Annotated in this window: 47 protein-coding genes, 2 pseudogenes and 2 riboswitches; of the genes and pseudogenes, 20 read left to right on the top strand and 29 right to left on the bottom strand. The window is 44.7% G+C overall.

Going from position 1 to position 48,850, the window contains the following annotated elements; genetic code table 11:
* Nucleotides 1-98: 98 nt before the first annotated feature.
* Both ETB99_RS11720 and ETB99_RS11715 read left to right on the top strand, forming a co-directional pair.
* Complete coding sequence (locus ETB99_RS11720; protein WP_006322879.1) at nucleotides 99-629, top strand: winged helix-turn-helix domain-containing protein; 531 nt, start codon at nucleotides 99-101, stop codon at nucleotides 627-629.
* A 26-nt stretch (nucleotides 630-655) separates the two neighbouring features.
* A complete protein-coding gene (locus ETB99_RS11715; RefSeq protein WP_240468873.1) occupies nucleotides 656-1,159 on the top strand; it encodes an IS630 family transposase in 504 nt (167 codons plus the stop codon).
* A gap of 8 nt (nucleotides 1,160-1,167) precedes the next feature.
* Here the strand turns inward: ETB99_RS11715 and ETB99_RS11710 are convergent, their stop codons facing one another.
* A complete protein-coding gene (locus ETB99_RS11710) occupies nucleotides 1,168-1,686 on the bottom strand; it encodes a hypothetical protein (protein WP_171700679.1) in 519 nt (172 codons plus the stop codon).
* 343 nt (nucleotides 1,687-2,029) lie between these two features.
* On the opposite strand from ETB99_RS11710, the gene ETB99_RS11705 reads away from it, so the two are divergent.
* Nucleotides 2,030-3,496 (top strand): ATP-binding protein, encoded by a 1,467-nt coding sequence (locus ETB99_RS11705; protein ID WP_171700678.1) that lies wholly within the window; start codon nucleotides 2,030-2,032, stop codon nucleotides 3,494-3,496.
* Entirely contained in the window at nucleotides 3,457-4,191 is a 735-nt protein-coding gene (locus ETB99_RS11700) for a ZIP family metal transporter (protein ID WP_171700677.1), read from the top strand. The genes ETB99_RS11705 and ETB99_RS11700 overlap by 40 nt, the downstream gene beginning before the upstream one ends.
* 12 nt (nucleotides 4,192-4,203) lie before the next feature.
* On the opposite strand, the gene ETB99_RS11695 is transcribed toward ETB99_RS11700, so the two are convergent.
* The 5 genes from ETB99_RS11695 to ETB99_RS11675 all read right to left on the bottom strand — a co-directional run bounded on the left by ETB99_RS11695 (nucleotide 4,204) and on the right by ETB99_RS11675 (nucleotide 8,664).
* Nucleotides 4,204-4,740, bottom strand: a complete 537-nt coding sequence (locus ETB99_RS11695; protein ID WP_128999994.1) for a 1,2-dihydroxy-3-keto-5-methylthiopentene dioxygenase — start codon at nucleotides 4,738-4,740, stop codon at nucleotides 4,204-4,206.
* Between the two features lie 12 nt (nucleotides 4,741-4,752).
* Nucleotides 4,753-5,361, bottom strand: a complete 609-nt coding sequence (locus ETB99_RS11690) for a methylthioribulose 1-phosphate dehydratase (protein WP_128999993.1) — start codon at nucleotides 5,359-5,361, stop codon at nucleotides 4,753-4,755.
* On the bottom strand, nucleotides 5,358-6,014 hold the full coding sequence (locus ETB99_RS11685) for a 2-hydroxy-3-keto-5-methylthiopentenyl-1-phosphate phosphatase (RefSeq protein WP_171700676.1): 657 nt from the start codon (nucleotides 6,012-6,014) through the stop codon (nucleotides 5,358-5,360). The genes ETB99_RS11690 and ETB99_RS11685 overlap by 4 nt, the downstream gene beginning before the upstream one ends.
* Nucleotides 6,014-7,234, bottom strand: coding sequence for a 2,3-diketo-5-methylthiopentyl-1-phosphate enolase (mtnW, locus tag ETB99_RS11680; RefSeq protein WP_171700675.1), 1,221 nt, complete (start codon nucleotides 7,232-7,234; stop codon nucleotides 6,014-6,016). The genes ETB99_RS11685 and mtnW overlap by 1 nt, the downstream gene beginning before the upstream one ends.
* A gap of 60 nt (nucleotides 7,235-7,294) precedes the next feature.
* Nucleotides 7,295-7,402: riboswitch (SAM riboswitch) on the bottom strand.
* 89 nt (nucleotides 7,403-7,491) lie between these two features.
* Complete coding sequence (locus tag ETB99_RS11675; protein WP_171700674.1) at nucleotides 7,492-8,664, bottom strand: pyridoxal phosphate-dependent aminotransferase; 1,173 nt, start codon at nucleotides 8,662-8,664, stop codon at nucleotides 7,492-7,494.
* Nucleotides 8,665-8,760: 96 nt separating this feature from the next.
* On the opposite strand from ETB99_RS11675, the gene ETB99_RS11670 reads away from it, so the two are divergent.
* The 6 genes from ETB99_RS11670 (at nucleotide 8,761) to ETB99_RS11645 (ending at nucleotide 15,584) form a co-directional block, all read left to right on the top strand.
* Entirely contained in the window at nucleotides 8,761-9,555 is a 795-nt protein-coding gene (locus tag ETB99_RS11670) for a carbon-nitrogen family hydrolase (protein WP_171700673.1), read from the top strand.
* 87 nt (nucleotides 9,556-9,642) lie between these two features.
* A riboswitch (SAM riboswitch) is annotated at nucleotides 9,643-9,742 on the top strand.
* A gap of 72 nt (nucleotides 9,743-9,814) precedes the next feature.
* Entirely contained in the window at nucleotides 9,815-10,984 is a 1,170-nt protein-coding gene (mtnK, locus tag ETB99_RS11665) for an S-methyl-5-thioribose kinase (RefSeq protein ID WP_171700672.1), read from the top strand.
* Nucleotides 10,985-10,991: 7 nt separating this feature from the next.
* The gene (gene mtnA, locus ETB99_RS11660; RefSeq protein ID WP_171700671.1) at nucleotides 10,992-12,029 is read left to right on the top strand and encodes an S-methyl-5-thioribose-1-phosphate isomerase; all 1,038 of its coding nucleotides are present in this window, start codon (nucleotides 10,992-10,994) and stop codon (nucleotides 12,027-12,029) included.
* On the top strand, nucleotides 12,026-13,138 hold the full coding sequence (locus tag ETB99_RS11655; protein ID WP_077428123.1) for a sugar ABC transporter substrate-binding protein: 1,113 nt from the start codon (nucleotides 12,026-12,028) through the stop codon (nucleotides 13,136-13,138). Before mtnA ends, ETB99_RS11655 begins: the two co-directional genes overlap by 4 nt.
* Nucleotides 13,135-14,628 (top strand): sugar ABC transporter ATP-binding protein, encoded by a 1,494-nt coding sequence (locus ETB99_RS11650; RefSeq protein ID WP_128999986.1) that lies wholly within the window; start codon nucleotides 13,135-13,137, stop codon nucleotides 14,626-14,628. The genes ETB99_RS11655 and ETB99_RS11650 overlap by 4 nt, the downstream gene beginning before the upstream one ends.
* Nucleotides 14,625-15,584 (top strand): ABC transporter permease, encoded by a 960-nt coding sequence (locus ETB99_RS11645; RefSeq protein ID WP_077428119.1) that lies wholly within the window; start codon nucleotides 14,625-14,627, stop codon nucleotides 15,582-15,584. Before ETB99_RS11650 ends, ETB99_RS11645 begins: the two co-directional genes overlap by 4 nt.
* A gap of 6 nt (nucleotides 15,585-15,590) precedes the next feature.
* On the opposite strand, the gene ETB99_RS11640 is transcribed toward ETB99_RS11645, so the two are convergent.
* The 6 genes from ETB99_RS11640 to ETB99_RS11615 form a co-directional block, all read right to left on the bottom strand.
* Entirely contained in the window at nucleotides 15,591-15,908 is a 318-nt protein-coding gene (locus ETB99_RS11640) for a CZB domain-containing protein (RefSeq protein WP_253263628.1), read from the bottom strand.
* A gap of 6 nt (nucleotides 15,909-15,914) precedes the next feature.
* On the bottom strand, nucleotides 15,915-18,083 hold the full coding sequence (locus tag ETB99_RS11635; RefSeq protein ID WP_171700680.1) for a PAS domain-containing sensor histidine kinase: 2,169 nt from the start codon (nucleotides 18,081-18,083) through the stop codon (nucleotides 15,915-15,917).
* Between the two features lie 148 nt (nucleotides 18,084-18,231).
* Complete coding sequence (locus ETB99_RS11630; RefSeq protein WP_077428117.1) at nucleotides 18,232-18,894, bottom strand: LutC/YkgG family protein; 663 nt, start codon at nucleotides 18,892-18,894, stop codon at nucleotides 18,232-18,234.
* On the bottom strand, nucleotides 18,894-20,312 hold the full coding sequence (locus ETB99_RS11625) for a LutB/LldF family L-lactate oxidation iron-sulfur protein (protein ID WP_171700670.1): 1,419 nt from the start codon (nucleotides 20,310-20,312) through the stop codon (nucleotides 18,894-18,896). The genes ETB99_RS11630 and ETB99_RS11625 overlap by 1 nt, the downstream gene beginning before the upstream one ends.
* An 11-nt stretch (nucleotides 20,313-20,323) precedes the next feature.
* Nucleotides 20,324-21,040, bottom strand: coding sequence for a (Fe-S)-binding protein (locus tag ETB99_RS11620; protein ID WP_004891488.1), 717 nt, complete (start codon nucleotides 21,038-21,040; stop codon nucleotides 20,324-20,326).
* Between the two features lie 104 nt (nucleotides 21,041-21,144).
* Nucleotides 21,145-21,864: a FadR/GntR family transcriptional regulator gene (locus ETB99_RS11615; RefSeq protein ID WP_171700669.1), complete on the bottom strand. Its 720-nt coding sequence runs from the start codon at nucleotides 21,862-21,864 to the stop codon at nucleotides 21,145-21,147.
* A gap of 211 nt (nucleotides 21,865-22,075) precedes the next feature.
* On the opposite strand from ETB99_RS11615, the gene ETB99_RS11610 reads away from it, so the two are divergent.
* Complete coding sequence (locus tag ETB99_RS11610) at nucleotides 22,076-23,851, top strand: L-lactate permease (RefSeq protein WP_171700668.1); 1,776 nt, start codon at nucleotides 22,076-22,078, stop codon at nucleotides 23,849-23,851.
* A gap of 98 nt (nucleotides 23,852-23,949) precedes the next feature.
* Nucleotides 23,950-25,692, top strand: coding sequence for a B12-binding domain-containing radical SAM protein (locus tag ETB99_RS11605; protein ID WP_171700667.1), 1,743 nt, complete (start codon nucleotides 23,950-23,952; stop codon nucleotides 25,690-25,692).
* 78 nt (nucleotides 25,693-25,770) lie between these two features.
* Here ETB99_RS11605 and ETB99_RS11600 read toward each other — a convergent pair whose 3' ends face one another.
* From ETB99_RS11600 to ETB99_RS11585, 4 genes are all read right to left on the bottom strand, one after another.
* The gene (locus tag ETB99_RS11600; RefSeq protein ID WP_128999980.1) at nucleotides 25,771-26,604 is read right to left on the bottom strand and encodes a hypothetical protein; all 834 of its coding nucleotides are present in this window, start codon (nucleotides 26,602-26,604) and stop codon (nucleotides 25,771-25,773) included.
* Between the two features lie 351 nt (nucleotides 26,605-26,955).
* A complete protein-coding gene (locus ETB99_RS11595; RefSeq protein WP_171700666.1) occupies nucleotides 26,956-27,099 on the bottom strand; it encodes a hypothetical protein in 144 nt (47 codons plus the stop codon).
* Nucleotides 27,096-27,251 carry a hypothetical protein gene (locus ETB99_RS11590; protein ID WP_171700665.1) on the bottom strand — a complete coding sequence of 52 codons (156 nt, stop codon included), beginning with the start codon at nucleotides 27,249-27,251 and terminating at the stop codon, nucleotides 27,096-27,098. Before ETB99_RS11590 ends, ETB99_RS11595 begins: the two co-directional genes overlap by 4 nt.
* Nucleotides 27,248-27,388 carry a hypothetical protein gene (locus ETB99_RS11585; protein WP_164970096.1) on the bottom strand — a complete coding sequence of 47 codons (141 nt, stop codon included), beginning with the start codon at nucleotides 27,386-27,388 and terminating at the stop codon, nucleotides 27,248-27,250. Before ETB99_RS11585 ends, ETB99_RS11590 begins: the two co-directional genes overlap by 4 nt.
* A gap of 83 nt (nucleotides 27,389-27,471) precedes the next feature.
* On the opposite strand from ETB99_RS11585, the gene ETB99_RS11580 reads away from it, so the two are divergent.
* Nucleotides 27,472-27,813 carry a DUF3905 domain-containing protein gene (locus tag ETB99_RS11580; protein ID WP_237811180.1) on the top strand — a complete coding sequence of 114 codons (342 nt, stop codon included), beginning with the start codon at nucleotides 27,472-27,474 and terminating at the stop codon, nucleotides 27,811-27,813.
* Nucleotides 27,814-27,871: 58 nt separating this feature from the next.
* Entirely contained in the window at nucleotides 27,872-28,009 is a 138-nt protein-coding gene (locus tag ETB99_RS11575) for a hypothetical protein (RefSeq protein WP_171700663.1), read from the top strand.
* On the opposite strand, the pseudogene ETB99_RS15090 reads toward ETB99_RS11575, so the two are convergent.
* Nucleotides 27,989-28,120: pseudogene (locus tag ETB99_RS15090) on the bottom strand (carbohydrate ABC transporter permease); the annotation flags it as partial. The gene ETB99_RS11575 and the pseudogene ETB99_RS15090 overlap by 21 nt on opposite strands.
* A gap of 140 nt (nucleotides 28,121-28,260) precedes the next feature.
* On the opposite strand from ETB99_RS15090, the gene ETB99_RS11570 reads away from it, so the two are divergent.
* From ETB99_RS11570 to ETB99_RS11555, 4 genes are all read left to right on the top strand, one after another.
* On the top strand, nucleotides 28,261-30,075 hold the full coding sequence (locus ETB99_RS11570; protein ID WP_171700662.1) for a methyl-accepting chemotaxis protein: 1,815 nt from the start codon (nucleotides 28,261-28,263) through the stop codon (nucleotides 30,073-30,075).
* A gap of 77 nt (nucleotides 30,076-30,152) precedes the next feature.
* Nucleotides 30,153-31,256, top strand: coding sequence for a CdaR family transcriptional regulator (locus ETB99_RS11565; protein WP_171700661.1), 1,104 nt, complete (start codon nucleotides 30,153-30,155; stop codon nucleotides 31,254-31,256).
* Nucleotides 31,257-31,351: 95 nt separating this feature from the next.
* Nucleotides 31,352-32,764, top strand: a complete 1,413-nt coding sequence (glcD, locus tag ETB99_RS11560) for a glycolate oxidase subunit GlcD (RefSeq protein WP_171700660.1) — start codon at nucleotides 31,352-31,354, stop codon at nucleotides 32,762-32,764.
* Nucleotides 32,761-34,107 (top strand): (Fe-S)-binding protein, encoded by a 1,347-nt coding sequence (locus ETB99_RS11555; protein ID WP_171700659.1) that lies wholly within the window; start codon nucleotides 32,761-32,763, stop codon nucleotides 34,105-34,107. Before glcD ends, ETB99_RS11555 begins: the two co-directional genes overlap by 4 nt.
* 11 nt (nucleotides 34,108-34,118) lie before the next feature.
* Here ETB99_RS11555 and ETB99_RS11550 read toward each other — a convergent pair whose 3' ends face one another.
* The 5 genes from ETB99_RS11550 to ETB99_RS11530 form a co-directional block, all read right to left on the bottom strand.
* A complete protein-coding gene (locus ETB99_RS11550; protein WP_171700658.1) occupies nucleotides 34,119-34,985 on the bottom strand; it encodes a DnaD domain-containing protein in 867 nt (288 codons plus the stop codon).
* A gap of 64 nt (nucleotides 34,986-35,049) precedes the next feature.
* Complete coding sequence (locus tag ETB99_RS11545) at nucleotides 35,050-35,553, bottom strand: ferritin (protein ID WP_171700657.1); 504 nt, start codon at nucleotides 35,551-35,553, stop codon at nucleotides 35,050-35,052.
* Nucleotides 35,554-35,608: 55 nt separating this feature from the next.
* The gene (locus ETB99_RS11540; RefSeq protein ID WP_171700656.1) at nucleotides 35,609-36,394 is read right to left on the bottom strand and encodes a TerC family protein; all 786 of its coding nucleotides are present in this window, start codon (nucleotides 36,392-36,394) and stop codon (nucleotides 35,609-35,611) included.
* Between the two features lie 251 nt (nucleotides 36,395-36,645).
* On the bottom strand, nucleotides 36,646-38,061 hold the full coding sequence (bcaP, locus tag ETB99_RS11535) for a branched-chain amino acid transporter BcaP (RefSeq protein ID WP_171700655.1): 1,416 nt from the start codon (nucleotides 38,059-38,061) through the stop codon (nucleotides 36,646-36,648).
* A gap of 92 nt (nucleotides 38,062-38,153) precedes the next feature.
* Nucleotides 38,154-39,425: a sensor histidine kinase gene (locus ETB99_RS11530; RefSeq protein WP_128999966.1), complete on the bottom strand. Its 1,272-nt coding sequence runs from the start codon at nucleotides 39,423-39,425 to the stop codon at nucleotides 38,154-38,156.
* Nucleotides 39,426-39,543: 118 nt separating this feature from the next.
* Between ETB99_RS11530 and ETB99_RS11525 the strand changes: the two genes are divergently transcribed.
* Complete coding sequence (locus ETB99_RS11525) at nucleotides 39,544-40,710, top strand: MFS transporter (protein ID WP_171700654.1); 1,167 nt, start codon at nucleotides 39,544-39,546, stop codon at nucleotides 40,708-40,710.
* An 8-nt stretch (nucleotides 40,711-40,718) separates the two neighbouring features.
* Here ETB99_RS11525 and ETB99_RS11520 read toward each other — a convergent pair whose 3' ends face one another.
* The 4 genes from ETB99_RS11520 to ETB99_RS11505 all read right to left on the bottom strand — a co-directional run bounded on the left by ETB99_RS11520 (nucleotide 40,719) and on the right by ETB99_RS11505 (nucleotide 44,391).
* Nucleotides 40,719-41,714, bottom strand: coding sequence for a glycosyltransferase family 2 protein (locus ETB99_RS11520; RefSeq protein ID WP_171700653.1), 996 nt, complete (start codon nucleotides 41,712-41,714; stop codon nucleotides 40,719-40,721).
* Entirely contained in the window at nucleotides 41,711-43,372 is a 1,662-nt protein-coding gene (locus tag ETB99_RS11515) for a DUF6044 family protein (RefSeq protein WP_171700652.1), read from the bottom strand. Before ETB99_RS11515 ends, ETB99_RS11520 begins: the two co-directional genes overlap by 4 nt.
* Nucleotides 43,373-43,449: 77 nt before the next feature.
* Nucleotides 43,450-44,121: an N-acetylmuramoyl-L-alanine amidase gene (locus ETB99_RS11510; RefSeq protein ID WP_171700651.1), complete on the bottom strand. Its 672-nt coding sequence runs from the start codon at nucleotides 44,119-44,121 to the stop codon at nucleotides 43,450-43,452.
* Nucleotides 44,122-44,247: 126 nt separating this feature from the next.
* Nucleotides 44,248-44,391: a hypothetical protein gene (locus ETB99_RS11505; RefSeq protein ID WP_216366169.1), complete on the bottom strand. Its 144-nt coding sequence runs from the start codon at nucleotides 44,389-44,391 to the stop codon at nucleotides 44,248-44,250.
* A 320-nt stretch (nucleotides 44,392-44,711) separates the two neighbouring features.
* Between ETB99_RS11505 and ETB99_RS11500 the strand changes: the two genes are divergently transcribed.
* The gene (locus tag ETB99_RS11500; RefSeq protein ID WP_171700649.1) at nucleotides 44,712-45,347 is read left to right on the top strand and encodes an FMN-dependent NADH-azoreductase; all 636 of its coding nucleotides are present in this window, start codon (nucleotides 44,712-44,714) and stop codon (nucleotides 45,345-45,347) included.
* Between the two features lie 236 nt (nucleotides 45,348-45,583).
* Here ETB99_RS11500 and ETB99_RS11495 read toward each other — a convergent pair whose 3' ends face one another.
* The 3 genes and pseudogenes from ETB99_RS11495 to ETB99_RS11485 all read right to left on the bottom strand — a co-directional run.
* Nucleotides 45,584-46,924 (bottom strand): GntT/GntP/DsdX family permease, encoded by a 1,341-nt coding sequence (locus tag ETB99_RS11495; RefSeq protein WP_171700648.1) that lies wholly within the window; start codon nucleotides 46,922-46,924, stop codon nucleotides 45,584-45,586.
* A gap of 88 nt (nucleotides 46,925-47,012) precedes the next feature.
* Nucleotides 47,013-48,554, bottom strand: coding sequence for a gluconokinase (locus ETB99_RS11490; protein WP_171700647.1), 1,542 nt, complete (start codon nucleotides 48,552-48,554; stop codon nucleotides 47,013-47,015).
* Nucleotides 48,547-48,720 (bottom strand): annotated as a pseudogene (locus ETB99_RS11485) (substrate-binding domain-containing protein); the annotation flags it as partial. The gene ETB99_RS11490 and the pseudogene ETB99_RS11485, both read right to left, overlap by 8 nt.
* Nucleotides 48,721-48,850 lie beyond the last annotated feature (130 nt).

The following is a 48,850-nucleotide window of genomic DNA, read 5'->3' as shown; positions in this document are numbered from 1 at the left end:
TATATACATGCACTTTAAAACGATGACTTCTGTATGAACACATTTTTTCATGGCTATACTGCTCCTAAATACTCATGTGTAAAAGGAGCGGAAAGGACATGAAACGTCTTAAAATTACAAATGACCACGGCTGGACGCCTCGAACACTTCGGAAACAAGAACGGAAAATCAAAGATGCTTCCCTTCGTGTTCGGGTGACCGCTGTTCGTCTTGTTATGGAAGGTCACCTCGGTAAAGATGTCGCAAAAATGGTCAACGTATGCCGTCAATCGGTTGCCCTCTACGTTGCGCGATTTAATCAAGGTGGGCTCGATCATCTACTCGATCGTCGGTTGCCGCCTGGTCGTGTGCCGTTTCTTACGGAAGAACAACAACAAGAAATCAGACAACTCGTTTTAACTACTACACCTGTGGATGCTGGCTGGGGCATCGCTTCATCATGGAATACGCGCATTTTACAATCTTACATTCAACAAACCTATGGCGTTTCGATGTCACGTGAAGGCATTCGTAAGTTATTGCATCGTCTTCGTTTGTCATGGACACGTCCGACGTATAAGCTCGTCAAAGGAGACGCTAAGCGTCAAGCTGCTTTTCAAAGAGAACTTGAATTTATAAAAAAAAACTAATTACCGAGAATGCCATGCTGTTTTATGTGGATGAGACACATGTTCGTGCTTATCAAGCGCTACGTACGACATGGGCAGAAGTAGGAAATCAAAAACACGTGCCGAGCTACGGTCACCACGCCCACGTTTCTATTTTTGGCGCCGTCGATGTTCAACAAGGCGATGTGGTATTTCATCGCGCATCATCCGCCAATGCCGAAACGTTCCTCGACTTTTTGCGCCGATTGAAAGAGAAATATACGGACCGATTCCTCGTGCTTGTGTTGGACAATGCGCGTATTCATCATGCCAAGATGGTGCAAGCCTTTCTTGATGGCGAGGAAGGCGATGCTTTTCATTTCATCTTTTTGCCACCGTATTCTCCACAGTTAAATCCGATTGAACGGCTGTGGAAGTGGTTGAAAGATGAAGTGATTGCCAACGTTTTTCACAAGGATCAAAATGACATTGCCCAATCCATTACTCGCTTTGAACAGTACGTCTTACAACATCCAGATGAGGTGTTACGCCGCATGGGGTGTGCTGTGTGAATCAGAGGTTAAAATGCCAATTTGGATGTATATAGTATTTTTTCGTCTAACTTGAAATCTTCAAACCTTCTCGAATGCTCAATAAATACTCGAGATTTGACATATACATCTTTCCCATAATATCGCAAAAGACCATACAGTATTCTTTCTGGAATTTTTGTATAGATCATCATTTGCATCATCCGTTCAGCTGTTTGTTGATCTTGATTGTATAACATTTTACGAATATCAAGTGGATTCGCATTGTAATTAATCACATTAAACTTAGTAAAAAAAGCATATTTTGAAAAAACATGAAGTACTTCAAGAATATCGTTCCTCATCTTTGGATATCCGGTATAATCTGTCCAATGAAGGGAAGCAAATTCTTTGTTTTGAAGTTTCCGATTGAGTTCCACAAATTCAAAGGTATTATATATTTTTGATGGAATTAATAATCCTGCCATTAACGTAGGTTTATCCTTTTTTGTCCCACTTTCATCCAAAAAAATATGCATCATTTCTGTATTCAATACTTCTCTTTCCATCTGTTTCATTCTCCCTTGACAACAATATAGTTATGTAATATTCTCTAAGTACGGTACGTTACTCGTTCCTTGGAACGACTAGCGTGCTGTAGGATAGAAAGTAACTCGTCCCAAGGGGCGACTGAAATCTATTCGACTACATATATTTTTCTAATGACTAAGGTAACTCCCTTGGTCTTTTTTATTTTTCGCCCCTTATCATTTACAGGACATATTTCGACATCATTCGTTTTCATCCTTCCTATCCGAGCAAAAAGCTCCTTTACACCAATGATTTTTTCCGTCTTTTTTTCATCTTTATGTTATAATATTCCTTGAATTTTGTTTTGTTGAGGGAGCATATATGGGGAGAGAGAGAATGGGACGATGGTTGTACATCTTGCTTGTTATGATCCCATGCCTTGTAGGAAGCGCGTGGATTGTGCTTTGGCAAGATGAACAACAGCAACAACAATTGCTTGAAGAAACGCGCTTGTTTGCGAATATACATAAAAACGATCTCGATCGCTTTCTTGCGGAGACAACGACAAAACTCGAGACGTTAGCGTTTATGGTTAGCAAACATATGGCGATGTTAAGCGAAAAAGACATAAACGACATGTTGCAACAAATAGAAAAACAAGACGTTCGTTTTCATCACATATCGTTTTTTTCTGAAAGTACAAGTTCAGCGATGCGATTGGCGAAAACGACAAAACAAACGGTCATTGACAGCGATCATACAACAACGATCGTCACACCGATTGTCGATGAAAAAACAAGTGATACAGTCGGTTTTTTTGTGGCGGAATTACGTATGGATTACATAAAAAAACGGATGAAAATCATTGACCAAGGCGCATCGTTTCGTTTATATGATGAGCGTGGAACGATGTTGTTGGCAACAAACGACATTCGCCCATCACAACAAACGGTGACGGTTCATTTAAATTATGCACCATGGATAATTGAAGCGAACGTGCCGCACGTAACGATGAAACAAAATGTGCAAACATCCCTTCCATACATCTTATTGCTGATCGTCGCCATCCATATTGTTTGGCTACTGATTCAATATTGGCTATTAAAACGGCAAACGATGCTTGAACGCATAGAGACCGAAGCACAAAAACTCGAACTTGTCGGCACACTCGCCGCAAGCACGGCGCATGAAATTCGCAACCCGCTCGCTGGCATTAAAGGATTTATTCAACTATTAAGTGAAAAACATAAAGATAACGAATCACAACTTTATTTTTCCGTCATTCAAAATGAAATTACACGCATTAACGATATTGTGAACGAATTTTTAATTCTCGGCAAACCGACGGCACAAAAACTTGAAACGTGTGATTTAAACTATATTGTGCAAAGCATTCATCCGATGATTGAGTCGCAAGCGCATTTACATAACGTCGTCTATACGTTTCAACGTGCCGATGTGCCACTTCCGATTCGTTGTTCAAAAGATCATTTAAAACAAGTCGTCTTAAATTTAGCAAAAAATGCGATCGAAGCGATGACCGATGGCGGTGAGCTAACGATTTCGCTGACGAAACAAAACGACTGGGCGGTGCTGCAAGTGACGGACAATGGATGCGGCATTCCAAACGACGTAAAACACAAACTGTTTCAACCGTTTGTCACATCGAAACAAACGGGAACAGGACTTGGGCTCGTCGTCTGTAAACGTATCATCGATATGCATGAAGGGACAATCGACATTCATAGCATAGAAAAGAAAGGAACGACGATTACCGTTCGTCTTCCTTTACGACAGGAGGTGGAAACATGTTTGACATGCTTGTTGGCAGTACGTTATCCGCGCTAGCAACAGGTGCTGGCGCAATTCCTATTTTATTTTTATCGCGCTCCCTTACGCACCAATGGCGCGATATGTTGCTCGCTTTTACAGCTGGTGTTATGATGGCGGCATCGATGCTTGGGTTAATTCCTGAGTCACTTTCTTCTGGCACGTTTTTTTCTCTTGCGGTTGGATTGTGCTTTGGGGTGTTTACGCTGACGCTTCTTGAAAACATCGTACCGCATATCGACTTAGCACATACAAAAAGCGGCATCAAAATGGATCAAAAAGCGCTGCTTGTCCTTGCGGCGATTACGCTTCATAACATTCCAGAAGGTTTATCTGTTGGCGTGAGTTATGCCTCGGGGGAACAAAATCATATCGGGGATTTAATCGCCTTAGCGATCGGCTTTCAAAATGCACCTGAAGGATTGCTCGTTGCGCTTTTTTTATTTAATCAACGCATTTCAAAAGGAAAAGCGTTTTTCATGGCAACCGGGACGGGAATGATCGAGCTCGTCGCCTCCATCATCGGCTTTTATTTAACGTCCGTCGTCGACGCGCTCGTTCCGTACGGATTAGCGTTTGCGGCTGGTGCGATGTTGTTTATTATTTATAAAGAGTTAATCCCTGAAAGCCATGGCGACGGAAACGAACAATCATCGACGTATGCGTTTATTATCGGTTTGCTCGTTATGGTGTTTTTAATTGAAGCATTTTAAAAAGAAGGAGCGTTACGCCCCTTCTTTTTCTTCATACGGATGTGCCACCCAGCCAGATGGATCAATAAACAACCGCACCGCGACGACTTGGCGATCGTCCATTAACGTAAAGAAATGCGGGTTTCCTTCTGGTACAGAAATGACATCCCCTGCTTCAAGTTCAACGTCAAAGTAGCCTGTATTTTCGTCCCCTTTAATGACGAAAATGCCATGACCAGCAACGATTGCACGCACTTCATCTTCTGTATGCGTATGCACTTGTTCAAATTTTTTCAATAGCTCTTCTAAATTTGGCGTTTGTTCGCACAAGGCGACAACGTCCCACGCTTGGTACCCTCTACGCTTCGCTAAATCTTCAATTTCTGTTTGAAACGTCGCTAAAATATCCGCCTTTTCTTCGTCTGTTAATACAAATTTGTTTTGAAGATGCGTTGGAAGTTTATTTGCATCCCAATGTTCGTACAACACCCCTTGCTTATTTAAAAACGTAGCGACGTTTTCCTTTCCTTCAATCACTTCACCTGTGTTGCGCACTTTAATAACTGCCATACATACTCCCCCTTATCGTTTTAAAAGTAGTAGTTTCACATAATATTGACATAAAAACTCGCATGCTTCTAAAAACTTTTTCGCTTCAAACGCATCTTTTCCCCATACGGTAATGCCGTGGTTGCGAATAAGTACCGCTCCGGCGTCCGCGTGCACATGTTTCGCAAACGCATCCGCTAACGTCGGAATATGGGCGAAATTCGGAATAATCGGAATACGAAACGCCGCATCTTCTTCCCATAATCCGAACGCTTTAATGAGTTCTTGATTTGTAAAAACGACTTCCCCTTCGTCACCGTACCATTCGGAAATAACGTTATTGTCAACGGTATGGACATGAAGCACACAACCAGCGTTCGTTTTATTGTAGATTTTAACGTGAAGAAGCGTCTCAGCTGACGGCTTTAAATGCGTCGCTTCGGCTGGCTGTCCGTCCGCACCGACGAGTAAAAAGTCTTCTGCTGTTTCTTTTCGTTTATCTTTTCCGCTAGCGGTCACAAGAAACGTAAGCGGCTCATCGCTCACCTTTAGCGACAAGTTGCCGCTCGTTCCCATAAACCAATCGCGCGCCGCTAGTTCTCGTTTCACTTCCGCAAGCTCTTCCCATTTTTTTTGTCTCACACGATCACCTCGCTTTCTTGTAACGCATCGATGACATCATAAAACGTCGTAAACGGTGTATGTGGCAAATGAAGCTCCCGGCATTTTTCAAGCAAAAAGTCGCGCGCGATGACGTAATCGGCTAGTTTCGCCGCCGCTAAATCGGTAATGGAATCGCCAATCACAATCGTTTTTGCCCCCTTTGGCGCGAGTTTACGAAGAAGCGACGGCTTGCAGCACCCGCATTCATTTCCGCAATGTTCATCGCACGCATACGGCCACGTAATGTGAATCGTTTCTCCGCTAAAGTCAGCGCTGTTACAAAAAATACGTTCTTTTTCAACAAGTCCGTCTAACAGCGGATAAACGAAAAAGTCGATGCCGCCGCTCACGATATAAAGCGGAATTTCCCGTTCGTTCGTAAATGCGACAAAGTCGGAAAATCCGTCGCGAATGCGGGCGGTGTCAAGCAAAAATTGCACGATGTCTTCTTTTAGCGTCGTCGGCAATAGCGAAAACATGCGTCCGACACCTTGTTGTACGGAACATCTTTGCGCAAGTACGTCATCTTTGATGGCCTCCCACTCGGGCGGAGCGAACTGTTTCATAAGCGCAATAATGTTGTCGTTTAACGTAATCGTTCCATCAAAGTCGCAAAAAATAATTGGCTTCATCAAGCGCCCCCCCATAAATCAAGCGCTTGTTGTAACGCTTCGTTTTCTTTTGCCGCATCATGAAGCGAACGACCAGCAAGCACCGCATCAACTGCGGCACGAAACGCTTGCCCGCCACCGACAGCGCCTTGCGGATGTCCGTGCACTCCGCCGCCTGCGTTAATGACGGAGTCGATGCCAAAATCGCGCACTAAAAGCGGCACAAGCCCCGGATGAATGCCGGCAGATGGCACAGGGAATGTGCGTAAAAACGGTTCTTCTTTCGTAAGTTCATGGGCAATCGCAACCGTCTGTTCTTTTTCAAGCGCGACACTTCCATACGGTGATGGGAAGAGCGAAAAATCCGCCCCGGTCATGCGCAATAGTTTTCCAAGAAGAAGCGCATAGCTAACTCCATATACGTGCGATGAGGCGATCGCGCCGCTAAACGACGGATGTGCCATAATCGGCAAGCGAATGTCATCGTCTTCACGAAGCGCCTGCAACACGTCAAGTCCGTATGTAAACACGTTAAACAACAACACGTCCGCCCCTAGCTCCGCCGCACGCTTCGCTTTGTCTTTTAGTTCAAACGTTTTACCTGTTAAATTGACCGCATATAACGTTCGATGCCCTGTTTGTTCGTACACTTCCTGAAGCGCTTGTTTTCCTGCGACAATGCGCTTTTCAAACGGCGTTAAGTCATTGTCAAATAAAATTTCATCGTCTTTCACGAGATCGACCCCACCGAGCGCTTGTAGTTTTAATTGTTCGGTGACGTATTGTAAATCACGCCCAATGACCGCTTTAAAAATGCTCATCACAAGCGGACGGTCAAAAACGCCAAGCTTTTCGCGTATGCCGTCAATGCCAAAGCGCGGGCCCGGAAACGCACGCTTCAGTTCGTCAGAAAACGTTAAATCAACAAGTTTAATCGTTCCGTCAAGCGACAATTTTCCAAACGTCGTCGTCAAAATCGCTGGAAAATCGGCGCTAAAATTGACGCTCGGATACGAAATGCGCACGAGGGCACGCTTTAGTCTCTTGCCAAAAAACGTATTGACCCGCTCATCTTCTTCGAGCTGTTCAATGGACTGAACAACGCCTTTATGTTTTTTCAACTGCTCTTGTTCAAGCTGCGGCAAATCGGTCCACGACCCGACAGTCAATCCAAGCGCAATCCCTTCCGCTTTTTTCACTAAGTCTTTGTCGTCATGAATCAAATATGTTGCGGTAATCATCTTCCCACTCCTTTACAAATAAAAAACCTCTTCATAAGAAGAGGCTCAATCGTTCGTCTCTTCTTATCTCTCAGCTCATTGCTGCGAGAATTAGCACCGTGCTTAACACTTGTTAAGTCGGTTGCCGGGCTTCATCGGGCTCGTCCCTCCACCTACTCTTGATAAGAATTCGCAATGTATAAAATTTTTCAAACAGTTCGTTTTTCACAAATTTAATTCGAATTATGACAGCACATGCCGATTTTGTCAACGATTTTTTAAAAAAGTTGCAACCGCCCGATGCGTTCCGCTGCTTCTTGAAGTCTTGCTTCGCTTGTGAGTAGCCCTGTGCGCACATAGCCTTCCCCATGTTCGCCAAACCCAATGCCCGGAGCGACCGCCACGTGCGCTTTTTGAAGCAAAAGGTCAGCAAACGTTTCCGACGTATAGCCGTTTGGCACCGGAAGCCAAGCGAAAAACGAACCTGCTGGCGCTTGCACATCCCAGCCGATGTCACGCAATGCATGAACGAACGTGTTTCTTCTTGCTTCATACGTCGCGACAAGCTCGGCGACGCATTGTTGCGAATCAAGTAGTGCGACTGCTGCCGCTTCTTGAATCGCCCCGAACATGCTGACGTATAAATGGTCTTGTAATACGTTGATCGCTTCGATCATGCTTTCGTTACCGACCGCAAAACCGATGCGCCATCCTGCCATATTGTACGTTTTTGAGAACGTATAAATTTCAATGCCGACGTCTTTGGCCCCTTCGACTTGTAAAAAGCTTACTGGCTTTTTCCCGTCAAAGCCGATCGCTCCGTATGCGAAATCGTGTACAACACCGATACGATGTTTTTCAGCAAACGAAACCGTGTCTTGAAAAAACGATTTCGTTGCGGTTGCGCCGGTCGGATTGTTCGGATAGTTTAAAAACATCAGTTTCGCCTTGCGAACGACATCTTTGTTTAGCTCCTCGTAATTAGGTAAAAAGCCGTTTTCCGCCCGTAGCGGCATCATTTCCATGCGCGCCCGCGCAAGCACGACCCCCGACCAATAGTCTGGATAACCGGGATCAGGAACGAGCACAACATCGCCCGGATTTAATAAGCAAAGCGGCATTTCAACAAGCCCTGCTTTTCCGCCAAACAAAATAGCGACTTCTTTTTCAGGATCAATCGTCACGCCATACTCGCGTTTATAAAACGTCGCGACTGCTTCTTTCAAAAACGAATAGCCGCGAAATGGTGAATATTTATGATACATAGGCTTTGCTACCGCCTGTTGCATCGCGCTTACAATGTGCGCTGGTGTCGGCTGATCTGGATTTCCTTGTCCGAGATTAATGACATCATGTCCTTCGGCAATGACTGCGTTCACTTTTTGCACGAGCGAAGCAAAAAATTGCTTCGGAAGTTGCTGTAACAAGTTCGATTGCGGAAATGTTTTCATTTTTCACACCTACTTCACAAAAAGGTTGAAATTCTAGTCAAGAATCATATATCGTAAAAATCAAAATGTAAAGAAAATTTTTTTGAGGTGAATGAGATGAATATCGCTTGCGTACAAATGGACATTGCGTTTGGAGCACCGGAAAAAAATAAACAAACAGTCGTGCGCTACATGGAACAAATCGCGAAAGAAGCCGATGTCGTCGTTTTACCTGAACTATGGACGACAGGTTACGATTTAACGAGACTTGCTCATATTGCTGATGAAAACGGCGAACAAACGAAAGCGTTTCTTTCCGAACTTGCCCGCACGTATCATGTGCATATCGTCGGCGGATCGGTCGCGAAAAAAGTGGCGGACAACATAACGAATACGATGTATATCGTCCATCGAAACGGCGATGTCGTTTGTGAATATAGCAAACTTCATTTGTTTAAATTGATGGATGAGCATGTATATTTACAAGCGGGAGAAACGACCGGGCTATGTTCGCTCGATGAAACGACGTGTGCGGGGGTCATTTGTTATGACATTCGCTTTCCAGAATGGATTCGCGCGCATACGCTAAACGGTGCGGAAGTGTTATTTGTCGTTGCGGAATGGCCCCTTTCGCGCCTTCATCATTGGCGCACGTTATTAATGGCGCGAGCGATCGAAAATCAATGTTACGTCGTCGCGTGCAACCGTGCAGGATCAGACCCGAACAACACGTTTGCTGGGCATTCGATGATTATCGATCCGTGGGGAAATATTCTTGCAGAAGGAAGCGAACAAGAAACGGTCATCAAGGCAACGATCGACATAAGCGAAGTACAACGCGTACGCGCCCGCATCCCGATTTTTGCCGATCGTCGTCCAGACGTGTATAAAATTTTTGAAAAAAAAGATTGACAAACAAGCGAGAAGCGATGTATGATTCAAATCAAGCGAATTAACGAAACGTTTTCACTATTCAAAACATTCGAATAAAGATAAACACTCTTATCAAGAGCAGGTGGAGGGACGAGCCCGATGAAACCCGGCAACCGGCGATGACGCACGGTGCTAATTCTTGCAGCAGTAGGCTGAGAGATAAGAGGTGCGAAGCAAACTTCAAACCTCTTTCGTTCAGCGAAAGAGGTTTTTTATTTATGTCAAGGGGGGAATTCATATGTACGAACCGTTAACAGAACAAAAAGCGATCGCTCTCGCTGTCCGCTTAGGGCTATTTGACAACGATGCCCTTCTTTCTAGTCAAGAAATTGGTGATGGCAACTTAAATCTCGTCTTTCGCATCGTCAACGAACGCACAAACGACAGCATCATTATCAAACAAGCGCTACCGTATGCGAAAGTCGTCGGAGAAAGCTGGCCGCTCACATTAAAACGAGCGACAATTGAAAGCCAAGCGTTGCGCACATTCGCAAGCTACGTTCCTCACTATGTTCCGAAAGTGTACTATTCCGATGAGACTTTAGCGATTACGGTGATGGAAGATTTGTCGCATTTACAAATTGCACGTCGTGGACTGATCGAAGGAAAAACATTTCCGAAGCTTTCTGAACATATCGGCGAGTTTGTCGCGAAAACGGCGTTTTATACGTCTGATTTTGGCATGAATCAACAACAAAAAAAGAAGCTCGCCCAACAATTTACAAACCCTGAACTATGTAAAATTACGGAAGATCTCGTCTTTACCGACCCGTTTTTTGACCACGACACGAACAACTTTGAAGCAGAACTGCGCGCCGATGTCAAGCAGCTTTGGCAAGATGATGAACTCAAGCGCGAAGTAGCGAAATTGAAACGGCTCTTTTTAACAAAAGCAGACGTGTTGCTTCATGGCGACTTACATACCGGAAGCATATTCGCAAGCGACGATGACACGAAAGTAATTGATCCAGAATTTGCATTTTACGGTCCGATCGGCTTTGATTTAGGGAATTTTTTTGCCAATTTACTATTAAACGCCCTCGCTCGCCATGAAAGCGAATGCGAGCCGCTCTTTACACATATTGAAAAAACGTGGGACGTGTTTGTTCGCACATTTACAACATGTTGGCAAGAAAGCAACGAACCGTATGCGCGCGTTTCTTTCGTGCTCGACGACATCATGAACGATGCGCTCGTGGAAGCAATCGGCTTTGCTGGTTGCGAAGTCATTCGCCGCACGATCGGTTTAGCGCATGTGGCGGACCTCGATGAATTGCCGCTTGAACAACGGCTCGAAGCGAAACGCCATGCCCTTCGTCTCGGACGCGAGCTGATCGTCCATCGACACAATCTTCGTGTCGATGATTTCAAACGTCTCGTTGAACAAACCGCACATGTAAACAGCTAGGAGGAAAATGATGAAAGCAGTACAATGGCACGATACGCATATTACAATTTTAAACCAACAAGCGTTGCCTCATAAGACTGAATATTTAGAATTAAAAAATATAGAAGACGTGTGGGACGCGATCGTCACGTTAAAAGTGCGCGGGGCACCAGCGATCGGCATGACCGCTGCTTACGGATTAGCGCTTGCAGCCAAATTATATGAAACCGATGATTTAGCGACATTTCATACTAAACTAAAGCGCGATCGCGACTATTTAGCAAGCTCGCGTCCGACTGCCGTCAATTTATTTTGGGCGCTTGACCGGCTGATGAAAAGCGTCGCCAACGCCACATCTGTCAACGAAGCAAAAACGACGCTTATTCATGAAGCAATTTGCATTCAAATTGAAGATGAAGACGTCTGCCGCCGCATCGGTGAATATGCCCTTTCTTTGTTTCAAGACGGCGACCGCATCATGACAATTTGCAATGCGGGGGCGATTGCAACGGCGCGCTACGGTACCGCCCTTGCGCCGTTTCATTTAGCGAAAGAAAAAGGAATCACCCTTCATGCGTACGCTTGTGAAACACGCCCGGTCTTGCAAGGCGCAAGGCTGACCGCATGGGAGCTTTCCGAAGCGGGTGTTGATGTGACGCTTATTACAGACAATATGGCCGCGCAAACGATGAAAGCCAAACATATTTCCGCAGTCATCGTCGGCGCCGATCGCATTGCCGCCAACGGCGATACCGCCAACAAAATCGGTACGTTCGGCTTAGCTATTTTGGCAAAAGCGTTCAACATTCCGTTTTACGTCGCTGCCCCGCTTTCAACAATCGACTTACAGACGAAAACAGGCGACGATATCCCGATTGAAGAGCGGGTGAAAGAAGAAGTGACGCATATCGGAGGCGTGCGCATCGCACCAGATGTGAACGTCTACAACCCGGCATTTGACGTCACACCGCATGAACTTATTACAGGCATTATTACTGAAAAAGGCATCGTTTTCGGCGATTATGAAACGAAGCTACCGACATTATTTGAGGAGGTTTTTGCATGAGAAACATATGGGCAATGATCGTGCTTTTATTCGCGCTATTAGTCGGGTGCACGAACGAACAAGACGCCGTCTCAAAACCGGCAGAGCAGCCGAAAGAAGAAACGAAACAAACGAATGAAACAACAGGAGCGGACATTCCAGCCGCATTAAACAAACCGATTAAAATTGCCGCCATTATGCAAATGTCGATCGGTACCTTTTCATCACAATATATCGCTGGGGTAAAAGAACAAGTCGCGAAATTCGGAGGCGACGTGCAAATTTATAACGCCGATAACGATTTAACGAAAATGGCATCGTACGTCGAAACAGCAATTAGCCAAAACGTCGATGCGATTTTATTAGACCACGGACGCGCCGATGCGTTAAAAGCGCCAGTTGAAAAAGCGCTCGCGAAAGGCATTCACGTCGTCGCATTCGATAACGATTTAAACATTCCAGGTGTCACCGTCATTGACCAAGACGATTACAGCTTAGCATGGAAAACGTTAAAAACGTTAGCGGAAGATTTAAACGGTGAAGGTGAAATCGTCACCATTTGGGTCGGCGGCTTTACGCCGATGGAACGCCGCCACGTCATATATGAAGCGTTTCAAAAACGATATCCAAACATAAAAGAAGTCGCCAAATTCGGCACGGCAAGCGCCAATACTGCATTAGATACACAAACACAAATGGAAGCCATTTTGAAAAAATATCCGAATAAAGGCGACATCGACGCCGTCTTTGCGACGTGGGATGAGTTCGCTAAAGGAGCGACGCGCGCCATTCAACAAGCAGGTCGAACAGAAATTAAAGTATACGGCATCGACTTAAGCGATGAAGATTTACAACTCATTCAACAACCGAATAGCCCATGGGTCGCAACAACGGCAACTGACCCAGCGGAAGTCGGACGCGTGCAAGTGCGCTTTGCGTATCAAAAAATTGCAGGCGAACAAACGCCAAATATTTATTCACTTGAACCGCATTTAGTGAAACGTTCTGATTTACCAGATGAGCAAGTGTCGATCGGCGAACTGCACAACTACATTACAAGCTGGGGCCAATCGAATGTTGCGGTTTCGCCGTGGATGAAGACGCTTGAAGAAAAGGTGAAAAAACAATGAGCGGTTTACGCATGAAACAAATCGTTCATTCATTTGGTGATGTGACCGTATTAAACGGCGTGAACTTCCATATCCAACCGGGCGAAGTTCACGCCCTTTTAGGTATGAATGGCGCGGGAAAAAGCACGTTAATGAACATTTTAGCTGGCGTGTTGCAACCGACTAGCGGAACGATTGAAATCGATGGACAGCCACATACATTTTTTTCGCCGAAAGATGCGAAACGAGCCGGCATCGGACATGTTGTGCAAGAAGTCGATGTGGCATTATTCCCTGCTTTATCTGTATATGAAAATATTCTCGCTGAACAAATGGTCGAACAAAAACATATGTTCTTTTCCAAAACGAAACAGCGCACAACTGTTTTACAACTGCTTGAACGCGTCGGCTTAGCCCATTTGTCGCTTGATACACCGGTACAGACGTGCACGCTTCATGAAAAACAACTCATTTTACTCGCGCGCGTCCTTTCTTCTTCCGCTCGCTACATTATTTTAGATGAACCAACCGCTTCATTAAGCGAAGAAGAAACGAAACGATTGTTTGCGATGATCGAACAATTGAAAGCACAAGGAGTGTCGTTTATTTACATCTCGCATAAATTGCACGAAGTAAAACGCATATGCGACCGCATGACGATTTTACGAGACGGTACCGTCGTTTACGAAGGCGATGTATCGCTAGCGACAGAAGACATCGTGCGCCATATGGTCGGACGCCAAAAAGAAACGAACGAGCAACGAGCGCGCACCGTCCGCGACGAAACGATATTTGAAGTGAAACAATTGTATATCCCGAAAACGAACACGACCGTCGATCTTGCTGTTCGGCGTGGTGAAATTGTCGGCATCGCTGGCCTTGTTGGTGCAGGAAAAACAGAACTTGCCGAAAGTATGATCGCTCACGTAAAAACGACAGGCGAACGCATATTGCATGGAAAAAAGCAAACGTGGAACTCGCCAAAAGATGCAATTGAAGCAGGCGTTTGTTTCATTCCTGAAGAACGGCGAAAACAAGGGCTTTTTATGAACGAAACGATCGAAAAAAACTTGACCATACGCCTATTGTCAAACATCGCCCCATGGCAATGGATTGACAAACGACGTGAGCGCACGATCGCTACAAACCTTATTTCATCGTTACATATTCGCCCATCTTCGCCGACTGCGCTTGTGAAACATTTAAGCGGCGGCAATCAACAAAAAGTCGTCATCGGGAAATGGTTACAAACAAATGGCGACGTCTTTCTTTTTGACGAGCCGACAAAAGGCATTGACGTGCATGCGAAAGAAGAAGTGTTTGCCATCATTCGCGCGCTTGCTGAAAAAGGAAAAGCGATCATTTATTTAACGAGCGAATGTCAAGAATTGCTTCATATCGCCGATACGATTTACATCATGGTCGACGGGCGCTTCGTCAAAAAAATGGACGCACACGAGGCGACGTATGAACAGCTCGTCTATGACATGACAGGGGGTGGAACAAATTGAAGTTTTTATACAAGTACGGAACGATACTCGCTATCGTAATCGTCATCGCTTTTTTTAGCTTCTCGCTCGATTCGTTTTTCACATACGCCAACTTTAGCGACATTTTGCGCTCTATTTCCATTGTGACGCTTGTTGCGATCGGCATTACGTTTTCGTTAATTGTCGACGGGTTTGATTTATCGGTCGGCTCCACCGTCAGCTTAGCAACGATCGCCAGCGCCTCCGCGCTCGTTTTACATCGTCAAGAACTTTTCGTAGCCCTTGCCGTTCCGCTTCTTCTCGGAGCGCTCGTTGGGCTGCTCAATGCGTTTCTCATTATTCGCCTTCGTTTGCCTGACTTGTTGGCGACGTTAGCGGTCATGTACATCATTAACGGTGTGCAATTGACGTACACAAAAGGTTTTTCCATTTATAACGATATGCCACTTCCCGAAGGTGGTGTGGCACCTGGAAAATTTATTCCATCGTTTTTATTTATCGGACAAGGAGAGCTGTTTGGCGTCCCGTTTTCTGTGTTGCTTATGCTTTTGCTCGTCGTTTGTGCGCATCTTTTTTTAACATATACAAAAACAGGCCGCTTATTTTATATGACAGGCGAAAATCGTGAAGCCGCTCATCTCACCGGCATTCCTGTCAACCGCTATCGTACATATGCGTATATGATTAGCGGATTGTTTGCCGCTTTAGGTGGTATTGTGCTCGCTTCCCGCATTGGTACAGGGCAAGTATCTGCGGGCGCATCGCTACTCATGGACGGCGTCGCCGCTGCCTTTATCGGTTTTTCCGTGTTTGGTGCCGGCAAACCGAATGTGATCGGTACGTTACTTGGCTCGATTTTTATTGGCGTGTTGTTAAACGGGCTGACGATGATGAACGTCCCGTACTATGCGCAAGATATTATAAAAGGAGCGCTACTCATTTTCGCACTTGCGTTGTCCCATATCGTAAAAAAATAACCCACCTTACGCGAGGTGGGTTTCAAACGTTCGTTCTTTTTCGACTTTTTCAATCAGTTCATCGAGCAACTGAATGACTTCGGCAGATGCTTGTTCAAGTTCAATAAGTTGCGCTTCGGCACCTTTTAAATCGCCTTTAGCGTACGCTTCGGCTGCTTTTTTCGCTGCGATGTGTACACGTTCGTGCGGAGCATTTAATTTTTCGTATGCCGGTGTACCTTGCAGTTGTTTTTTCGTTTGTTCATCAAAGTACCATTTGCCTAGTCGACATTGATAGTGCGAAGCAACATCTTCTGGACGAACGGTTTCATAGCCAACGATCATATCGGTTCATCGCATGTCATTATCAATTGGTAAAGTAATATAAAACGTTGTACCAACCCCGACTTCGCTTTCGACGTCAATGCGCCCTTGATGTTCTTCAATAATTTTATAGCTGACCATTAAGCCAAGTCCCGTTCCGCGCTCTTTCGTCGTATAAAACGGTTCGCCTAATTTTTTGATTTTATCTTTCGGAATGCCGCTTCCTTCATCGCGGACAGAAATGCGTACCCCCTCTGCAACGTGCGCCACGGAAACGGTAATCGTTCCGCCTTTTGGCATCACTTCAATTGCATTTTTTAATATGTTAATAAACACTTGTTTTAGTTGTTTCGAATCGCAATAAATCGGCGGAACCGGCTCATATGTGGCTTCAATTTGAATGTTATGCATCGTCGCTTGTACACTTAACAAATCGACCGTCTCTTGCATAATTTTTGCGACATCGCCTCGCTCGTAATGAACGGCTTGCGGTTTTGCTAAAATGAGAAATTCAGTAATAATGGACTCAATGCGCTTTAATTCCGACATAATGACGTGAAAATACATATTATGTTGTTCACAATCATTGCCGATGCTTCCTTGTAAAAGCTGAATAAATCCTTTTAGCGCTGTCATCGGATTGCGAATTTCGTGCGCAATGCCTGCCGCCAGTTGACCGACGACGCTTAACGTATCCGATTTGCGAAGTTGTTCTTCCATTTCTTTTTTCTCGGTAATGTCGCGCACCATCATCAAACCGACATGTTCAATAATGTTCGGTTTAAACGATAATTCAACGATTTTTTTCTTTCCTTCGCCATCTGTAATTGTAAATTGTTCTTCTTCCTCTCCGTTGTTCAACCACATTTGAAATTTATGCAAATCGTTGCTTCCGATAAATGTATGCAACCTTTTTTCCATCAACTGTTCTTTGGAAAGCGCGAAAATACGGCATGCTACAGGATTGGCATCAAAAATACGCTGTTCGTTATCCATTAACACAATGCCGTCCATCGCATGATTAAATACGTTGCGAAATTTTTGTTCTTGTTCACGCAACTGTTTCTCCATTTTTCTCCGTTCACTTACGTTGCGGAAAATCGTTAAATGATAGCCGTTAATAACCCCTTTTTTCGAAGTAAATTCAAGTTGTTTTTTCTCCCCGTTTGGCATATGAAACGTTAATTCATCGCGAATTTCTCCATCGCGGAAAAATTGCCGTAACACGTGACGTACTTTTTCATCTTTTGCATCAATAAACTGCATTAAGTTCGCATGAACAAGGTCATGGAGCGACAATTCAAACGTTCGGCTTGCCGCTGGATTGGCGCGCAAAATATTTCCAAAGTTATCGCAAATTAAAATCGCCTCATGAGCTTGTTCAAAAATAGCACGAAATCGCTCTTCGCTTCGTTGCAAATTCATCTCCATGCTTCGTTTTTCCGTCACGTTGCGCATAATCGCCATAAAAAAGCCGCTATGTACGTTCGTTGTTAACGTCAGTTCAAACAGCTTTTGCATGCCGTCCCCTAAAATAAACGGAAGTTCGCTCGATACCGTTCCCGTTCGTTTTAATGTGAGCAACAGTTGTTCAAATAAACCGTAATATTCAATTGGAATAAATGTTTGAATCGATAATTTGAATAGCTCTTCTTTCGAGACATTGACACTCGCACAAAAGGAAGGATTCGCATCAATAAAGCGTCCTTGTTCATCAAAAATGACGATGCCGTCGCCTGCGCGATTAAACAAATCTTTAAATAACGTTTCGTTAATCGTCCGTTCACGCTCAAGCACTTTTTTGGAGGTAATGTCGCGGATCATATATAAGTTAAACGGTTGTTCGTTATAGCGGCGCATAAATAGTTGCACATGTTTGATTTCGCCATCGGCTAAACGGATGATGAGCTCATCGTCGTATGTCCCAAATTTATGCAACATTTGTCTTTGAAAATGGAAAATATGTTCTGGCACAAGGTAGGCGTATTCGTAAAAATTTTTTTGCAACAACTGTTCTTTTGACGCACGAAACAAACGGCACGCCGCTTCATTGACGTCTACGAACGTCCCGTCATCTTTTACTAAAACGATCGCGTCTGTCACTTGTTGTAAAATAAAATTATACAAACTTATTCGCCGATCGATCGCCTCTTTTTCTTGTATCGAAAGCTGAACGAATTTTGATTCTTCCATCATGTTTTGCAAACTCAAACGCACTCCCTCCCCACAAACTCCCTCTCCATAGTTATGATGTATATTCGCCATCTGTTTTTTTATTCCTTCTTGAATTTTCCGAAAATTTTACTAATCTGATTGGAATTAAAAAAAGCAGCGCATCGGCTGCTTAACGATCGGTAATGACGATATATGTTGCTTTCACCGGCCCATGCACGCCGACAACTAAGTTCATTTCAATATCTGCGGAGTTGCTCGGACCTGTAATGAAATTGATGCATGACGGAACATGCTTCTCCCGAATGATGTGCGCCGCTTGCGTCATTCGCGGAACGATTGTACTTTTCGGAATAAGCGCCACATACGTCGTCGGTAAAAAGCTAATCGTTCTCCCTTGATCGCGGTTGTTTAATAACACGACCGTTCCTGATTCCGCTAGCGTCATGTCGCTCCATGTCATGCCGATATTAGCTCGTTCTGCCGCTTCAATATTGTCACGTCCACGTGTAGCGTCCCATACGTACACATCTTCTCTCTGTAAAAAGGAGGAGAGCCCAAACTGTTCGTAGCGCTCGTCGTTTGCGACAACGATCGGTCCACCGCCATGCGCAGCAACGACTTGTTGTAGCGTATCACGAAGCTCGGCGCTGTTTGTTTCAACAAGCGTCGTATGAATGCGAGTACATTGTTGTTTTAATACGTCGAGCAATTCATTTTGGCTGTATCCTTGAAACACCGTTTGTTGCGGTGCATGTTTCCACTGTGGGCGCTCAACAGACGTGCGCACATCGCGTCCAAGTCGTGAAGCAATTCGTTGTAAAAAAGCTTCCATTATTCGTTCCCCCTTTGTTTCAACCAGTCGCGGAACCGTTCTTTTTCTGGCGCTGGAAATTCACGAATGTCCGTCCACGCTTTTAACGGTCCGGGACCTTTCGAAATGCGGTCGTTTGTCGTAAACGGATTGACGGCAGTCGGGGCAATTTTTGAACCAAGCTTATATAACAGCGATGATGCTGCACCTAATCCGAACGCTTTCATCGCTAATTTTTCCGAAATCGGCGCTTTTCCTTCCCGTTCGACAATCGTTTGGCGATGTTTTAATAGCAGCTCATGAAGCGGAATTTTAACCGGGCACGCTTCCGTACATGCCGCACATAACGTCGATGCATAAGGCAACTCTTTATAATCATCGTAGCCGCCAAGAAGCGGAGACAATACCGCCCCGATCGGCCCAGAATAAATCGAACCGTACGAATGTCCTCCAATATGACGGTATACAGGGCAAACGTTCACGCACGCCGCGCAACGAATACATTGCAACACCGGTTGAAATTCCGTCCCTAAAATGTCAGAACGTCCGTTGTCGACAATGACGAGATGAAATTCTTCTGGTCCGTCCACTTCCCCTTCCTCGCGCGGACCGGTTAATACGGTAATGTAGCTCGTCAATTTTTGCCCGACCGCACTTCTCGTCAGTAAACTAACGAGCACTTCCATTTCTTCAAACGTCGGTACGATGCGCTCCATTCCCATGACTGTAATTTGTGTTTTCGGCAATGCGGTGACTAAATCGGCGTTTCCTTCGTTCGTCACAAGCGTAATCGAACCGGATTCCGCAACCGCAAAATTGCATCCGGTAATGCCGACGTCTGCGGTTAAATATTGTTGGCGCAACATCGCACGCGCATGAAGCGCCAGTTCTTCTGGCTTTTCTGTTTTTGTATACGCTAGCTTTTCCTTAAATACGTCGCGAATTTGTTCTTTATTTTTATGAAGCGCCGGCGCAACGATATGAGACGGTGGATCGTGGTCATCGACTTGCAAAATGTATTCACCAAGGTCCGTTTCAATGACTTCACAGCCAAGCTTCTCTAATGCGGCATTCATATGAATTTCTTCCGTCACCATCGATTTCGATTTCACAATTTTTTTCGCTTGTTTGCTTGCGACGACGCGGCAAATGTAGTCGTTCGCTTCTTCTGCCGTTTGCGCAAAAAAGACGTGCCCGCCGCGTTTTTTTACATTTTCGCTCAGTTGCATTAAATAATAGTCTAAGTTTTCAAGTGTATGTTGGCGAATTTCTTCTCCGAGCGCGCGCCATTCTTCCCAGTTGCCGAGTTCTTCGGCTGCTTCTAATCGGCGCGTGCGCAGCCGCTCTTGCGCCCCTGCCACTGCCCCGCGCATAAACGTATTATGAATCCCCTTTTCCACCCGTTCGTGAAATTCTCCCATGTTAATTTTCATCGCCATATGAATCCCCCCTATCTACTATTGAGCACTTCGGCAATGTGCATGACGCGAATCGGTTTGCCTTTTCGTTCGATGCGCCCACCGATATTCATTAAACAGCCACAGTCTGCACCGATTAAATAGTCGGCTTCGACTTGTTCAATACATTGAATTTTTTCATCGACCATTTGTTCTGAAATCGGCCCCATTTTTACGGAAAACGTGCCGCCAAATCCACAGCAATTGTGCGCGTTTGGCAAAGGGACAACTTCCAGCCCTTTCACGTGTTGTAATAACGTAAACGGCGCGTCTTTCACGCCGAGCAGGCGCGTCATATGACATGATGTATGGTACGTCGCCTTCCCTTCTAACCGCGCGCCAACATCTTCCACTTTCAGCACATCAACAATAAATTGCGTCAGTTCGTACGTTTTATCGGCGAGGCGTTGCGCGCGTTCTTCCCATTCCCCATCACCTTGAAAAATGTGCGGATATTCTTTAAACATCGTTGCACACGAACCGGATGGGGTCACGATATATTCTGCATGTTCAAACGTGCGAATCATATGTTTCATCGCTTCCTTCGCTTCTTTTACATACCCGCTATTGTACGCGGGCTGACCACAGCACGTTTGCCCTTCTGGAAAATGAATTGTACATCCAAGCCGCTCTAACAGCTCCACTGTCGCTTTTCCGACATTGACGTGAAATAAATCGACTAAACATGTAACGAATAATGTAACGTTCATCCCCGATCCCCTTTCGAAAACGTTTTCTTTTCCTTCACTTTACATGCAATTGCCAAATTAGTCAACCGGTCATCTGATGAGTATGTGTGGAGGGAGCCCCCTCATCATGAAGAAATGTAGTCAGAAAGCACTTTTTCTACGTGTCCTAAATGGTCTTTCATTCGCTCTTGCGCAAGTTCGATGTTTTGTTCGCGAATCGCTTCAAAAATGGCGATATGGTCTTCAAGTAGTTGTTCTGTCGTCGCTTGTTTCGCAAACAGCCAAATGCGGCGCGTTTCTCGCATCGTCTCCATCATCATTCCCGACACGTTGTTCATTAAGCTAACTAATAACGGATTTTTCGTCGCCGCCGCAATCGCCATATGAAATAAAAAGTCGGCCTGTTCCCCAAGCTCTTCATCGCCGATCACCTCACGCATTTGCGTAAGGGCGCTTTGCATGGCGCGCAAATCTTCTTCCGTCCGTTTTAGCGCCGCCAATCCAGCTGCGCCAACTTCAAGCAGTTTGCGCACTTCTAATAAATGGGCCACGTCTTCTTTGCTCATCAGTATAGCGGTAGAAATCGGGAACGATAACATCGCTGGGTCAAATTCACGCACGTATGTGCCTTCCCCTTGTTTCATTTCAATAAGCCCCATCGCTCGAAGCGCAGTTAACGCTTCGCGAATGGCTGCGCGCCCAACTTGGAAATTTTCAGCTAGTTGTTGAACGGAATCGAGTTTATCGCCCGGTTTTAACTGTCCCGTTTGAATCATATGTAAGATGGCTTCGGCTACTTCTTCATATATTTTTTTCGGTTTAATTTGTTTGTACACTCTGTCCACCCCATCATCTCTTGTTTGCTCCCCCACATAAATAGAATATCATATCATATTTTTTTACAAAAGAAATGTGAAAAATTTTTAAATTTTCGTATTGAAAAATGATTGCGCTTACATTATGATATACTCATCAGATGATTATATGACCTTATGAGGAGGGGATAAGGAATTACATCATCACATATTGTTATATCATTCACATAAACAAAGGGGGATGAACATGTTATCATTTATCGCACTATTGCCAATTTTAACAATTTTCTTATTTCTTGTTGTGCTGAAATGGCCAGCGAGCCGCGCGATGCCTGTTGCGCTCGTTGTGACCGCGGCGATCGCTTTGTTCGTTTGGGGGACGAAAATGAACGTTGTCGCCGCCGCTAGCGTCAACGGGATAAAAACCGCCATCGAAATTATGTTTATCGTATTTGGAGCAGTATTGCTTTTAAATACGGTGAAAGAAAGCGGCGCAATTGAAACGATTCGCCAAGGATTCATTCACATTTCGCCAGATCGCCGCATTCAAGCGATCATTATCGCTTGGTTGTTCGGTTCGTTTATTGAAGGGGCCGCAGGATTCGGAACACCAGCAGCAATCGCCGCTCCGCTTCTCGTTGCAATCGGCTTTCCAGCGATGGCGGCTGTATTAGTTTCGCTTATTATTCAAAGTACACCTGTTTCATTTGGGGCGATCGGCACACCGATTCTCGTTGGGGTAAACACGGGTCTTGCCAATCAAGAAGCCGTCATGAAAGCAATTGGCGATATGGAGTTTACCGACTATTTACTGCAAATTGCCGCCAACGTCGGCCTCATTCATGCGTTAGTCGGAACGTTTATTCCGCTTATTATGGTCGGGATGCTTACGCGCTTTTTTGGCAAAAATCGTTCGTTCCGTGAAGGATTGCGCGTATGGAAATTTGCGTTGCTTGCCGGATTGGCGTTCACCGTTCCGTATGCGATAATCGCAAACGTGCTCGGACCAGAATTTCCATCGTTAGTCGGGGCGTTAATCGGCCTGATGATTGTCGTTCCAGCTGCAAAAGCCGGACTATTTATGCCGAAAGATACGTTTGATTTCGAACATCGCAACCGTTGGGAACAAGAATGGATCGGGCGTTTAAACAATGAACAAATGAACTTGCAACAAAGAAACAAGCGCATTTCGCTTTTAAACGCATGGTTCCCATACGTATTAGTTGCTGTGTTGCTCGTCATTACGCGCACCGTAACAGAAGTGAAAGCGTTTTTAACGGGAGAAAGCGTCACCATTCTCATCGATAACTTATTCAACTCTGGCATTGCGATTAAATCAACGCCGCTTTATTTGCCAGGTACGATTTTCTTAATCGTTTCACTTATCACGTACGTGTTACATCGTATGGACGCTTCAAGCTACAAAAAAGCGTTTACCGATTCGTTTAAAACGGCATTAAGCGCAGGTTCGGCACTCATTTTCGCGGTACCGATGATCAACATTTTCATTAATACGAAAACAGATGAGCTTGCGAGCATGCCGCTCGTTTTAGCCGAAGGCGTATCGCATATCGCCGGTTCAGCATGGCCGATCGTGGCGCCGCTCATCGGTGCGCTCGGCGCGTTTATCGCTGGAAGTAACACATTTAGCAATATGATGTTCTCCCTCTTCCAGTTCGGTACGGCAGAAAGCATCGGCTTGTCAGCTTCAGGCGCTGCGGTCGTCGTTGCGCTGCAAGCTGTTGGTGGAGCAGCAGGAAATATGATTTGCGTCCATAACGTCGTCGCTGCTTCCGCCACAGTCGGCCTCGTCGGTCAAGAAGGAAGCTTAATTCGTAAAGCGCTCATTCCGATGACGTATTACATTTTAGCGGCTGGTATGCTCGGCATGGGCTTGATCGTCGGCGGCTTTAACGTTTGGTTTGTCCTTTATGCCGTCATCGTCGTTGCATTCATTTTGTTTATGATGTCAAACCGCGGCAAAACAAAACGGGCCGAAAACCAAATTTCAGCATAATACAAAAGGGTGTCCTGTAAAAAGGATACCCTTTTTCCTTTCCCTTCTTATATGATATAATGACTTGTTGCAACCTACATATAAAGGAGTCGTTTGCAGTGCATATCATCTGTACAACGTTGAATGCGAAATATATTCATACGAACTTAGCAATTCGCTATTTAAAAGCATACGCCGCACCGGAGTTTCATGTGGAGCTTGTCGAATATACAATTAAAGACCCGGTGTTAAACATCGTCACCGATTTATATCGCCGCAAACCCGATGTCGTCGGGTTTAGCTGTTACATTTGGAACATCGAACAGACGATTGAAGTTATTCAGCTTTTGAAAAAAGTGCATCCGACCGTCACAATCGTCGTCGGTGGACCAGAAGTGTCATATGACGTCGCTTATTGGCTTGAGCGCGTACCACAGTTTGATTATATCGTCATCGGCGAAGGAGAAGAAACGTTTAAACAGCTTCTGACAGCGCTTCAAAATGGCGATGATGTCGCAAACATCGCTGGTCTTGCGTTTCATCAAGACGGCAAAGCGGTCATCAATCCGCAGCGAAATAAAATCAATTTAGCGAATATGCCGTCGCCGTTTCGCTTTCCAGAAGATATTCCGCATTTGTCCAAACGCGTCACATACGTCGAAACGAGCCGCGGCTGTCCGTTTAGTTGCCAATTTTGTTTATCGTCGATTGAAGTTGGCGTCCGCTATTTTGACCGTGAAAAAATAAAAGAAGATTTACGCTACTTAATGAAACATGGCGCGAAAGTCATTAAATTTGTCGATCGCACGTTTAACATTAGCCGCAGCTATGCGATGGATATGTTTCAATTTTTAATTGACGAACACGTGCCGGGCGTCGTCTTTCAATTTGAAATTACAGCGGATATTATGCGTCCAGAAGTGATCGAGTTTTTAAACCGTGAAGCGCCGCCGGGACTGTTTCGCTTTGAAATTGGCGTGCAATCGACGAACGATGAAGTCAATAAACTCGTCATGCGGAAACAAAATTTTGATAAACTTACCCGAACGGTTACGATGGTAAAACAAGGTGGAAAAATTGCGCAACATCTCGATTTAATTGCCGGACTTCCTGAAGAAGATTACACATCGTTTCGAAAAACGTTTAATGACGTATTTGCGCTCCGTCCTGAAGAATTGCAACTCGGCTTTTTGAAAATGTTGCGCGGCACAGGCTTACGCCATAAGGCAAACGAATACGGCTACGTCTTTATGGACCGCGCACCGTATGAAATTTTGCGAAACAACGTGCTGTCGTTTCATGACATCATTCGCTTAAAACAAGTCGAAGATGTGCTTGAAAAATATTGGAACGATCATCGGATGGACGAGACGATTGAATATATCGTCACCCATTTATTTGACACACCGTTTGACTTTTTCCAATCGTTCGGCACGTATTGGGACGAACAAGGATGGGCGCGCATCGGACATCAACTTGAAGATTTATTCCGCCGCCTCTATTCGTTTTTACAAACGTTACACACGAACGACTTGCCGATCGTCGAAGCGTTCATGAAATACGACTATTTGCGCAATCAAAAACAAAAACCGCGCAAACCGTGGTGGGACGAAAAAACGGACAAGAGTGCGCGCGCACGTGTATACGAAAAACTGTCCGAACAACCATATCTTCTTTCACTAAGCGAAAAAGAACTATTTAAACATACCGTCGTCGAAATGATTCCTTTCGACTTGCCGCATTATTTACAAACGAAACAAGTGCGCATATGCAACATGGCGATGATCGTTTACTTTAACCAATCGACAATGAAAGCAGAGACGTATTTTTTGGAAATGGAACAACAAGTCACGTATGAGTAAAATGTTTGTGGGAGAAAAAAGACAGGTTCCTCATGATGGAACCTGTCAACAGTCTGATACCACCCGCTTTGGTGGTACTCAGTTTAGTGTTTCATTAAAATGTCTAGCCATGAATAGCTGCAAGTAACTCGTTAAACTTATTTCTGGTAATTCTTTGGATTGATCCCATTCAAAATATCTTATATTTTGTATTAAAGAACAAAACTCTCGATTCCGTAATAAGTGCATCGTTAACTTATTTTTGGCAGTATATTTTAAGGTAGTTGATGGCTTGTTTTCTATAATTGTTCTCACAATCCCCAACATCATGTCAGTCATTTCTACGCCGATTTCTTCACCCTTGGGAACTAGTTTACAATTATTAATCACGTAATTTTCCCCTCTATAAAGCGCTTGAATATTTAATAAATCCTTTACTAAACTATCTAAATTCAATTTAACATCATGTTCGTACTTATCTCTAAGTTGGAAGAGATTAAGATTTTCGTACTCATTAGCTTTTTCGATTAACACTTCTGCTTCTATGTCAATGTTCTTACCGTATCCTCTTAGTAAACCATACAGAATTCTTTCAGGAAACTTCGTGTAAATCATGTCTTCAACTACATCTTTTCCTAATTCAGTAGCACCAACAAGAGCAGAATAATCATAATTAATTACAATCATCTTGATAAACTCGGAATACTTTGCTAAAGTCTCGCCAATACGAATAAAATTATCCCTTTCATTCGAATCGCCATAATAGCTCTTAAAATGTAACTTAATCAATCCATCCCTCAATTTTTGAGTTAATAATTGAAAATCGTCTTGATAGTATATTTCATACGGAATAGATAGACCACCCATCAAATTAGGTTTGACACTCCTTTTGCCGCTCTCATCAAAAAATATCATGATCTTTTCCTTACCCATTAATTAACACCGTTCCTTAACAACTGGAAGTTGACTTTTGCCTAAGTCTTATTATAATATGAGAGTACATCAATATCCCTCGGGGCTCCGCGTGATATTGAATATAGGCGGCGAGTAACTCGGGATTCCGCGTGAAAAGCCGTCGACAATGCGAGAGTAAATCTCAAGTACGACTTTTGGTAAAGAGCCATTACTATTACATTTTACCATTGTATTCATTTTCAAAAAAGTAAAAAACGTAACAAATTGGGCTGCTTTCGTATATACGTAAGCAGCCCTTTCTCTCTGGCTACATAGTCCGAACCTATGTAGCCTACACTTTGTACTATGCAATTATTTCATAAATATGCTTTACTCATTTTTCTTTTCCTTCTTCACTTCTTCTAACAGCTCGATCACTTTATGCGCATTGATGTCACCTTGTTCGCTCCCGAATTCTTCCTTTAATATATCGCTTGGAATCGGAATTGTTTTGCCTGCTTGTTTGTTTTTCATGTTCCTTGCCGTCCTTTTTTCGAATTTCGGTTTGCGCCGCGGCTCATATCTTCGCCACCAGCGTATTGCGCAGCAAATTCATCTTTCGGCATGCTTTCCGTCGGCGTTTGGTTGTTCGTTTTTGCGGCATCGTGTGTCACTTTGCGCTTCATGATCGTTCACCTCCCGCATGTTCTTTTTTGTATGCAATGAGTATAATGTCTTCGCCCGTTTGTTCACGAAGCTTTCGCTCAAATTGTTGCACTTCGGCAATGTCGCGTTCATGCAATTGTGCAATTGGAAAATGCATATGAATCCCCCCTCACAAGTAATGTCACGCAAATGAACATATTTTATACGCCATTTAGCCACATTAATGATGAGGTGATCATCATGGAAAAAGAAAAAGAAATCGAATCGCCCATTTTCGATGAGACGCAACCGCATCAAATTCACGCCCCGTCATTTAAGGGAACGGGCATCGAGATGAAACCACCATTTGTCAATCGGTATGGGGTCGTCATTGGCGATAGTAAATACAATTCGCCAAACTCCCCACTTCATGAATGGAGCGACGAAACCGATCCGAGTGTAATGGCGGGTGACGAATGGGTGCACCCAACAAACGACATCGGTTGGAATACCCCCGAAAACCGCGCCTTACTCGAAGAAAAACGGAGCGAACTAGCACCGTTTACCCATCCAGATAAAGACGTCGGATACGGGGCGGATTGATACATTCGCCCCGTTTTCGTCATACATTGAAGGAGCAATACATGACGAGGTGGCGTATATGGACCGCGAATGGATTCAACTTATGGAAGTGATTGGTGTCGGCATTATTGTGACGGGATATATTCTTTTATTTATAGGCGAATATCGTGAGCTAGAAGAAATGAAACAAGAGGGATCATTTTCCCCCTGTAAATGAAATGCCTTTAATGAAATAGCGATTGAAAAATGCATAAATGACTAATACAGGCATCGTAAACACCATCGACGCCGCCATAATGTAGTTCCAATAGCTAATGTATTGTCCTTGTTAATTTGAATTTCAACCGAACTTGAAACCGATTGCAACAAAAAATTTGTGACAAAATTCGTGGCATTTTGTCCAAAAATGTTCTCCCCTTCCCACGAACTGTCGTGCTATAATGATACAAAAAGAAAGGAGGCTTTTTCATGAAAGGTCGATGGACGAGCCATTTTCAGAAAAAACCGAAAACAGATGAGCAGAAAAACGCGACAACAGCTAGAAAAAAGTTCAGTTTTCAGAAAAAAACGAAAAACAAAACGACGATCGGGAAAAAATATGGGATCGTTTTCAGCTTTGCTACACTTTTATTTGTCAGCGTTTTCATTTTTGTCGCCTTGCTTGTTCATAACTTAACGAACGTCGTAAAACAAGTGGAGCAAAAAAGCGACCAAGCTATTTTAATTACCGATCTGAATGCTTTATTTAAACAAAAATATATTGTCATCACCGACTACATGACAAACCCTCGCCCTGAAACATTATGGAACTATGAAGATTTAACGAAGCAATTTAACGATAAAATGAAGCAGCTCGAACCGTATATGCAAACGGAAGAAGCGAAAACGATTTACCAATCAACGATTTCTATCGAAAACCAGCTGAACGAACTGCTTCATAAAACGATTCAACCGACCATCTTATCATATCGCGACCGTGGGGAAATTATAGACCTTTCTCAAATTATAAGCTTCCAAAATAAAGCGGCGATGATTCGCGATATGAGCATTGAAAAGCTCGACATATTAAAGCAGCTCGTTATTCGTGAACGTCATGACCTCGTCGCGCAAATGCATGATACGATCATGAAAAATATATTGATGATGGTTATAGCGGTCGTTGTCGCCCTCGCCTTATCGGTCGTTTCTCTTACCGTCGTTAGCCGTAAAATAAGCAATCGGTTAAAACGAGTTGTGCACATTTGCCATGAGCTTGCGCGCGGCAATTTGCGCGTTGAGCGTTTGACGGATACGAAAAATGACGAAGTCGGGCAAATCGCTCATGCGATGAATGAATTAATGGACGGACTAGCGCAATCTATCGCCCAAATTCAAGCGGCAGCGAAGTATGTAAACGATATGTCACAAACGTTGCGATTGAATGCAGAAACGACGACGGAAGCGAACGAGCAAATTACACAAGCGATGTTGCAAATCGCTTCAGGTGCTGAACAACAAGTTGACGTCTCACAAAAAACAAACGACGCGGTGCACGATGTGTCCAATGCATTAACGAGCGTAATAGAAAAAGTAACCAATACGACGAAAGTAACGACAGAAGCGGCGGCGCGCGTCAACGAAGGAACATCTTTAGTAGAGCAAACGGTTGCACAAATGAAAGTCATTCACGAACAAATTGAACGGCTTGCGACAGTTATTGAATCGCTAAACGATAAATCGAAAGAAATTCATCAAATCGTCGGCTTTATTGCAAACATTTCCGATCAAACGAATTTGCTTGCGTTAAACGCCGCCATTGAAGCGGCGCGCGCCGGAGAGCACGGAAAAGGATTTGGCGTCGTTGCGGAAGAAGTGCGCAAACTTGCGGAACAAACGGCCCATGCGGCAGGTAATATTCGCGCGCTTGCCGAACAGTCGCAAACGCAAACAGCCCATGCGGTGACAGTGATGAATGAAAGCAGCGAATCGTTCCAAGCTGGACATTCGCTCGTCGAACAAGTCGGAAACATTTTCTGCTCGATTTCGACTCATATGGCGCGCGTCCAAGCTGAAAGCGATGCGGTGCACGATACGATTCGTTCCGTAGAAGAAAAAGTGAAAACGATGACGGCATTCGCTGACCAAATTATTGATATTTCATCTCAATCCGCCCATAATATTGAACAAGTCGCCGCAACGACAGAAGAACAAAACGCAACGATGCAAGAGCTGCTCGCCTCGTCGCAAGAGCTCGCAAGCACAGCGGAGCAACTTCGTCAGGCGGTCGCACGCTTTCAAATGTAACAAATAGATAACCGTCCTTTCGCATCATCAAAAGGACGGTTTCTTCGTTTGTATTCACTCAGAAAGGAAGTGGACGCATGCTTTCCCCTCACCTTGCGAAAAAAATTGTGTCGGACGTCCGCCGCCTCATTCATGAAGATCTCATTATCGTCGACACGCATGGCATCATTATCGCCAGCACCGACCCGACGCGCATCGGGCAATTTCATGAAGGCGCGTTTCTCGTTTGCCAAGAAAAACAAAAACGAATCATTACGAAAGAAGACGAAGGAAAGCTCAAAGGAGTAAAAGCTGGCATCAACTTACCTGTTTTTTTTCACGGTGACGTCATTGGCGTCATCGGCATTACAGGAGACCCAGCGAACGTATCACCATACGGTGAGCTATTAAAAAAAATGACCGAGCTTCTCATTCAAGAAAACTACTATACGGAACAGTTACAACTTGAAGCGCGTGCGCTTGAAACGTTCGTCTTCGATTGGCTGCAAGCGCGCGAATGGTCGCCATCCTTGCACGAGCGAGCCCAACTGTTTCATATCGATCTGCATGTTAAACGGCGTGTCATTATCGCTTCGTTAAAGGAAACAAAACAAACGATTTCCGTTGACATGTGGAAATACGTTCAAACCGTTTGGAACGATGCACGTGACGTCATCGTCCGTTGGGGAAACGATCGCTTACTTATTTTACAAACAGACGATGACAAAGAACGAACGATCGCTAAAATCAAAACGATGCAACGCGCACTATTAGACAAATACGATGTGACGCTTCATATCGGATGCGGAAAAATGGGAGATAGTAAACAGGCGTACCATTCGTATAAGCAAGCCGAACGTGCCCTTCATATCGCCAAACAAACAGGCGACATCGTTTTCGATGAAGATTTACGATTGGACATGTGTTTAGAAGACATTTCGCTTGCGACAAAACAAGAACTTATTAAACGAACGATTGCGCCATTAATGAATGAACAAGAGCTTCTTCATACATTGCGTACTTTTTTCGCCAACCACTTATCGCTCAAACGAACGGCAGAGGCGCTTCACATTCATATTAATACGCTTCATTATCGGCTAAAAAAAATACAAGATTATACGAAACTGAACGTGCGCCATCTCGAACATATCATCACCTTATACTTAGCTATTCGTTTTTTAGATGAAACAACAAAAAAATAATCTGTAAGCGTTTTATTTTTATATGTTTATACATAGCGGGTTTTCCCGCTTTTTTATATGCTTACAGTACAAACAAAGGAAAGAAGGTGGATGATATGATTACTGAACAAGTGAAACGACAGTTCATTGACATCGTCGGTGCAGAAAACTACGATGATTCGAAAGCCGGACGGCTCGTTTATTCCTATGACGCAACACCAAACTTTCAATCGCTTCCTGACGCAGTTATCGCCCCGCGCAACACAAAAGAAGTGAGCGAAATTGTAAAGATTTGCAATGAGCACCGCATTCCGATCGTGCCGCGCGGCTCAGGAACAAATCTTTGTGCAGGCACATGTCCAACAGAAGGCGGCATCGTCATCATTTTTAAACATATGAATCGCATATTAGAAATTGATGAAGAAAACTTAACGGTTACCGTTCAGCCGGGCGTTATTACGCTTGACCTTATTCACGCTGTCGAAGCAAAAGGACTATTTTATCCGCCCGATCCAAGCTCGATGAAAATTTCAACGATCGGAGGAAACATTAATGAAAATTCCGGCGGTTTGCGCGGTTTAAAGTACGGCGTGACGCGCGATTACGTCATGGGGCTTGAAGTTGTGCTTGCCAACGGTGACATCATTCGTACGGGCGGAAAGCTCGCGAAAGACGTCGCGGGCTACGATTTAACGCGCCTGTTTGTCGGCTCGGAAGGCACGCTCGGGATCATTACAGAAGCGACGTTAAAACTCATTCCGATGCCGGAGACGAAAAAAACGATGCTCGCGTTATATGAAGATTTAGAGGCGGCAGCACGCTCCGTTTCCGCCATTATCGCCAACAAAATCATTCCGACAACGCTTGAATTTTTAGACCAGCCGACGTTACAAGTCGTCGAGTCGTTCGTCAACATCGGCTTGCCGACGGACGTTAAAGCGGTGTTGCTCATCGAACAAGACGGTTCGAAAGAAGTCGTTGAGCGCGATATGGAAGCGATGGCGCGCATTTGCCGCGAACAACACGCCATTTCTGTTCAAGTAGCACAAACGGAAGAAGAAGCAAACAATTTGCGCACAGCGCGTCGCTCAGCGCTATCGGCGCTCGCTCGCTTAAAACCGACGACGATTTTAGAAGATGCGACCGTTCCACGTTCGCAAATTGCAAATATGGTGAAAGCGATTAACGATATTGCTAAAAAATATAACGTCAACATTTGCACGTTCGGTCACGCAGGTGACGGCAACCTTCATCCGACATGTCCGACCGATGTGCGCGACAAAGACGAACTGCATCGCGTCGAGCAAGCGTTCGAAGACATATTTGCAAAAGCGATTGAGCTTGGCGGCACGATTACTGGCGAGCATGGCGTCGGCGTGATGAAAGCGCCGTATTTAGAATGGAAGCTCGGTAAAGAAGGAATCGCTGCGATGCAGGCGATTAAACGAGCGCTCGATCCGAACAACATTATGAATCCAGGGAAAGTGTTCGCAAAAAGCACGCGCAAACGGGTGGTGATGACGCGATGAAAAACGAACAGCTCATCCAACAACAATTTCAAGCGCGCATGAATGAAGACGAGTTATTAAACTGTATGCGGTGCGGTTTTTGTTTGCCGACATGCCCGACGTATATTGAATCCGGCTTTCAAGAGTCGCACTCGCCGCGCGGACGCATTGCGCTCATGAAAGCGGTCGTCGACGGGCTCATTGAACCGGATAAAGACGTCGAACGTTCGCTCCAATTGTGCCTCGGCTGCCGAGCGTGCGAGCCCGTTTGCCCTTCTGGAGTGCGCTACGGCCATTTACTAGAAGAAGCGCGCGACATTATTGCGCAACATAAACGATATCCGTGGTTCGTTCGTCTCGTTCGCCACGTCGTATTTAAGCAGCTATTCCCTCATCCAAAGCGAATGCGAATGGTGACCGCCCTCATCGGCGTGTATCAACGCTCTAGGTTGCAAGCGCTCGTTCGCAAACTCGGGTTATTGCGCCTATTGCCAAATCATTTAGCGATGATGGAAAACGTGTTGCCAAACGTGCCGACGTGGAAACAAATGAATGAGCGCCCGACGCATGTAGAAGCGCTCCCCCTACGCAAGCGGCGTGTCGCTTTTTTTCGTGGTTGTTTAATGGATACGATGTTTATGGACATCAACGATGCGACGATGAAACTGTTACGGCTTGTTGGTTGTGACATCGTCATTCCTGAGGCGCAAACGTGTTGCGGGGCGCTTCATGGACATAGCGGTGAAAAAGCGGACGCAAAAACGTTAGCGAAACGCAACATCGAAGCGTTTGAAACACTCGATGTCGATTACATCATTACAAACGCTGGCGGGTGCGGCGCCTTTTTAATCGAATACGACCATTTGTTAAAAGACGATCCTGTTTGGGCGGATCGTGCGAAAGCGTTTGTCGCAAAAATAAAAGATGTGTCCGTCATTTTAGTGGAACTCGGCTTTCATAAGCAAGGATGGCGCTTGCCAAACCAAACGGTGACGTATCAAGATTCATGCCATTTGCGCAACGTCATGAAAACCGCAAAAGAACCACGCCTATTGCTTCAGTCGATTGCAGGCGTCGAGTTTCGTGAAATGAAAGATGCCGACCGATGTTGTGGGTCTGCGGGCATTTATAACATCATCGAACCGGATATGTCGATGCAAGTGCTCGACTACAAAATGGAACAAGTAAAACAAACGAAAGCGACGACAATTGTAACCGCCAATCCCGGCTGTTTACTACAAATGAAGCTCGGCATTGAACGGGAAGGACTCACAAACGTACGCGCCGTCCATCTCGTTGAATTGCTTGTAGAAGCTGTAGAAGCAACAAACGAAAACGACCAACCACTTAAACAAATCGGATAGGGTATGGACATTCATGCCCTTTTCTTTTTTAATCGTTCTTCTAACTCACGCCGCTTTTGTTCGAGTTCCGCTTCGTTATACGTTCTCCGCTCATATTGCGTATAGTCGATATATAGCCATTCCGGAATCAATTCCGTTCGCACCGCCCGTTTTTCTTTTTTTATGCGACCATGCTTCTTCCAATTGCGCAAAATCCCCTCGGCATATTTCCACGTTTTCACTCCGTTTTTTAACGCGATCGTTAACGCTTCGAGCACCCATTCCGCTGACGTGTCATTCACCCATAGCGCCATCTGTTCACCGACATAGCTACTGATCGTCCCGAAACCATTTTGTTCATAAAAATAAATCAAGTTTTGTAACGTATGATCTGTTGTTATATTTGTTTGTCTGTTCATATTGCGACGTGCGTCTTGGCAAGTTGACGCGTGCGATGCGTCATGTTGCATCGTCCGCTCGTCATGTTGACCGTTCGTTTTTTCGATACACATGTTCTCGTCATCTTCCGTCACTTGCTCGTCATGTACAACGTTTGTGTCAAGCACTTTGGTAAGCACATCGTAGTCAATGCGATACCATTTCGTTTTATCCAGTTTCGAACGATACCTTGACACGACGATCCCTTTTTTCTCAAGCCGGACGATCGTGCGCCGAATCGTGCTTTCTGACCAAAACGGAAACTGTTTTTTCCATCCTTCGTATGTGTTATATACCCACGTATATCCATCGTACGTATGCGTACTTTTTTCGAGCCAATAATGAAGTTGTTGTAAAAATATGCTTTCATTTAGTCCAAGCTTTACCGCCACCGTCGGCAAAACGAATAACGGCTCATCATCGACTAACCACTTCTTCATCACAACCCCCCCTATATCCATTTATCGCCTCATACACGACATTTGGTTAGGGGGGGATAAAAAAGAGAATGCCTTCGCATTCCCTTTATGGTTCTGGTGTGAATGTGCGCTGGGCAAGTTCGTTGTCGAGCATAAACAACGAATTGCTGTCGCCTTCGATGCGTTTTAGTTTTTGAATAAGCGTATCAAACATCGACTCTTCTTCTACTTGTTCGTCAATAAACCATTTTAAAAAGTTCATCGTCGCATGTTCGCGCTCGTCTAACGCCAAGTCAGATAGTTTATAAATGCGGCGCGTCACTTCTTTTTCATGGGCGAGCGCTTTTTCAAAGCAGTCGCGAACGGACGTAAATTCGTTGTTTGGCGCAGGAAAGCCGGTCATCACCGCCCGCTCGCCGAGCGCGTTAATGAAGTTGTAAAACTTCATCGCATGAAAACGTTCTTCTTCTGCCTGCACTAAAAAGAAGTTCGCAAAACCGTCCAATCCTTCCGCCGAGCAATATGCCGCCATCGCCATATACGCATGTGCGGAATAAAATTCGAAATTCATTTGTTCATTCAGTCCGTTTAACAATTTTTCACTTAACATAAATCTCACTCCTCCTCTTCTCATTATAACAAAAAAAGGAGGAACGTGCCTCCTTTTACTCGTTTTGCGCTTTTTTCAACGTTTGAATCGCTTCTTTCTGTTGTTGTGTTTCTTTTCCTGAGAAAAACCAGCCGCCAGCTACGATCGCTAAAAGAACGATCCAGAAAATCGCTTTCCATAACGCCGAATGCGCGAAATGTTCGGAAACGACTGCTAAGCTTGGATGTGCAAGCGTATATACTGCCAATTTCACCCCAACCCAACCGACGATTAAAAATGCGGCCGATTCTAGGCTTGGGCGTTTTTGCAATAGTTTGACGAACGCATTCGCCGCAAAACGCATAATGATGACACCCATCAATCCACCGGCGAAGATGACTAAAAACTTTCCGCCGTCCATGCCGCCGATCGCTGGTAAATTTGTATCCGGCAACGTCATCGCTAAAGCGACTGCCGCTAAAATCGAATCGATCGCAAACGCTAAGTCAGCAAGTTCCACTTTCAGTACAGTCATCCAAAAACCAGATTGCTTTTTCTCTGTTTTATGCGAGCCATCGCGATTTTTATTGATAAAATGATGCACCGCAATAAACATTAAATACAACGCACCGAGCGCTTGAATTTGCCAAATATTCACTAAATACGAAATGACGAAAAGCGCAGCGAAGCGAAGAATAAACGCCCCGGCAAGCCCGTAGAAGAGCGCCCGTTTTTGTTGTTTTTCCGGCAAATGTTTGACCATCACCGCCATGACGACAGCGTTATCGGCCGCTAAAATGCCCTCCAATCCGATTAAAACGAGAAGCACCCAACCATACTCTAACAACAATGATACATCCATCAATGATCCCTCCTGTAATATGTAGTTTTCCCTCGCCCGTCGGCAAAAAATCATGAAAACGCAAAAAAGACCTTCGCCGAACGGCAAAGGTCTCGCTAGACACATGTTGTGCCAACAAAGCCGATGGACGATGCCACGAATTGACGACTTTGTTTTCAGGCGAACGCCTGAACGCTACTCCCCTTTGTAAAGGAAAACTATAATTTAACTGTAATTTTATTATAAAAACATGAACACATTTTGTCAACCCGTCAACTTACTTGTTTTTGTTCCGCATGCGCCTCGTTTAGCTTGCTATGCTTGCGACCATACAAGAAGTAAATGACGAAACCGATCGCGAGCCAACCGCCAAAGCTAAGCCACGTCATGGCAGGAAGCTGAAGCGCTAAATACGTACAAAACGCTACCGCAAGCAACGGAATGACCGGCACAAACGGCACCATAAAGCTTCGTTTTAAATTCGGTTCCGTTTTTCGCAACACTAAAATGCCGATCGCAACAGTCGTAAATGCAAACAACGTTCCGATATTTGTTAAATGCGCCAATTTATTTAACGGGATGACACCGGCAAAAATGGAAACGGCAATGCCTGTTACCCATGAGTTCACAAGCGGCACTTGCTTGCGCTCGCTCACTTTCGCAAACAATGACGGAAGCAAGCCGTCGCGGCTAATCGCATAAAAGAGGCGCGTTTGTGCATAAAGCATGACAAGAAGCACCGTCGTAATGCCTGTAATCGCACCGAGCGAAATAAATCCCGCCACCCAATCTTGTTGAATATAGTTTAACGCAAAAGCAACTGGATTTTTTACTCCCAACTGATCATACGGCACAATGCCTGTCAAAATAAGCGACACCGCAATGTAAAGAAGCGTACAAATCACAAGCGATGCGATAATCCCGATCGGCATATTGCGCTGCGGATTGCGCACTTCTTCTGCCGCTGTCGATACCGCATCAAACCCTAAGTAAGCGAAAAACACCGTCGCCGCTCCTGCCGCAACACCGGAAAATCCAAACGGCATAAACGGCGTCCAGTTTTCTGGCTTCACATACCATACGCCAACCGCAATAAACAATAAAATAACCGCCACTTTAATAACGACCATGATTGCATTAAAACGAGCGGATTTCCTCACCCCTTGCGTCAATAAAAGCGTAATAAGCAAGACGATGACAATGGCGGGCACATCAATAAACGTCCCGTTTGCTGGATCGTAAGCGCTCGTTAATGCTTTCGGCAACTCAATGCCAAATCCGGCAAGCAATCCTTGGAAATAACCAGACCAGCCTGCCGCAACAGCCGAAGCTGCCACACCATACTCTAAAATTAAATCCCAACCGAGCATCCAAGCGATTAATTCCCCAAATGTCGCATAGCTGTACGTATACGCGCTCCCTGACACCGGAACGCTCGATGCAAACTCCGCATAACAAAGCGCCGCAAAGACGCACGCCAATCCAGATAAAATAAACGAAAGAACAAGCGCTGGTCCCGCATGTTCAGCAGCCGCTACCCCCGTTAAAACGAAAATACCTGTTCCAATAATCGCACCGATGCCAAGCATCGTTAAATCAAATGCGCCTAATTCTTTTTTGAGCGTTGCCCCATTTTTTCCTGATTCGCTCATCAGCGCTTCAACCGACTTTCTCCTGAACAAACTCATCGATGTAAACTCCCCTTACTCGTTATGTTCATTTTATACTTTAACGCCCAAAATCATTAAAGACAATACTTTTTCGCTATTTCGCAATATTTTTATTTTTCTAATAACGAGAAGCTGACTGTCATCGTCGTTCCACGCCCTTTTTCACTTTGAATGCGCCATGTTCCGTTCATCATTTCAATGATGCGAATCGACACCATCGCCCCGAGCCCTGTTCCTTTTTCTTTCGTGCTGAAATACGGCTCACCAAAACGAGCAAGTTGCTCTTTCGTCATCCCCTCCCCTTCATCGCGCACAACGATCGTAACCGTTTTTCCATCGGCGTGGGCATCGACATATACCTTACCGCCATTTGTTGTTGCTTCAATGCCATTTTTTATTATATTTAAAAAACATTGCCGAAAATATTGTGCGTTTCCTTCCATCGTGGCAGGCATGAGTGTTGCGACAATTTGTACGCCATACATGTTCGCAAACGGACGCAACATGTCGATCACTTTTTCTAGCTCCCGCTCCACATGAAGCGTCTCAATTTTTTCAGGAAACGGCTTCGCAAACGTTAAATAATCGTCAATGATCATGCAGGCGCGGTTTAACTCCTCGAGGGCGATATTCATATATTGCTCTTTTGTTTCCGCTGATATGTCTTTTGCTTTCATCAGTTGCATAAAACCTTTGACGACTGTAAGGGGATTGCGAATTTCATGGGAAATGCTGGCGGCAAGCTGACTGACGACTTCCATTTTCTCCAACTTGATCGCTTTTGAACGAATAAACAGCGCCTCTCGCAACGTTTCAATGATAAATACAACGAACAACATCGCAACAGGAGGAACGAGAATAAAATCGACAACGTACGATTCCGTCACTTGAAAATCGGAAATGGCGACCGCCAACACCGTTGCCGCAATCGCCAAAAGAAACGTCATCGCCGCCGAAGCAACGAGCCGCTGCTTTCTTGTAAGCTGCTGAAAAAACGGAGAAAACAAGCTACCGCATAGGCACATCATCACATATACCGCAACGGTAATAAACTCATATCCATACATCATAAAGCGCGCCACAAGCAAAATAAGCAATAGCGGTACGCTCACCGCCCAACCGCCGTAAAACGTGCCGATCAAAAACGGCACTTGTCGCAAATCGTGCACGCAATCTGGTGCGATATAAATTGGATATTTCATACATAAAATAAGGGGGACACTTAAACATGCGATGAGCAACACATGTTGATGCGCCTTTTTTTGTTGAAAAAAGCGGACGTGATCGTACAAAAAGTAAAAGAAAAAAATGCTTACTAAAATGTAAAATAAGTTGTTTAACACATGTTGGTTTATATATGTCATTTCTTCACTCTCCCACATCGTTCATCCAATCTCAGTTTCGCGAAAACTTTTTCCGTTGTCAATGCAGCGACATCTTTGAAAAATGGTCACATTTCCATTATGATAAAGATGCAAACTACATAGTGGAGATGGTCATATGAACGATCGGCGTTATTTGCCGCTTTTATTTATTGTCATGTTTTTCGTCATGATGGGATTCGGAATTATTATTCCTGTCCTTCCGTTTTACGCTGAAAACATCGGTGCCACCCCAACACAGCTCGGCTGGTTAATGGCGGTATATTCGTTTATGCAATTTTTATTTGCACCGATGTGGGGACGGCTGTCTGATCGTTACGGACGCAAGCCGTTTTTACTGCTCGGCATTTTTGGTCTAGCGCTTTCGTTTTTCTTATTCGCCTTAGCAACAAAACTTTGGATGTTGTTTGCAGCGCGCATCATCGGTGGCTTTTTATCGGCCGCAACGATGCCGACAGCGATGGCGTACGTTGCCGATGTGACGACCGAAGAAAATCGCGGAAAAGGCATGGGCATCATCGGGGCGGCGGTCGGGCTCGGCTTTATTTTCGGACCAGCCATCGGCGGCGTGTTTTCGAAACATAGCTTAACCGTTCCGTTTTGGATCGCAGGCAGTTTAGCTTTTGTGACGGCGGTATTCGTTTTCTTTTTCTTAAACGAGTCGCTGCCAAAAGAAAAACGCGCAAACGGCGAAACGAAACGTCCATCACTGATGACGGCGTTACGAAGCGACGTATCGCGTCTATACGTATTGCAGTTGATCGTCACGTTTTCGCTTGCGGGGCTGGAAGCGACATTTGCATATTTTGCGGCTCAACGTGCTGGACTTGCTTCTACTGAACTCGGTTATATTTTTATGATTATGGGACTTGCTGGGGCGGTCATTCAAGGAGGACTGCTTGGCAAACTTATTCAGTCGTTCGGCGAAGGGACGGTCATTCGCGCTGGACTATTGCTTTCAGCACTCGGATTTTCGCTCATTTTATTTATCCATAACTTTTGGACAGCTGCCCTTTATTTAACGATTTTCGGCATCGGTAACGGCGTCATTCGCCCATGTGTATCCGCCTTATTAACGAAACATACGACGGACGGACAAGGAAGCGCAACAGGGCTGTTATCATCGTTCGATTCGCTCGGGCGCATCGGCGGACCGGCGATTGCAGGCTGGCTATTTACATTGAAGCCGAGCTTGCCGTATATGACAGGGATTGTGCTTACGTTCGTTTCATTCGTCCTGCTTCAATCGTTTCAACGCACCATGATGCAAAAAGGCTCCGCGTAATCGGAGCCTTAACTAATTTCCTCAGCTAGTTTTTCCCGCTCGTGCCTTGCGATCATCGGTCCATTTAACAAATCGACGTCGACAATGTAGCGCGGACGTTGTTTGGCTTCTTGATATACTTTTCCAATATACTCCCCGACTAAACCGATCGCCATGAGCTGCAATCCTCCGACAAGCCAAATGGACATGATCAGCGACGTCCAGCCCGTCTGCGTATGGCCTGTCATTTTTAAAAATAGCACATATAACGCAAATAATACGCTCACAACAAACGAACAAAAACCGAGAAGAGAGACGAAACGAATCGGCATCATGCTAAACGATGTTAACCCATCGAACGCAAAGCGAATCATTTTCATGAATGGATATTTCGTCACTCCTGCTTTCCGCTCTTTTCGGTCATAATATACGGTCGTCGACGGAAAGCCAAGCAGTGGTACAACGCCACGTAAAAACAGATTCACTTCACGAAATTGCGCTAGCGCTTCGACTGCCCTCCGGCTCATAAGGCGATAGTCAGCATGATTATAAATCAACTTCACCCCGATGCGATTCATGAAGCGATAAAACGTCTCAGCTGTCCATCGCTTCATATATGAGTCAACGTCACGCTTTTTTCTTACCCCGTAGACGATGTCGTATCCTTCTTGAAATTTGCGCACAAACTCGCGAACGACGTATATGTCGTCTTGTAAATCAGCATCCATCGTCACAACGCAATGCGCCATTTGTTTAGCGGCAATCATCCCCGCTAACAGCGCGTGTTGATGCCCTGCGTTTCCCGCTAGTTTAATTCCTTTTATTTCTTCGTAGCGCAAACACGCTTTATAAATGATCGTCCACGTCCGATCGCGGCTCCCATCATCGACAAACACAATTTTACTTTCCGAAGAAATGAGCTGTTCATCGATAAGTTGTTGCCGCAATGCCCGCAACTGTTCGATCGTCTCCGGCAACATCTCCTCCTCGTTATAACAAGGCACAACGATCGCTAAAACGGTCATGTCGTTTTCCCTCCTTCTACTTCGTATAAATAAATCGTCCATGCTGATTCTTTATGGTGAAACGTGCGCAATAGCTTGAGTTGATTGTCTTTCGCATTGTTAATCGGCAAGGCGGAAAAAACGTATCGCCCGCCCATGTCATATAAAACGTCCGTATGAAGTTGCAAGTGGCGAATGCGTTTGTTTGATCGTTTCGTAAACATATATTTTTTCCCAAGTTCCGCAACAAAAATATAACAACGTCCGCCCCACTCATCGAAATATTCCTTTAGCTTTTTATTTTTATTTAGCTCGCTCGCAATGATTTGACGAAACTGATGTTTATACGAAAGTGGATAAAAATTGTTGTACGTATCTAACGTGTAAAAACCGTTATATTGTGCAATCGCTGGATGTATGCCGATGCTGACGACGCGATACGTATGAACGGGCTTTCCGATATATTGTTTGATGTCTTGAAATTGCCTTTCCGCATAAAAGGCGCGAAACGTTGGCTTGTCGCGATAGACGATTTGTTCATGAAACAACAGCGCCACCACAAGTTGCGCAAAAAGCGCAAATGAAACGATGCGCCGATCCCATGCGCGCCAAATGATGCGAAGCGACAAAGCAAACAAGACGTAAATGATCATCGGGCGTAAAAAATGATAGCGTGCAAAATTAAAGCGATCTAAAAACGGAAACGCTTCTGTCGCAGGAAGCCATCCCTTGTAAAACCAAAACGCATACCAAAGCGACAAAATGAAATTGAGCACATGAAGCTGCCAAAATAGCCGTTCATTCCGCCACCATTTTCGTTTCCATACGATATATAAGGCGATGAACGTGACAGGTAAAATGACAAGCGTATGAATCGTCATCACATGCGTATGACCGAATATGTAGTTTTTTAATGTTAGTCGAAGCGAGCGCCATAACGACAGACGGGCATGGAAATATTCATCCCGACTTGTCGGTTCGGTCGCAAATAAAAATGAATGAACAAGCCGATATTCAATTGCTAAATAAAGGGCGGTCATATATACGAGCGCCAGCAATAACGGCATATTCGGTCGGCGACGCCACGCATCAACAATCCAAAACAAAAACATCGCGCTTAAAAAAAAGAAAAAACCGAGCACGAAGCTAGAATAGAAAGGAAGAAGCGTGAGTACGACATAATTTTTCCACGAACGATCGCCCGCTCGAATGTTAAGTAGCGCCCATAACGCTAGCGGCATACCGAGCGTGCTAAGCATGCCTGACGGCCAAAACGGCGTCAAGGCAAACGTAAGAGCCACACCAACGCGAATCCATTCTGCCGTCGCTTCTCGCTCCTTTAATACGTGCGTTTTCAACAACATATACATGCCGATAAACGCAAATACGCGCGTCAACAGCTGGCTAAGCCCGTAAGCATAAACGGACGGAAAGAGCGCATGAAGCCAAACGATGCCGCTAAACTCCGTCCCGTACGCGTTGCGCGGCAAGCCGCCGATGATTTGCGGAATTGTCGCATGAACGGAGCCGAACAGCTCGCCACTTTGTACGAGCACGCGATACCAAGCAATATTAGAGTCTAAATTATCGTGCACGCGCATGTGCGCATCTTCCCCAAGTAAAAAATACGGCAAGGCATGTAAACAAACGATGATGATGCCACATGTGAACAGTCTCATAACGCCCCTCCATTCGCTATTATTTTTTAACAACAAATGAAAAATATGCATAAAAAATCCCCTGCCAATCGCAGAGGTTAAACAATGATCGCATCGTATCCTTTTTTTCTTAACTCTTCGACGAGACGTTCTGCATTTTTTTTATCGCGAAATGCTCCGACTTGCACGCGGTATAACTTTCCATCGTCTTTCGGTGGAGCAGGCGGTTTCTTTTGCAATCCGAACGCTTTCGCCATTCCTTCCACATGACCGCGGGCAATTTGCGACAGAAATTCGTCTGATTTCAGCTTCGCGGCATCTCCTGCGTTGTCGATAAATAAGTTTTCCGTCAATAAAGCTGGCATATTCGTTTGACGAAGCACCGCATAGTTAGCACGTTTTTTTCCGCGATCGCGCACATCTCCAATCGCTTTCATCACTTCATCATGAATGATGTTTTGATATGAAACAGTTTCTTTGCTCACATTTCCATTGAATATATACGATTCAAATCCTGTTCCACCACCTGCGTTCACATGAACGGATAAAAAGAAGTCCGCACCGATCCGATTCGCCATCGCTGCCCGTTCCGAGAGTTCAATAAACTGGTCGTCTGTCCGCGTATAGTGTACATCGACATGTTCATACTCTTTCAACATCTCCCCTATTTTCGTCACAATCGTTAACGTTACATCTTTTTCACGAAGTCCGTTTCCGACCGCCCCCGGATCACGCCCTCCATGCCCTGCATCTAAAACAATTTTCACCATCATATCCTCACACCTTTCTAACAAATTTTCTCTCTGCTAATAACATATACATGATCTTGGACAAAGGATACGGCCTTTTCCTATTTATCTATTTTTTCTTTCGCTCGCACATGAAAAAAGCCTAAGCTATGCTAGCTCAGGCCAAAGCTGTTTGCAACATTTGCGGATGAGATGCGGAACGACATGATCACGCCTATACACGAGCGTATGAACGAGTTGCTTTCGTTCTTCTTCCGTCATCGGCCAATCGTCAGGCATATGTTTCGTCATTTCGTCAACAACCGCCAAATGACTAAAATGTTCACCCCTCAGCCCCCTTCACATTTGCTCTTTTATTAATATATGTGTCAAGGGCTTGTCGCTTGATTAGTGCCAAGCACTGTTCTTATGAAATACATGCCCTGTCATGAATCATCCGTCCTTTTATTTTTATACCTACATACGTATTTTACCTATTCCTTCGCTGTTTATCATCTAATCAGCAATCTTTTTACTTTACAAAGGTGAGTAACAAACTATATTATAGTTATAGCTTTTCATATTAAAGCGAAATATAAGTAAGTGTAAACTTACATCAAGGAGGAATCGTCATGGCAAAAGTACTTTATATTACCGCAAATCCAAAACAAGAACAACAATCATTTAGTTTATCAGTCGGGCGTGCGTTTTTAGAAACTTACAAACAACATCATCCAGAAGATGAAATCGTTGAACTACACTTGTACGATATCGACGTCCCTTACATTGATGCTGATGTATTTAGCGGCTGGGGCAAACTTCAACAAGGACAAGCATTTGACCAATTAAGCAAAGATGAACAACAAAAAGTAGCGCGCATCAACGAATTATGTGAACAATTTATGGAAGCTGACAAATATGTATTCGTCACACCGCTGTGGAACTTTAGCTTCCCTCCAAAATTGAAGGCATATATCGATACGTTTTGTATCGCCGGAAAAACGTTTAAATATACAGAAGAAGGGCCTGTTGGACTACTAAAAGGGAAAAAAGCGCTCCACATTCAAGCGCGAGGAGGTATATATTCTGAAGGTCCGGCGAAAGAATTGGAGTTTGGTGACCGCTATTTAAGAGCTGTTCTCGCTTTTGTCGGCATAACAGACGTTCAAACGATTGCGGTCGAAGGTATGAACGCTTTTCCAAACGAAGCAGAAAGCATTAAGCAACAGGCGATCGAACGAGCAAAAGAAGCAGCGAAACAGTTTTAATAACAAACAGGGCGTCCAGAAAGCCAAAATAACTGACTTTTTGGACGCCCTTTATTGCTGCAATATGTTGTTTTCACATGTTTAGCCATTTCCCTAAGAGCATTCGCCGAGTCCAGAGGTAAGTTTTTCTTCAGTAACTCCCGATACTTCTTACAGCTCTTCAAGCATCGGTTATACTGCTTTATTCGTCTCACCCCTGCCGATATTTTCTGAATAACAGACGATCTCTTGTACAGTTAGATAAACCAACTAATTACAAATACAACTGAAAAACCGACGAAAGCGATGATCGTTTCCATTACTGTCCATGACTTTAACGTATCTTTCACTTCTAGGCCAAAGTAGCGATTCACAAGCCAAAAACCAGAGTCGTTGACGTGTGAAAGAATCGTTGCCCCTGCCGCAATCGCAATGGTAATTAACCCTAATATTGGACCTGTCAAGCCTAGCGTCTCAATAAACGGTGCCATTAATCCGGCAGAGGTGACCATTGCCACCGTTGCTGATCCTTGTGAAATGCGGACAAGCGCTGCGATAATAAATGCAAGAACGATTGGTGGTAACGAAGATGTTGCCATCATATCAGCAAGCACTTTGCCGACGCCTGAATCGACTAAAATTTGCTTAAACACTCCACCGGCACCTGTGACAAGAATGATAATTCCCGCTGGTTCTAACGCCTTTGTCGCAATATCTTGTACTTGTTGTTTAGAAAGACCGCGTTTCCGTCCTAAGAAATAAAAAGCGAGCAACGTAGCGATCGTTAAAGCAACAAACGGATGTCCTAAAAACGTGAAAAACGATCGAAGCGTACTTTTTTCTGGCAACACAACACCTGAAACCGTGTTCATTAAAATGAGCAACAACGGAATAAGAATGATCGTCGCAATTAAACTGAAGCTTGGCAAATCTTTTTCATCCTCATGTTCTTTCCATTCCATGTATGGCGGAATGGAAGCATGAATTTTTTGTGAAATATATTTTCCAAATAGCGGTCCTGCTACAATCATCGCAGGAATACCTGCAATAAATCCAAATAAAATGACCCAACCTAAATCAGCCCCGATTAAATTCGCCACCGCAATCGGCCCAGGCGTTGGAGGGATAAAACTATGCGTCACCGCCAAACCGGCGAGCAAAGGAATGCCATAATACAAAAGCGAACGACCTGTCTTTTTCGCCAACCCGTAAACGATCGGCACAAGAATAATAAATCCAACGTCGAAAAATACAGGGATCGCAACGAAAAATCCCGTAATTCCAAGCGCCCACTGCGCTTTACTTTCGCCAAACTTTTTCATTAACGTTTGTGCTAAACGCTCTGCTCCCCCAGACGCCTCAAGCATTTGACCGAACATCGCACCTAATCCGACGACGACCGCAACAAATCCAAGCGTTCCCCCCATTCCGTTTTGAATGGACTCGATCACATTTTTTAATGGCATCCCTGCCGCAATGCCAACGAGTAAGCTAACGAGCAATAGCGCAACAAACGCATGCAACTTCGAGCGAATAATTAGAAATAATAACAAACTAATTCCAGCGATAACAATTAAAATTAACGAAGACGATGCCATATTCTCCGCTCCCCTTTGTTTTTTTAATGTTCAGTAAACGCTTACAATTACTAAACCGATTTAGTTGTGAAGTAAATCACCCCCTTAGTTACACATATTTCCTTTGAAACGAAGAGATGATTGGAAACTCATCTTTTAACTTCATATATAATCTTGTATACAAATCAAATAGTTCCGCATATGTCGCTGTATGTTGTTCATTCGGCTCATGGCGCGATGAAATACGCAACCACGATTTTACTTCTTGAAGCGATGAAATATCACCTTGCGCATAAAGCGCCAGTGCTGCTGCCCCTAGCGCAGAGGCTTCATGCGTCTCTGGGACGAGCAACTCTTTCCCCATCATATCGCACAACATTTGGCGCCAAAAAGGCGATTTCGCAAATCCGCCCGACACCCGAATTTCTGATAACGGTCCGATGACATCCCGAACCGCAAGGGCAACGGAAAAGACGCTCATACAAACCCCTTCCATGACAGCACGAATAAAATGCTCACGCTTATGTTGCAAACTAATGCCGAAAAATGTCCCACGTGCATGTGCATCCCAATAGGGCGCTCGCTCCCCTGATAAAAACGGTAAAAATAACAATCCTTCTGCCCCTGCGGGTACACGTGCCGCATATTGCGTCAATAAATCGTACGGATCGATCCCGAGCCGTTTTGCGACTTCTTTTTCTTGCGCCCCAAATTCATCGCGCAACCATCGAAGTAAAATGCCGCCATTATTTGTCGGCCCGCCAACGACCCATTCATTTTCCGTCAACACATAACAAAACGTCCTCCCTCTTTCGTCCGTTTTTGGAACGGATGAAATCGTTCGTACCGCACCGCTTGTTCCAATCGTAATTGCCGCCTCATGAGGAAGTACTGCGCCGACCCCGACGTTTGCGAGCACACCATCACTTGCGCCGATGACAACAGGCGTATTTCGGGAAATTCCAAGCTGTTCCGCCCATTTTTTGTCCATCCCCTGTAGTGTATATGTCGTTGGGACAAGTTGCGATAGTTGCTGACGATCGATATGAAGGAATTGCAAAATTTCTTCATCCCAATCAAACGTCTGTAAAGAAAATAAGCCGGTAGCTGAGGCAATTGAATAATCGACAACATATTGTTGAAACCATTGATATAACACATATTCTTTAATAGAAATAAACTTATGTGTGCGTTCGAATACGTGTGGCATATGCTCTTTAAACCACATTAACTTAGCAAGCGGCGACATCGGATGAATAGGTGTTCCTGTTTTTTTATATATGTCCATCCCTTTTTCACTTGCTCGCAACTGTTCAGCTTGCTTGTTGCTGCGATTGTCCGTCCAAATGATACAATTCGTCAATGGGCGATGATGATCGTCGACTAGCATGAGCGAATGCATCGCTACACTCAGCCCGACCGCCTTCACTTGTTCCGATGAAACGCCCCCTTTGTATATCGCCCCTTGTATACTTTGCATCACCGCTGAAAAAAGGACGTGAGGGTCTTGTTCCGCCCATCCCGGTTGGGGATGAAGCATCGGATATTCAACCGCATGCATCGCTCGAATACGCCCATCTTCTTCAAAAATGACAGCTTTTGTGCTTGTTGTACCAATATCTACTCCGATGACTACTTGGTTACTATTCATTTTTCTCTCCTCTTTTCTTCGCTGAATCTCTTTCTATTAACTTTGGAGCAAGCCGAAACATTTGTGGCGAAGTCTCGCCATTCATTTGCATAAACAACCGTTCTGCCGCCTTTTTTCCCATCTCAAACGTCGGTTGGGCAATCGTTGTTAATGAAGGGGTGTAAACAGATGGTAACTATTCATCCCGATAGTAGTATGTAAAGGAGCGCAACACAAATAGGGCATCCCCGTAATAGAAAATGCCCTAAGTGGTAAAAAGAACACGATCTATCGTTTCGCCCGTCAACAGAAGACAT

Source organism: Anoxybacillus sp. CHMUD (assembly GCF_013096965.1).
Lineage (GTDB): Bacteria > Bacillota > Bacilli > Bacillales > Anoxybacillaceae > Anoxybacillus > Anoxybacillus kestanbolensis_A.
The sequence above is the reverse complement of the archived record's forward strand: the minus strand, read 5'-3'. Positions and strand labels throughout refer to the sequence as shown.

Bases quoted from the DNA above. Each gene is read 5' to 3' on its own strand.
- ETB99_RS11720 (WP_006322879.1), top strand. From the start codon at position 99: ATGAAACGTCTTAAAATTACAAATGACCACGGCTGGACGCCTCGAACA.
- ETB99_RS11710 (WP_171700679.1), bottom strand. From the start codon at position 1,686: ATGGAAAGAGAAGTATTGAATACAGAAATGATGCATATTTTTTTGGAT.
- ETB99_RS11705 (WP_171700678.1), top strand. From the start codon at position 2,030: ATGGGGAGAGAGAGAATGGGACGATGGTTGTACATCTTGCTTGTTATG.
- ETB99_RS11700 (WP_171700677.1), top strand. From the start codon at position 3,457: ATGTTTGACATGCTTGTTGGCAGTACGTTATCCGCGCTAGCAACAGGT.
- ETB99_RS11695 (WP_128999994.1), bottom strand. From the start codon at position 4,740: ATGGCAGTTATTAAAGTGCGCAACACAGGTGAAGTGATTGAAGGAAAG.
- ETB99_RS11685 (WP_171700676.1), bottom strand. From the start codon at position 6,014: ATGAAGCCAATTATTTTTTGCGACTTTGATGGAACGATTACGTTAAAC.
- mtnW (WP_171700675.1), bottom strand. From the start codon at position 7,234: ATGATTACCGCAACATATTTGATTCATGACGACAAAGACTTAGTGAAA.
- ETB99_RS11675 (WP_171700674.1), bottom strand. From the start codon at position 8,664: ATGAAAACATTTCCGCAATCGAACTTGTTACAGCAACTTCCGAAGCAA.
- ETB99_RS11670 (WP_171700673.1), top strand. From the start codon at position 8,761: ATGAATATCGCTTGCGTACAAATGGACATTGCGTTTGGAGCACCGGAA.
- mtnK (WP_171700672.1), top strand. From the start codon at position 9,815: ATGTACGAACCGTTAACAGAACAAAAAGCGATCGCTCTCGCTGTCCGC.
- mtnA (WP_171700671.1), top strand. From the start codon at position 10,992: ATGATGAAAGCAGTACAATGGCACGATACGCATATTACAATTTTAAAC.
- ETB99_RS11655 (WP_077428123.1), top strand. From the start codon at position 12,026: ATGAGAAACATATGGGCAATGATCGTGCTTTTATTCGCGCTATTAGTC.
- ETB99_RS11650 (WP_128999986.1), top strand. From the start codon at position 13,135: ATGAGCGGTTTACGCATGAAACAAATCGTTCATTCATTTGGTGATGTG.
- ETB99_RS11640 (WP_253263628.1), bottom strand. From the start codon at position 15,908: ATGATCGTTGGCTATGAAACCGTTCGTCCAGAAGATGTTGCTTCGCAC.
- ETB99_RS11635 (WP_171700680.1), bottom strand. From the start codon at position 18,083: ATGATGGAAGAATCAAAATTCGTTCAGCTTTCGATACAAGAAAAAGAG.
- ETB99_RS11630 (WP_077428117.1), bottom strand. From the start codon at position 18,894: ATGGAAGCTTTTTTACAACGAATTGCTTCACGACTTGGACGCGATGTG.
- ETB99_RS11625 (WP_171700670.1), bottom strand. From the start codon at position 20,312: ATGGCGATGAAAATTAACATGGGAGAATTTCACGAACGGGTGGAAAAG.
- ETB99_RS11620 (WP_004891488.1), bottom strand. From the start codon at position 21,040: ATGAACGTTACATTATTCGTTACATGTTTAGTCGATTTATTTCACGTC.
- ETB99_RS11610 (WP_171700668.1), top strand. From the start codon at position 22,076: ATGAACATGTTATCATTTATCGCACTATTGCCAATTTTAACAATTTTC.
- ETB99_RS11600 (WP_128999980.1), bottom strand. From the start codon at position 26,604: ATGGGTAAGGAAAAGATCATGATATTTTTTGATGAGAGCGGCAAAAGG.
- ETB99_RS11595 (WP_171700666.1), bottom strand. From the start codon at position 27,099: ATGAAAAACAAACAAGCAGGCAAAACAATTCCGATTCCAAGCGATATA.
- ETB99_RS11590 (WP_171700665.1), bottom strand. From the start codon at position 27,251: ATGAAGCGCAAAGTGACACACGATGCCGCAAAAACGAACAACCAAACG.
- ETB99_RS11585 (WP_164970096.1), bottom strand. From the start codon at position 27,388: ATGCATTTTCCAATTGCACAATTGCATGAACGCGACATTGCCGAAGTG.
- ETB99_RS11580 (WP_237811180.1), top strand. From the start codon at position 27,472: ATGGAAAAAGAAAAAGAAATCGAATCGCCCATTTTCGATGAGACGCAA.
- ETB99_RS11575 (WP_171700663.1), top strand. From the start codon at position 27,872: ATGGACCGCGAATGGATTCAACTTATGGAAGTGATTGGTGTCGGCATT.
- ETB99_RS11570 (WP_171700662.1), top strand. From the start codon at position 28,261: ATGAAAGGTCGATGGACGAGCCATTTTCAGAAAAAACCGAAAACAGAT.
- ETB99_RS11565 (WP_171700661.1), top strand. From the start codon at position 30,153: ATGCTTTCCCCTCACCTTGCGAAAAAAATTGTGTCGGACGTCCGCCGC.
- glcD (WP_171700660.1), top strand. From the start codon at position 31,352: ATGATTACTGAACAAGTGAAACGACAGTTCATTGACATCGTCGGTGCA.
- ETB99_RS11555 (WP_171700659.1), top strand. From the start codon at position 32,761: ATGAAAAACGAACAGCTCATCCAACAACAATTTCAAGCGCGCATGAAT.
- ETB99_RS11550 (WP_171700658.1), bottom strand. From the start codon at position 34,985: ATGGATATAGGGGGGGTTGTGATGAAGAAGTGGTTAGTCGATGATGAG.
- ETB99_RS11545 (WP_171700657.1), bottom strand. From the start codon at position 35,553: ATGTTAAGTGAAAAATTGTTAAACGGACTGAATGAACAAATGAATTTC.
- ETB99_RS11540 (WP_171700656.1), bottom strand. From the start codon at position 36,394: ATGGATGTATCATTGTTGTTAGAGTATGGTTGGGTGCTTCTCGTTTTA.
- bcaP (WP_171700655.1), bottom strand. From the start codon at position 38,061: ATGAGTTTGTTCAGGAGAAAGTCGGTTGAAGCGCTGATGAGCGAATCA.
- ETB99_RS11530 (WP_128999966.1), bottom strand. From the start codon at position 39,425: ATGTGGGAGAGTGAAGAAATGACATATATAAACCAACATGTGTTAAAC.
- ETB99_RS11525 (WP_171700654.1), top strand. From the start codon at position 39,544: ATGAACGATCGGCGTTATTTGCCGCTTTTATTTATTGTCATGTTTTTC.
- ETB99_RS11520 (WP_171700653.1), bottom strand. From the start codon at position 41,714: ATGACCGTTTTAGCGATCGTTGTGCCTTGTTATAACGAGGAGGAGATG.
- ETB99_RS11515 (WP_171700652.1), bottom strand. From the start codon at position 43,372: ATGAGACTGTTCACATGTGGCATCATCATCGTTTGTTTACATGCCTTG.
- ETB99_RS11510 (WP_171700651.1), bottom strand. From the start codon at position 44,121: ATGGTGAAAATTGTTTTAGATGCAGGGCATGGAGGGCGTGATCCGGGG.
- ETB99_RS11505 (WP_216366169.1), bottom strand. From the start codon at position 44,391: ATGACGAAACATATGCCTGACGATTGGCCGATGACGGAAGAAGAACGA.
- ETB99_RS11500 (WP_171700649.1), top strand. From the start codon at position 44,712: ATGGCAAAAGTACTTTATATTACCGCAAATCCAAAACAAGAACAACAA.
- ETB99_RS11495 (WP_171700648.1), bottom strand. From the start codon at position 46,924: ATGGCATCGTCTTCGTTAATTTTAATTGTTATCGCTGGAATTAGTTTG.
- ETB99_RS11490 (WP_171700647.1), bottom strand. From the start codon at position 48,554: ATGAATAGTAACCAAGTAGTCATCGGAGTAGATATTGGTACAACAAGC.